Raw genomic sequence first — 46,367 nt, 5'->3', positions numbered from 1 at the left:
ATACCCCCGACCAGATCCGCGCCCTCGTCCTGCACATGGACGCCGACGTGCTGGTGCTGAACAAGCCCGCCGGGCTCGCCGTGCACGCCGCGCACAAGATCGAGCACCACCTGGGCCAGTACATGGACGCCCTCGCCTTCGACGTGGCGGAGGCGCCGCGGCTGGCCCACCGGCTGGATCGCGACACGGCGGGCTGCCTCGTGCTGGGCCGCACGCCGGCGGCCTCCACGCGCCTGGGCAAGCTGTTCGCGCAAGGGCACGTGGAGAAGGTGTACTGGGCGGTCAGCGAGGGCGTGCCGGCGGAGCCGCAAGGCACCATCGACCTGCCGCTCCTGAAGGTCCAGGTCCCCGGCTCCTGGAACATCCTGCCCCACCCGGACGGCCAGAGCGCCGTCACCGACTACCGCGTTCTGGGCACGAACGGCGCCGGGCTGGCGTGGCTGGAGCTGCGGCCGCGCACCGGGCGCACGCACCAGCTTCGCGTGCACTGCGCCGCCATCGGCTGCCCGCTGAAGGGGGAGCCCTATTACGGACCGCAGCGCATCCCGCCCGGCACCCTGCACCTGCTGGCGCGCATGGTCGCCTTCCGCCTGGACAAGGATCACCCGCCGGTGCGCGCCGTCGCCCCGCCGCCGCCACACATGGCGGAAGCGCTGGCCGCGTGCGGGTGGAGGGACGAGGGTTAGAACCCCGCCACCGACACGCCATCGGCCAGCCAGACGATGCGGTCCAGCGCCGGGTCATCGCTGCGCAGGGACTGGCCCTTGCCCAGCACGGTGCGGCCGGTGTTGTCGGTGATCGGGCCGCGGAACACCGCGGCGTTGCCGTTTGCCAGCTGCATGCGCGCGGCATCCGCATGCGCCCGCGCATCCACTCCGGTCGGCGCGCCGTACTTGGTGTTGCGCACCAGCCCGCTTCCGAAGCCGCCGCGCGTCAGGCGCGGCCAGGGGCGGCCCTGCTGGATGCGGGTAACGACGTCGGCGTAGAAGTTCGTCCAGTGCCACTCGGCCCCGGTGAGGAAGCCGTGCGGGGCGATGGCCGACAGGTCGGTGTGCAGGCCGCAGCACAGGATGCCGGCGGCCTCCGCCACCTCGCACAGCGGGCGCACCGATTCGAGGTGGCCGGCCAGCACGTCCACCCCGTCGGCGACCAGCTCGCGCCCGGCCTTGGCCACGGCCTCCGCCGTCGCCCCCTCGCCCAGGCGCAGCAGGCGGACCGTGGCCCCGGCGTCGGCGCGCCGCACGCCCAGCGTGAAGGCGTTCACGCAGCGCACGATGCGCGGCGAGGCGCCGGCCGCAACGAAGCCGATGCGGTGCGTGCGCGAGGCATAGCCGGCGACGATGCCGGAGACGTGCTGCCCCTCGTCGATGTGGGCGTCGTAGACGCCGACGTTGTCGGGCAGGCGCAGGTCGGCGAGCGAACCGCCGCGCAGCAGGAACACGGCGTCGCGGTGGGCGTCGGCCTGGGCCAGCAGCGTCGTCGCCCAGTCGCCGGGATCGGTGATGAAGAGAACGCGGCAGCCGCGGCCCAGCACCATCTCCTCCACGCGAGACGGCAGCTCGGCCGCCGTGCCCTCGGCCTCCACGACCGTGATGCCGGGCAGCGTGGCGACGGCGCGGGCAGCGTCGGCGTGCGCCTGGTTGATGCCGAAGTCGGCGCGCAAGCCCGGATAGAGGAAGCCGACGGTGAGCGGCGCCGCCGTCTGGGCCAAGGCTCCGGGTGCCGTGGCGGCCAGCGCCACGCCGCCCAGCCCCTGGAGGACCCAGCGGCGGGAAACCCCTGCGCGGCCCCCGATCGGGCCATCATTCGGATGCTGCATGCCCGTCTCCTGTCGGTACCGGGACTATACCTTAGTCGGAGAGGCTGACCAGCCGCGAATTGCCGCGCGGGGACCCGGCCGGAGGTGCGGCCAGCAGGCGCCACGTTCCATCCGGCGCGTCGGCGCGGTGGCGCAGTGCGTCGGCCATCGACCGCTCGATCCAGTCGGCGATGGCGACGCGGTAGTGCAAATTGTCCCAGTAGTTGGCGTCGTCCCTGGTGACGCGCGACGGCACGCGGAAGTCCACGACCCAGGCCCCCAGTTCCCGCCCCAGCGCGGCGACACGGTCCTTGCACGCCTGCTCGCGCGCCGCCTCGACGCTGCCGGGGCGCGGCTGGGAGATCACGTGCACGGGCATGAAGGCGAGGATGGGCGTCGATTCGTCCGGCAGGCGCCGCACCAGGGCGGCCAGCCAGTCCAGCGCCGGGAAGCGCAACGCGTTCCGCTCCGCCTCCCCCACCACGACCGGCGGGACCTGCGGCTCCACGGTGCGGCGCGGGCCGTCGTAGATCTTCCGCTCCACCTTGGCGCGGTCCCATTCGGAGTCGGGGGGCACGAACACTTCGTAGCCGTCGGCGCCCAGCCGCGGCCGGCGGCGGCCCAGGTGGTATTCGACGAGGCGGCCGGCGATCTCCAGCGTTTTGCCGTTCAGCAGGTAAGCCAGGTCGTTCCACGGGTCGTCATCGTACATCCACGGCGGGAACGGGCGGAAGGTCAGGCGCTCCACGTCGGCGTTGGCCTCGCACCAAACGCGGTCCAGGCCGAACACCACGGTGCGCGGAGCGGCGACGGTGCGCAGGAACAGATCGGCCAGCTGCGTCTGCTCCCACGCGGTGGCGCTGTTCATGGCAAGGTTGGCGAAGCGCCCGCCGAACAGGCCGTTCAGGTGCGCGGGCTGCAGCAGGCGCGACGTGGAGGTGCCGAACACCGCGCTGTCGAACCGCCCGCTGCGCACGAGGCCGGGGTACAGGAAGCGCTGGTTGTCGTCCATCATCGGCCGCTCGATCGGCAGCGAGAACGGCACGTCGCCATAGGGATCGACCAGCAGCACGAACAGATACAGCGCCGCCACGAGGCCCAGCACCGTGCCCACGGCGGTCTTCACATACCCGGTCCAGGGGGAATGCCGCATCGCCGTCCCCGCCTCAGAACTGGAAGTAGATGAAGTTGAGGGGCTGCCCCTTGCCGACCTCCAGGATGCAGACCACCGCCACCGCCGCGAATCCGGCCGCCACGATGCGCCGGGGTGGCAGCTTGTGGTCGATGAACTCCAGGCTGGTCGGGCCGATCAGCGCCACCGCCGCCGACGCCGCCAGCAGCAGGGGCCGCTCCAGCCCCGTTCCCAGGCCCGACGCGCCGAACCCGGCCATGGCCGCCAGCATGCTTCCGGCGACCGCGAAGTCCGGCGCGCGGAACAGCACCCAGCCGGCGACCACGAACAGCATGGTCAGCAGCCACGCCGCCGGCCACGGCAGCGGCCGCTTCAGCCCCTGCCACGCCTGGCAGACGATCAGCCCCGCGCCGTGCATCAGCCCCCACACCACGAAGGTCCACGCCGCCCCGTGCCACAGCCCGCACAGCCCCATCGCCCCCAGCGTGGCCAGGACGTAGCGCGCGAAGCCGTGCCGGTTGCCGCCCAGCGGGATGTAGAGGTAATCGCGGATGTAGCGCGACAGCGTCATGTGCCAGCGGCGCCAGAAGTCGCGCACCGACGCCGCCCGGTACGGCGCGTCGAAGTTCACCGGCAGGCGGATGCCGAACAGCAGCGCGATGCCCAGCGCCATCTCCGTGTAGGCGGAGAAGTCGAAGAACAGCTGGAAGGAGAAGGCCAGGGCGCCGGTCCACGCCTCGCCCACGCTGGGCGCCGTGCCGGCCGCGGCGGCGAACACCGGGTCGGCCATGCGGGCCAGCGGGTCGGCCAACAGCACCTTCTTGGCGAAGCCGATGATGAACAGCGTCAGCCCCTTGCCGAAGCGTTCCGCGAAGCCCGGCCGCAACGGGTCGTCGGCCAGCTGCGGGATCAGCTCGTTGTGGCGCACGATGGGGCCGGCGATCAGGTGCGGGAAGAAGAAGACGAACAGGCAGAAGCCGCGCAGCGGATAGGCCGGCACGTGCCCGCGCCGCAGGTCGATCAGGTAGGAGATCAGCTCGAACGTGAAGAAGCTGATGCCGATGGGCAGCAGCACGTCGCTGTGCGGCAGATCGACACCCAGCAACGCCTGCGCCGAATCCAGGAAGAAGCCCCAGTACTTGAAGTAGGCGAGCAGGGCGAGGTTGGCCGCCACGCCGGCCGTGACGATCCAGTCCACCCGCCACCGGCGCCACACGTGCGCCAGCGCCCAGGTCGCCAGCGTCTGGCCCAGCAGCAGCGGCACGAAGCGCACGTCCCACCAGCCGTAGAAGACGACGGAGGCCGCCACCATCACCCACTCGCGCGCCGCCTCGCGCCGGCCCACGGCGTAGAACAGCGCCAGCACGGCCGGCAGGAAGCCGAGCACGAACACCTGCGAGTGGAAGAGCATGCCTGATCCCAACGGGCGAACCGGCCGGTCTTGTACACCGGAACGGCCCGGCGTTGAGGGGAAAGTTGACGGGAAAGGTGTCCGGGCGCCGGACGGCGGGCCGGGCGTCCATCCGGACCCACCTCCCCTGCGGTTGAATTCCCCCGCCCTTGCTGATAGGACGGCAGCCGCCCGCACCCCGCACGCCGGAACCTCCAGACCGGAACCCGCCTCCAAACCGGAACCCGATGGTCTTCCCGATGACGCGCCGCGACGGATCGCCGTCCGTCAACGCCACGCTCCCGGCCACCCTCCTGGCCACGCTCGCCGGGGTTTCCGCCGCCCTGCTGGGTCCGCTCGTCGGCACCGCGCCGCGCGGCATGCCGGTGTGGCTGATCGTCACCACGCTGATCGCCGCCGCGGCGCTGGCCCGCAGCGGCCGACTCGCCACGCTGCGGCCGGGCCGCTTCGCGCTGGCGGCGGGCGGCGGCTTCGTGGTGCTGGCGCTGGCGAGCGTGGCGTGGAGCCCGTCCGGGCGCGCGCTCGCCACCACGCTGGAGATCGGCTACGTCGCGCTCGGCGCGCTGCTCGCCGGCTCCTGGATCGCCACCCTGTCCGAGGAGGAGGCCGGCCGGCTGGCGCGGCTGTTCGTCGGCGGGTTGGTGCTGGGCATCGCCGCCTTCACGATCGAGGACGCGCTGGGCCACCCCCTGCACCAGCTGGTCAACGGCAAGGCCGCCTACGCCGTGGACGACAGCAACGTGCCAAAGCGCACGGCGGTGCTGTTCGCGCTGCTGGTATGGCCGGCGGCGCTGGCGCTGCACCGCGCCGGGCTGCGCACGGCGGCGCTGGCCCTGCCCGCCCTCTACGCCGCCAGCTGCCTGCTGCAGTCCAGCCGTTCGGCCATGGTGGGGGTCGCGGTGGGGCTGGTGGTGTACGGATTGGCGCACGCCTCGGCCCGGTGGGTCAGCCGCGTGCTGGCGGTGCTGCTGGTGGTGGCCTTCACCGGGGCGCTGCCGATCGCGCTGTTCCTTGAGCGCGTGCTGGGGCTGGCGGACGCGTCGTGGCTGTTCACCTCGGCCCGGCACCGGGTGGAGCTGTGGTCGCTGGCGGCCGGCCGGGCGCTGGAGGCGCCGATGCTGGGCCAGGGCATCGATTCCTCCCGCGCGCTGAAGATCGCCGGCGAATTCCGCCGCTTCTCGGTCGACGACGCCACGCTGCTGCCGCTGCACCCGCACAACGCCTACCTCCAGGTCTGGCTGGAGACCGGGGCGGTCGGGGCGATGCTGGCGCTGGCGCTGGCGCTGCTGGCGCTGGGCGGCACCCGCCGCCTGCCGGCGGACGAGCAGCCCTACGCGCTGGCCCTGTTCGCCGCCGCCCTGGTGATGGTCAGCACCGCCTACGGCATCTGGCAGGCGTGGTGGATGGCGGGCATCCTGGCGTCGGGCCTGATGCTGCGGCTGGCGGCGCGGGCGCCGCGGCGCGGGAGAGCGTGATGGCTACAGGCGGCATCCTGGTCATCAAGCTGGGCGCGCTGGGCGACTTCTTCCTGGCGCAGACCGCCTTCCAGGCCATCCGCCGGCACCACGCGGGTGAGCGCATCGTCCTGCTGACCATCCCGCAGCTGGCCCCCCTGGCCCGCCTCAGCGGCCTGTTCGACGAAGTGTGGGAGGATCCGCGCGACCGCTCCCTCTCATCCTACCTCGCCGTTCGCAGGCAACTGCGCGCCGGGCGTTTCGCCCGCGTCTACGACCTGCAGGCCCAGTCGCGGACCGAGTATTATTTCTGGCTGCTGTTCCCCGGCCCCTGGCCGGAATGGTCGGGCACGGCGCGCGGCTGCTCCCATCCCGACCGCTATCCGGGTCGGCGCAAGGTGCCGGTGCTGGAGCGCTACACCCGCCAGTTGCGCCCCTTCGGCATCGAGCTGGACGCACATCCCGACCTGTCGTGGCTGGACGCTGACACCTCCCGCTTCGCCCTGGAAGGGCCGTACGCGTTGCTGGTGCCCGGCTCCTCGCCGGGGCGGCCGGACAAGCGCTGGCCGGTGGAGCGCTACGCCGAGCTGGCGCAGGCGCTGGTGGCGCGCGGCGTGCGCCCGGTGGTGCTGGGCACGGCCATCGAGAAGGGTCTGGCCGCCGCCATCGCCGCCGCCTGCCCGCAGGCGCTCGACCTCACCGACCGCACCAAACTCGCGGAGATCGCCGGACTGGCGCGCCGGGCCTGGGCGGCGGTGGGCAACGACACGGGCCCCACGCACCTGATCGCCGCCATGGGCGGGCCGACGGTGGCGCTGTTCTCCGACGCCTCCAACCCGATCCACGCCAGCGGCCGGCGCACGCTGGTCCACCATCGGCCGGATTTCGCCCGGATGGACGTGCCCGGCGTGCTGGCCGCCATCGACGACGCGCGCGGTCTGCCCAAATAAAACGCACGCAATGCTCTATCGGGCGCTAAAAAAGCGGCACGCCGTCTTCTGCCCAGCATTTGGGCATATGAAATGGCCGCGTGACATCTTCGTCCCTGCCCTGTTGACGATTTGCCCCGTGGGGCAGAACGACGGAAATCCGGAGGACCCAAGATGAATCGCGACCAGAATCAGAACCAGATGGGCGACCAGAACAAGCAGGACCGCAACCAGCAGGCGCAGCAGACGGACCAGAACCGCAAGCAGCAGGGCCAGCAGGGGCAGAACCTGAACGATCAGGATCGCGACCGGCAGGGTCAGCAGACCGCCCAGAACCCCGGCCGCCAGGGGCAGCAGGGCCAGAACATCGGCCAGGGCCAGGGTGGACAGGGCGGCCAGGGCGACAAGGGCAACCAGAACCGCTAGTCCCGGCGGCGCAGGAGGGGAGCCGCCTCCCCTCCTGCGGGTACCACCGACGGCGGGCGCTTGGCGCGCGCGGCACGCATCCCAGTTTCACTGCATCGAAAGCGCAGGGAGGGTGGGCGGCGGCCATGACCTATTGCGTGGGCTTGTACCTGAAGGACGGGCTGGTGATGCTGTCCGACACCCGCACCAACGCCGGTGTCGACCACATTTCCACATTCAGCAAGATGCACGTGTTCGAGGTGCCGGGCGAACGGATGGTCACGCTGATGACCGCTGGCAACCTGGCGATCAGCCAGTCCGTCATCACCCTGCTCCAGCAGGGCGTGGAACTGGACGGCGAACACCACACGATCCTGACGGTGCCCAGCCTGTTCCAGGCGGCCCAGCTCGTCGGCGTCGCCATCCGCCACGTGTGGAAGCGCGACGGCGGCCCCTTGCGCGAACAGCGGGTGGACTTCGACGTCTCCATCCTGGTCGGCGGCCAGATCCGCGAGCGGCAGATGCGCCTGTTCCAGGTCTATTCCGCCGGCAACTTCATCGAGGCGACGCCCGACACCGCCTTCTTCCAGATCGGCGATCACAAGTACGGCAAGCCGATCCTCGACCGCGCGCTGACCTACGAGACCAGCATCGAGGACGGGGTGAAGCTGGTGCTGATCTCCATGGACAGCACCGTGCGCTCGAACCTCAGCGTCGGCCTGCCGCTCGACCTGCTGGTCTACCGCCGCGACGCCCTGCGGACCGAGCAGCGCCGCCGCATCGGCGAGGACGACGCCTGCTTCAAGCAGATCAGCGAGGGCTGGTCGACGGCGCTGCGCGAGGCGTTCCGCGCCCTGCCCCATCCGCAATGGCCGTAACGCCACCCCCATCCGCCCACACCAATCCGGTTGAAGGAACCCCCTCCCCACGCGCCTGTTGGACCCGCACGGCTTGCGCTTGCGGAAAAGGATGGCGCGCGAATGGGTACCGACGATCGGGACGGCGGAGCGGATGCGGTGCAGGAGAGCAGGGTCCGGACCCTCGTGGTCGGACCGGTGCTGCCGAACGACGCCGCCGGCCGAACACCCGAGGCCCGGCCCCCTGAGGCCCGACTGGAGGAGGCGGTCGGCCTGGCCAAGGCCATCCAACTGGAGGTGCCCCACGCCGAGGTGGTGCGCGTCAACCGCCCGGACCCCGCCACCCTGTTCGGCCGCGGCACGGTGGAGCGGCTGGGCGGAATCGTCGAGGCGTTCGACATCGACCTCGTCGTCGTCGACCACGCGCTCACCCCCATCCAGCAGCGCAACCTGGAACGCGCGCTGATCGCCAAGGTGATCGACCGCACCGCGCTGATCCTGGAGATCTTCGGCGCCCGCGCCCACACGCGCGAGGGTCAGCTGCAGGTCGAACTGGCGGCGCTGACCTACCAGCGCTCCCGCCTCGTGCGGTCGTGGACCCACCTGGAGCGCCAGCGCGGCGGCTTCGGCTTCCTGGGCGGCCCCGGCGAGACGCAGCTGGAAATCGACCGCCGCCTGATCTCCGAACGCATCACCCGCCTGAAGCGCGAACTGGAGGAGGTGCGGCGCACCCGCGCCCTGCACCGCGCGGCCCGCCAGCGGCGCGACACGCCGCAGGTGGCGCTGGTCGGCTACACCAACGCCGGCAAGTCGACGCTGTTCAACCGCCTGTCCGGCGCCGACGTACCGGCCGCCGACCGGCTGTTCGCCACGCTGGACCCCACGGTGCGCCGGGTGGAGCTGCCGTCCGGAAAACGTATGGTGCTGTCCGACACGGTGGGCTTCGTCTCCGAGCTGCCGCACCAGCTGGTCGCCGCCTTCCGCGCCACGCTGGAGGAGGTGCAGGCGGCCGACCTGATCCTGCACGTGCGCGACGCCTCCCACCCCGACAGCGAGGCGCAGGCCGCCGACGTCGCCGCCGTGCTGGCCGAACTGGGCATCGACGCCGAACGCGACGAGCGCGTGGTCGAGGTGCTGAACAAGGTGGACCGGCTGGATGCGACCCGGCGCGCCGCGCTGATGATGCGCGCCGCCCTGGCGGACGGCCGCGCCGTCGCCGTGTCGGCCCGGACCGGGCTGGGGATGGAGGAGTTGCTCGCCCTGCTCGACCAGCGGCTGGACGGCGGGCGCCGCGTGGTGGAGCTGGACGTCGACCTGGCGGACGGGCGGACACTGGCCTGGCTATACGAGCACGGGCAGGTCCTGCACCGCGACGACGAGGACGGCGTGGCGCACGTGCGCGTGGCGCTGGACCCGGCCGACGCCACCCGCCTGACGGCCGCGGCCATGCGCTGAAGAGGGCGCCGAAACTCCGGCTTCCGAAGGGCTGTTTGTCGGCAAGACGGGTTTTGAGACACGGATGCACACGGATTTTGCACGGATGGACACGGATAAAAATTCAACTTCTTCATCCGTGTCCCCCGTCCTTTCTCTTGAAAGGGGACCATGCGCGACGTCCGGATCGAGTCCCTCATCGACTACATCGACTTCATCTCGGGCGCCTCCGACCGCACGGTCAGCTACCGGGGGGCGAAGGACCCGGTCGAGGACATGAAGCCGACCGTCGTGCGCTCCTGGCAGCGCAACCGGGCGATCCGCGCCGATACCGCACGCAACGGCGGCGAGGGACCGCCGCTGTGGGAATACGAGGAGCGGCTGATCGAGTCCTTCAAGCGCCAGTCGCTGCCGTTCCTGGAGAGCGCGCCGGGCTGCCACCTCAACTGGCTGGCCGTGGCGCAGCACCACGAACTGCCCACCCGGCTGCTGGACTGGACGCGCAACCCGCTGATCGCGCTGTACTTCGCCGCCAACAACCGCGGCCGCTACCAGCGGCCGGAGCAGTGGTCGGACGCCTACGTCTTCATGTGGGTAATCAGCGACACGCTCGACAGCCACCGCCACATGCTGCCGCTGGACCTGCTGCCGGCCATGAAGCCGCGCGGGCACGGGCGCATCGCCGATGGGGAGAGCCCCGCCGGCGGCGACAACCGCGTGCACCTGTTCAGCCCGCCCACCCTATCCTCCCGGATTGCCTCCCAAGAGGGGCTCTTCAGCTTCGAGGAGCAACTCTCCGAGACGAGCTTCCCCGAAATGGCGGAAAAATTGGGCCTGGAGGTGACGCGCATCCTCGTTCCCGGTGCCGCGCGGTTGGATATCCTGAAACACCTCAACCGCTTGGGCGTTGAAACCGGCAAGCTGTTTCCCGATCTACCGGGCCTGTGTGCCCATCAGCGGTGGGTCGCCGAATGGCTGTGGTGATGGCTGGGGTGATCAGGGAGGATCGAGGGATGGACGAGGGTATCCAGGAACGCATCCGCCGCCGCGCCCACGAGTTGTGGGAACAGGACGGGCGGCCCGAAGGCAGGCACGACGAACATTGGGCGCAGGCCGAAGCCGAGATCCGCGCCGAGCAGGGCGGCGGCAAGGCCAAGCCGGCCGGCAAGGCGAAGGCCGCCGGCGGCACCAAGGCCAAGACCGCGGAGAGCAAGGCGCCGGCGGCCAAGCCGTCGGCCGCCAAGGCCGCCGTGACGGCGCCGGCCGCCGCCGCCGAGGCGCCGAAGGCCGCCGCCAAGGGCGGGCGCACCAAGGGTGCGGCGGCGCAGCCGGTGCCCGCCGGCGATCCCGGCAAGACCTCCACCAAGTCGGCCAGCCCGGCCGCCACGGCCGCCAAGCGCACCCCGGCGCCGCGCAAGGCCAGCACCCGCGCGGCGGCCGAGGACCTGTCGGTGGTCGCGGAGGGCGCCGGAGAGGCCCCGCGCGGACGCGGAACGCGCGCCCGGCGCTGACGGCGCCCGTCCGGGGCCGATGTCCGTACACGGCGGCGGCCTGTCCGCCGCCGCAGGGACTGTCATGTGCGCCATGCGGCGCACCTCTACGCGCGCCATGCGGCGCAAGCGGATCGGCCATCCTCCGTCATCGCAGGACGGCGGACACGGAATTGCTGGCGGCGGATCGTTCGGATTGCTAACCTTGCGCCCCTTTTGACCTTCAGGCGCGATCAGCTTTCCGAGGTGGACCCATGCCGCACTACCGTTCCCGCACTTCCACGCACGGCCGCAACATGGCGGGCGCGCGCGGCCTTTGGCGCGCCACGGGCATGAAGGACGGCGACTTCGGCAAGCCGATCATCGCCGTCGCCAACTCCTTCACGCAGTTCGTCCCCGGCCACGTCCACCTGAAGGACCTGGGCCAGATGGTGGCGCGCGAGATCGAGAAGGCCGGCGGCGTCGCCAAGGAGTTCAACACCATCGCCGTCGACGACGGCATCGCCATGGGCCACGACGGCATGCTGTACAGCCTGCCCTCGCGCGAGCTGATCGCCGACGCGGTGGAGTACATGGTGAACGCCCACTGCGCCGACGCGCTGGTGTGCATCTCCAACTGCGACAAGATCACTCCGGGCATGCTGATGGCCGCGATGCGCCTCAACATCCCGGCCGTCTTCGTGTCCGGCGGCCCGATGGAGGCCGGCAAGGTGAACTGGCGCGGCAAGACCAAGGCGGTCGACCTGATCGACGCCATGATCGCCGCCGCCGACCCGACCGTGTCCGACGAGGAGGCGGCGGAGATGGAGCGCGGCTCCTGCCCGACCTGCGGGTCGTGCTCGGGCATGTTCACCGCCAACTCCATGAACTGCCTGACCGAGGCGCTGGGCCTGTCGCTGCCGGGCAACGGCACCATCCTGGCCACCCACGCCGACCGCCAGGAGCTGTTCCTGGCCGCCGGCCGCGTGGCGGTGGAGCTGTGCAAGCGCTGGTACCAGGACGAGGATCCCACCGCGCTGCCGCGCGGCATCGCCACCTTCGAGGCGTTCGAGAACGCCATGACGCTGGACATCGCCATGGGCGGCTCCACCAACACGGTGCTGCACCTGCTGGCCGCCGCGCAGGAGGGGCAGGTCCCCTTCACCATGGCCGACATCGACCGGCTGTCGCGCCGCGTGCCCAACGTGTGCAAGGTGGCGCCCGCCGTCTCCGACGTGCACATCGAGGACGTGCACCGCGCCGGCGGCATCTTCGGCATCCTGGGCGAGCTTGACCGCGCCGGCCTGCTGAACCGCGACGTCCCCACCGTGCACGCCAAGACGCTGGCCGACGCGCTGGAGCGTTGGGACGTCAAGCGCACCGCCGACGCCGGCACGCACACCCTGTTCAAGGCGGCACCCGGCGGCGTGCCCACCGTGGTGCCGTTCAGCCAGGACAAGCGCTGGCCGGAACTGGACCTGGACCGCGAGAAGGGCGTCATCCGCGCGGTCGACAACGCCTTCTCCAAGGACGGCGGCTTAGCCGTGCTGTTCGGCAACATCGCCGAGCGCGGCTGCATCGTGAAGACGGCCGGCGTCGACGCCTCGATCCTCAAGTTCTCCGGCCCGGCCCGCGTGTTCGAGAGCCAGGACGCGGCCGTGGAGGCCATCCTGGGCGACAAGGTCAAGGCCGGCGACGTGGTGGTCATCCGCTACGAAGGCCCGCGCGGCGGCCCCGGCATGCAGGAGATGCTGTACCCGACCAGCTACCTGAAGTCGAAGGGCCTGGGCAAGGCGTGCGCGCTGGTCACCGACGGCCGCTTCTCGGGTGGCACGTCCGGCCTGTCCATCGGCCACGCCTCGCCGGAGGCCGCGGAGGGCGGCACCATCGGGCTGGTCGAGGAGAACGACCGCATCGAGATCGACATCCCCAACCGCACCATCAACCTCGCCGTGCCGGAGGAGGAGCTGGCGCGCCGCCGCGAGGCGATGAACGCCAGGGGTGCCAACGCCTGGAAGCCGGCCAACCGCCAGCGCGTGGTGTCGCCGGCCCTGCGCGCCTACGCCGCGCTCACCACCAGCGCCGACCGGGGTGCCGTGCGCGACGTCAGCCAGGTCGAAGGGATCGCCGTCCGGCGCTAAGTCCGGTCGGCCGGGGCGGCGCCAAGCCGCCCCGGTCACTTCCGCATACCCACCGCGAAATATTCTTGTGAGCGGCGCGCAAGGGGCTTGCCTTGCGCGCCGTATATCATACTATGATATGTCGCGTGTCACAATTCGACTGAAATTTCGACGAATCGTAGCCATCCCTCGCTACCCAGGGGGAACTGCATGCGGTAATATGTTCGCGACGGGTCGGCGGGGGCGTGGATGACGGAGGCAGGCCAGGTACCGTTACGCGCATCCAGCAGTGGTTCCCCCTTGGGAACCGCCGCTTCGGCACGCGCGCACGGGGCCTCGGACCCGCCCCCCTTCGACGGCTCTCCCGGCATCCGCGCGACCACGGCCGAGCGCAAGCTGGTCACCGTCCTGTTCGCCGACATCGTCAATTCCTCCGCCCTGGTCACCGGACGCGACCCGGAGGACGCCGACCAGGCGCTGCTGTCCATCCTCGACCTGCTGACCGGCGCCATCGGCCGCTATGGCGGCACCATCGCGCAGATGCTGGGCGACGGCGTGCTGGCCGTGTTCGGCGCCCCCTCGGCGCTGGAGGACCACGCGCTGCGCGCCTGCCTGACGGCGCAGGACATCGCCAACACCGCCCGCGCCGGCGCGGGCTTCCAGGTGCGCATCGGCGTCGCCACCGGCGAGGTGGTCGCCCACGTCATCGAGAACGGCCTGTGGACCGACTACCGCACGGTGGGCGAGAGCGTGCATCTGGCCGCCAAGCTGCAGCAGCGCGCGGCCCCCAACAGCATCCTCATCGGCCGCGAGACGGCCGAGCTGATCCCGGTCGGCCTGACCGTCGAGCCGGCGGACCTCCTCCAGCTCGCGCCCGACATGCCGCCGTTCCCGGTCTTCCAGCTGGTCGGCGTGCGCGCCGCACGGCGCACGGCCGCCGACGTGGTGTCGGCCAAGGCCGGCCCCTTCGTCGGCCGCCGCCGCGAGCTGGAGGCGTTGCGCGCCGCGCTGGAATCCGCCGAGGACGGCGTGGGCACCATGGTGGTGCTGAGCGGCGAGGCGGGCATCGGCAAATCGCGCCTCGTGGCCGAGCTGCTGCGCGGCTGCCGCCACCGGCTGGTGCACTGGCCGCAGGCGCCGATCCGCCGCCTGGGCGAACCGGAGGACTTGGAAAAGGTGGCGGCCACGCTGGCGGCGGTGGCCGGCGGCCCGGACGCCGCGGCGAACGCGGCGGAGCGCGCGGGCGGCAGCCTCGCCCGGGCGGCCGTGCGCGAGTTGCTGGAACTGCCGGTGGACGACCCGGTGTGGCGCGGCCTGCAGCCGGCCGAACGCCTGCCCTTCGCCATCGAGGGGCTGGCCGCCGCGGTGGTCGAGCTGGCCAGCGGGGAACCGCTGGTCCTGCTGGTCGAGGACGTGCACTGGGCAAGCCCGCTGATGGTGCGCCTGCTGGACACGCTCGCCCCGCTGCTGGGACCGGCGCGGGTTCTGCTGCTCGCCACGTCCCGGCCGCAGACCGGCACGGGCTGGACGGCGGAGGGGCACGACGACGCGCTGCGCCTGACGCTCGACGCGCTGCCGTCGGACAAGACGCGGGAATTCCTCGACCGCTGGCTGGGCCGCCACCCGGCGCTGAACGACCTGAAGGCGCACGTCATGGCCAGGAGCCAGGGCGTGCCGCTGTACCTGGAGGAATCGCTGCGCGCGCTGGAAACCGGCGGCGCCATCGTCGGCACGCCGGGCGACTACCGGCCGGGGGCGGCGGCGCGCACGGTCGACCTGCCGGCCTCCGTGCACGGGCTGCTGGCCGCCCGCATCGACGCGCTGGGCGTGGACGCGCGGCGCACGCTGCTGAGTGCCGCCGTGGTCGGGCCAACCTTCGATGCGGGGCTGCTGCGCGCGCTGGCCCCGGTGGCCGACGCGGCGCTGGCCGAACGCCTCGCCGACCTCGAGGAGGCGGGCCTGATCACCCGCACCCGCCTGCTGCCGAACCTGGAGTACAGCTTCCGCCACGCGCTGATCCAGGAGGTGGCGTACGGCACCATCGTCCGCGCCGAGCGCCGCACCCTGCACGCCCGCATCGTCGCGGCGCTGCGCCACCGGCGCGACCACGACCTGCCCGGCCGCATCGACCTGCTGGCACACCACGCCTTCAAGGCCGAGGACTGGACCTTCGCCTATGTCTATGGCCGGCAGGCCGGCCAGCGGGCGGAGGCGCGGTCGCGGCTGGTGGACGCCAGCCAGCACTACACAAATGCCTTGGCGGCGCTGGAGCGCCTGATGCCGACGCGCCGCAACGTGCTGCGGCGCATCGACCTGTCCATCGCATTGTCCACCGCGCTGCTGCCGCGCGGCGTGACCGGCGTCGACGATCGCCTCACCCACGCCCGCGAACTGGCAACGCAGGCCGGCGACCCGCTGCGCTTCGCGCGCGCCGCATCGCTGCACGCAGCCTTCGAATGGTCACACGGGGATATCGAAAAGGCTGTGCGGCTGAGCCGCCAGGGGCTGGACGCGATTGGAAGCAGCGCAAGTCTGGCGGTGCGGGTGCCGCTCCTGATCCGCCTCGGCGGCATTCTGGCCGAGAAAGGGTTGTTCCGGGAGGGGTGCGCGTCCGTCGAGGAGGCACGCAGGCTTTTGGCTCCCGGCCGCTCCCTCGATCTTCATGGGATGGCCGCGGTCGGCCTGGTCGTCGCCAACGGCCAGCGCACCCGCTGCTTCGCCGAATTGGGGGAAGTCGAGGCCGCGCTCCGCGCGGGGGCGGAAGGCGTGGACATCGCCGAGGAGAGCGGCCACACCTTCTCGAAGGTGTACGCGCACGGGCACATGGGATGGACGCTCATCCTGCTCGGCGATCCCGCGCGCAGCCTTCCCAGCCTTGAAAACGCGCTGTCTCTGTCGGAGCTGACCCGCTCCTATCTGCATCAGCCGTTCATCATGGGCGCCCTCGGCTATGCCCATGTCATGTCGGGTAGCCGAGACCGGGGATTGGAACTACTGGAGCAGGCCGTGCGCTTTTATCAGCACGACCCGGCCAAGCTCTGGTCGCAGCAGGTCATTCTGTGGAATGCCGAAGCCCTGCTCCATGTCGGCCGCACCGATGCCGCCATAGCCGAGGCCGGCCGAGCTCTGCGGCTCGCTCGCGACGCCGGACGCATGGGCTATCAGGCACGGGCCGCCGTGGCCTATGCCGAAGCCCTGGCAGTCGCGCGTCCAGGCGGCACCGACGCGGCCCGCGCGTTCAGGGAAGCGAAGGCCATCGCCCAGCGCCTGTCGATGCGGCTGCTCGCGGAGCGGTGCGCCCGTGCCCTCGCCGGAATGCCGGCGCAAAACGTCCTGGCCCTTGGCAACCGCTGAGCCCGCACCGTCACCAGAAGCCGGTCAGCGGCTGACGGCCTCACGGAAATAGCCCAGCACGTACGTGCGGATGGCGGTCGCCAGCGGCGTCCCGTCAGCGCGCGACGCATCCAGTTCCGAGCACAGATCGGCCACTGCCCGTCCTTCGCGGCGCGACACCTCGTCCAAGCCCTCCCACACCGACGTCTCCAGCCGCAGGCGCGCCTGTCGGCCGGCCAGCGGCACGGTACGCGACACGACCATCGGCCACGTAATCAGGGACGCCACCGGGCTGGCCTTCGGGCTTTCGGAGCGGATCTTGTTTTCGAGTTGCATTGGCGGCGTCTCCATCTCGGCGCTGCTGGCGAGCGCGTCGCCGGATTTCTATGCCTGCGACCCCGGTTCGGACTGTGAAGAACTTCACAGCCCGAACACCCCCTCGCCTGGGACCGTGTGGCCATCGAAACCCCCCATGGACGGAAACGAACATGAACATGATCTCGAGAGACTCGCTGGTTCGCGGCGCCGACGGCCGCCTGTACGCCATCACCGCCGCCGGCGTGAGCCCGGTCGCTGAAGCGGGCACCGCCGCCGCCCGCGCTGCTCTGCGGGCCGGCGACCGCATCGCCTTTGACGCTGCCGATCACGAAGCGGCCCGCAACGCGGTCTCGCCGGGCCTCTGATCGCCGTAACCGTTCCCGTGTCCGCGGACCGCGGCGGCCGGCCCAGTGCCGGACCGCTGCGGTCCACGGCCCCGAACTCCACAGCGAGTCAGAACTCCACATCGAGTAAGCCGCGATGCCGTTCGACGAGATTTCCGCCCGCTCCACCCCCGAAGCGCCCAAGGCGCACACCGCCGGAACCCACCGCACCGTGGCGCCGGAGGAGACGCTGAAGCGCGTCACCCCGTTCCTGCCGGTCATGGGCATCACGCGGGTGGCGAACGTCACCGGGCTGGACACCCTCGGCATCCCGGTGGTCATGGTGACGCGGCCGAACTCCCGTTCGGTGTCGGTGTCCCAGGGCAAGGGCGTGACGCTGGCCGCCGCCAAGGCGTCGGGCGTCATGGAATCCATCGAATCCTACCACGCCGAACGCATCACCCTGCCGGTCAAGTACGCCAGCTACGAGGAACTGCGCTGGTCGCACCGCGTGGTGAACGTCGAGCGCCTGCCGCGGCTCGCCACCAGCCGCTTCACCCCCCACACGCCGCTGATGTGGATCGAGGGGCGCGACCTGATGAGCGGCGAGGCCGCCTGGGTGCCCTTCGAGATGGTGCACCTGAACTTCACGCTGCCGCTGCCCCCCGGCCACGGCTGCTTCACGGCCGGCTCCAACGGGCTGGCGTCCGGCAACCACCGGCTGGAGGCCGTCGGCCACGCCGTCACCGAACTGGTCGAGCGCGACGCCATCACGCTCTGGCACCTGCTGGACGAGGAGGCGCAGGAGGCCACCCGCCTCGACCTCGGCACCGTCACCGACCCCGTCTGCCGCGGCATGCTGGAGCTGTACGACAAGGCCGGCGTCGACGTCGGCGTGTGGGAGCTGACCAGCGACGTCGGCCTGCCCGTCTTCCTGTGCCGCATCGTCCCGCGCGAGGACGCGCCGCAGCACAGCATCCGCCCGGCCATGGGCTCCGGCTGCCACGTGGCGCGGGAAGTGGCGCTGAGCCGCGCGCTGACCGAAGCGGCGCAGAGCCGGCTGACCTTCATCTCCGGGGCGCGCGACGACATGCCCCGCAGCGAATACCAGAAGCATCAGGATCCGGCGCTGCACGCCCGCTGGAAGGCGCGCATCCGCGCCGGCCGGGGCGGGCGCGACTTCGCGCTGTGCCCGACCGCCTCCGGCCGAACGCTGGCCGACGACCTCGACACCCAACTGGCGCGGCTGCGCGCGGTCGGGATCGAGGAGGTGGTCGCCGTCGACTTGACCAAGCCGGAATTCGGCATTCCCGTCGTCCGCGTGGTCATCCCCGGCCTGGAAGGGCTGGACGACTCCCCCGACTACCTGCTCGGCGCCCGCGCGCGCGCCCTGGTGGAAGGCAAGCTGGAAAGCAAGCCCCTGGAGGCCAAGCCATGAGCGTCTACGTCTTCCTCGGCCCCACCCTGCCGCACGAGGACGCGGCCCGCGACCTGAACGCCACCTACCTGCCCCCCGTGGCGCAGGGCGACGTCGCCCGCATCTGCCTGGAAAAGCCAAAGGCCATCGCCATCGTCGACGGCTATTTCGAAAGCGTGCCGGCGGTGTGGCACAAGGAGATCCTGTTCGCGCTCCAGCAGGGCGTGGCGGTGTTCGGCGCGTCCAGCATGGGTGCGTTGCGCGCGGCCGAGCTGCACCCCTTCGGCATGGTCGGCGTCGGCGCCATCTTCGAGGCGTACCGCGACGGCCGGCTGGAGGACGACGACGAGGTGGCGGTGACGCACGGCCCGGCCGAGCTGGGCTACCTGTCGCTGTCGGAGGCCATGGTCAACATCCGCCGCACGCTGGCGGACGCTGTCGCCGACGGCGTCGTGTCGGTGCGCACCGGCCGCGTGCTGGAGGAAACCGCCAAGGCCCTGCCCTACCGCGAGCGCGGCTATGGCCGCGTGATGCGCCTGGGCGGCGAGAGCGGCCTGCCGGAGGACGAGCTGGCGCGCCTACGCGCCTGGCTGCCCACCGGCCGGGTCGACCAGAAGCGCGAGGACGCCCGCCTCATGCTGCGCACGTTGCGCCGCTGGCTGGGCGCCGACGCCGGGGCGCCGGACGTCCGCTTCCATTTCGAGCACACCACCCTGTGGGAGCGCGCCGCGCGGGAGGCCGCCCGCCCCAGCTGACCGCGCCCGAAGCCGCCCGCAGGTATGCATCGCCGCCGCCATTCCGCACGATGGAAGCGCAACACTCATATCCCTGTATGCGCTATACTCGCGCCGCGCGCCGTAACCGTTACGGAGCGCCGGGATAGATGACGGCGGATGGCGATATGGCGACGGGCGGAGTCGTGGACGTTGCCTCGGTGCTGCGGCGCAACCGCCTTCTGGGCGGGCTCGACCGGCGCGAGATGGACGAACTGCTGGGGTTGGGCCGGCTGGTGCGCTACCCGGCCGAGACGACGGTGTTCGCCAAGGGCGATCCCGGCGACTGCGTCTTCGCCATCCTGAAGGGCCAGATCGGCATCCACACGTCGTCGATCGACGGCAAGATGATGCTGCTCAACATCCTCGACGCCGGCGACGTGCTGGGCGAGATCGCGCTGATCGACGGGCGCGAGCGGACGGCCGGCGCCACGGCGCTGCGCCCGTCGGAGCTGTTCCGCATCGACCGCGCCGATTTCATCCCCTTCCTGGAACGCCACCCGCGGCTCGCCATCCATATGATGGGCGTGCTGTGCGAACGCCTGCGCTGGGTCAGCGAGAGCATCGAGGACGCCGTCTTCCTCGACGTGCCCCGCCGGCTGGCCAAGCGGCTGCTGCAGCTCGCGCGCGACTACGGGCAGCCGGCCTCGGGCGGCCTTCGCATCGGCCAGCCGATCTCGCAGGAAGGGCTGGCGCACATGCTGGGCGTCACGCGCGAGATCGTCAACCGCAGCCTGAAGGCGCTCAAGAAGTCGAACGCCATCGCCTATTCCAAGGGTTTCATCGTCCTGACCGACCTGCACCTGCTGCGCGACATGGCCGGGGAGCCCGCGGATTCCGGGCATACATCCGGACGCATGGCCGAACACACGGGGGAGTGAAACTTTTATCACCTCTTTCCCGTGCGAACAGGCTATACTACCATGGTGAGCAACCCCTCCGCATGCAATCAGGGGGTATCTGCAGCATGGGAAGCAATGGGGTATCGAAGAAAGACGGCGCCAATCCGCCGGGGGTGGGGCCTTTGACGAGCCGAACCGTTTCGATCGACGGCCAGCCGACGCAGGTGCGCCTCGAGCCTTCCTATTGGGAGGCGCTGGACGACATCTGCCGGCGCGAGGATCTCGCGATCGACGAGCTGTTCACGGACCTCCGGGTCCGGCTGGACCAGCAGACCAAGCGCGCCTCGCGGTCGGCCAGCACGGTTTCGATCGCCAACGCGGCGCGCGTCTTCATCGTCGGCTACTACCGCCAGGCGGCCACGGAGACGGGACACGACCGCGCCGGCCATGGCCGGGGCGATCCGCTGAACAGCACGCCGTTCGCCGACGCCGCGCCCGGCAAGAAGGGATCCGGCGCGCATTGACGCGCGCACTGACGCGCCCATGGGCGCGCCCCTTCCCGGGCGCACCCGCGCGCGTCCGCGCACCCGCCGGAGCAGGCGGAACGGCACAGTCTATGGCTTTTGGCATAAATTCACCGAAAGCCCTATTCCGTGCGTGCTTGCTTTGGTAAGAAGAGCGCAGACGCGCCAATAATCCGAAGCCGGCAGACGGCCATGGTCCAGTTTTCCGCAGCAGACACAGCCGAGCCACGTCGGGCGCCGATTGCCTGGATGCGGGAAGTTGCGCTGCTGGGCGGCACCATGGCGATGCTGTTCTTTGGTATGCGTTACAATTATCTTCTCTTCCACACGATCGCCGAGCTGTTCAGCATCGTGGTCGCCACGGCGACCTTCATGATCGCTTGGAACACGCGGCACACCAACCAGTCGCCCTTTCTGGCCTTCATCGGGCTGTCGTTCCCGGCCGTCGCGGCGATCGATCTTCTGCACACCCTGGCCTTCCGGGGCATGAACGTGTTCCCGGTGACCGGCTCCAACCTTGCCACGCAGCTGTGGCTGGCCGCGCGCTACGTGCAGGCGGGCGCCTTCCTGGTGGCGCCGCTGCTGCTGCCCAACGCGCGGGTGTCCGCGACCGTGGTGCTGGGCATCGAGGCGGTGCTGTTCTCGGCGACCGTCCTGGCCACCATGACCTTCGACGTGATGCCGGCGGCCTATGTCGAGGGCTACGGCCTGACGGCGTTCAAGATCGCCAGCGAGTACGTGGTGAGCGGCGTTGTCGCCCTGGGCTGCCTGGCGCTGATCGCGCGGCGGCGCCACCTGGAGCCCGGCGTGTTCACGCTGTCGCTCGGCGGCATCGCGCTGGTGATCCCGCAGGAGATGGCGTTCACGCTGTACCACGACCCGCACGGGCTGATGAACGCGCTGGGCCACTTCTGCAAGATCCTGTCGTACTACCTGCTGTACAAGGCGGTGGTCGTCACCGCGCTGAAGCATCCCTACGACCTGCTGTTCTACCGCCTGTGCCGCAGCGAGCAGGCGCTGCGCGACCACCTGGGCGGCCTGGAGGCCGTGGTCGAAACCCGCACCGCCGAACTGCGGGAGAGCGAGGCGCGCTGGCGGGCGCTGCTGGAATGCTCCAACGACTGGTTCTGGGAGACGGACGCGGCCGGCCGCTTCCTCTCGCTCTCGGCGAACGCCGAGGAATCGACCGGCCGCCCCGCGGCGGAGTTGCTGGGCAAGACCTACGCCGACCTGCTCGACGCCGGCCGCGCGCCGGAGGACTTCGCCGAACTGACGGAGGAGTTGCGCCAGCGCCGGCCGTTCCGCCGCCTGATCATTCCGCTGGAGACGCCGGCCGTGACCGGCCGCTGGATCTCGGTCAGCGGCGTGCCGCGCTTCGCGCCGGACGGCCGCTTCCTGGGCTACCGCGGCACGGCCAGCGACATCACCGACCGCCGCCGGGCCGGCGAGGCGGTGCGCCAGAAGCGCACCATGGCCGCGCTGGGCAGCCTCGTGGGCGGTCTGGCGCACGAGATCAACAACCTGCTCCAGCCGGTCATCAGCCTGTCGGAACTGGCGCTGGGCCGCGTCGGCGAGGATCCCAAGCTGCGCACCTACCTGACGGCGATGCACGACAGCGGGCTGAAGGCCCGCACCATCCTGCGCGACGTGCTGGCCTTCGCCCGCTCGGAGGTCGCCGACTCGCCGCCCGGCGACATCGGCGAGGCGGTGCGTTCGGCCATCCAGCTCACGCTGCCCGGGCTGCCGTCCGGCATCATGGTGCAGACGCACATCGCCGACGGCCTGCCGGCGGTGACCATCACCGCCACGGAGCTGTCGCAGGTCCTGCTGAACCTCATCCAGAACGCGCGCGACGCCATGCCCGGCGGCGGCATCCTGTCGCTGAGCGCCGAGGCGGTCACGCTGCGCGACCCCGAGGCGTCGCGCCTGGAGATCCCCGAGGGCCTGTACGTGCGCCTCTCCGTCACCGACACTGGTGCCGGCATGGACGAGGCGACGCGGCACCGCGTGTTCGAGCCGTTCTTCACCACCAAGCCGGTCGGCCTCGGCACCGGGCTTGGGCTTTCGGTCGTCTATGGTATTGTCCGCAACGGTGGAGGCGTCATTTCGGTCGACAGCGCCCTCGGCCGGGGCACGACCGTCGTCATCGACCTGCCGGCGGCGACGGAACGAAATGACGAAAACAATAAGGAAATCGTCCATGGCGAAGGTGTTGGTGGTTGAGGACTCCCCGGCGGTCCGGCTGGCGATGGTCGACGTGCTGGAAGGCCTCGGGCACACGGTGGTCGAGACGGAGAACGGCCGCATCGCCATCGAACGGCTCGGCGAAGGCCCCTTCGACCTGGTGCTCACCGACGTGCTGATGCCGGAGGTCGACGGCATCGAGGTGATCAAGGCGGTCCGCCGCGTGTATCCCGACACGAAGATCCTGGCGGTGTCCGGCGGCGCCCCCAACCTGCCGGCCGGCTATGCGCTCAAGATGACCGAGATGTTCAGCGCCGACGCCGTGCTCTACAAGCCGTTCCTCAACGAGGAACTGCGCAAGACCGTCGCCAACCTGCTGAACGGCGCCGGCGCGGGCTGAACGCCCGCCCCCTCCTCCCCCTCCGTTCCCGCCCGCGTCTGCGCGCACACGTCGCAGGCCGTGACCGTCAACGTCCGCCTTGCGGGCGTTGACAGGCGATCCGCCGCGCGCTATCAGTTACGTGTCTAAACGGTATAGATGCTTAATGGCTGGCACCAGAACCCGCCGTGCCGTGCCGACACAACCGCGCTCGCCGACGCCTGGGAGGAGACCGCCATGCCGATCGCACTGCCTTACGCCACGTTGACCGAGGAAACCTCGACCGATGGGGTCGAGAGCCTGACGGGCGTGCTCGCCCACCTCTGCCGCGAGGTGCGGGATCCGCTCAACGTCATTCTCGGCTTCGCCCAGATCATCGCCGACGTCAACGCCGACGGCCGGTCGCCCACGCCCCCGGCGTTGCGCGATTACGCCAGCCTGTGCGACACGGCCGGCGGCCAGCTGCTGCGCCTCCTCGACAACGCCGCCCTGTGGCTGCACGCCCGCCAGGGCGACGCGCCAGCGGACCTCATGCCCATCGAACTGGGCGGCCTCCTCGAAGAGGTGCTGGAGCGGTTCGAGCCGCGGGCGGCGGCCAAGGGCGTGCGCCTCGTCAACGCGGTGAGCCGCATGCCGGTCGCCGGGGAGCCTGCCGCCCTCTGCCACCTGCTGTGCCAGTTGCTGGACAACGCGCTGCGCTACAGCCGGCCCGGCGGCACGATCACCGTGACCGCGCTGCGGCGCGACGCGACGGTCGACATCCGCGTCGCCGACACCGGCGTCGGCATGGCCGCCGCCCAGTTCGCCGCGCTGTTCCGGGCTACGCCGCCCGTGCCGCTGCCGGACACCGACGGCAACGCCGGCAGCGGCCTCGGCCTCCTGCTGTGCAAGCTGCTGGCGGAGCGCATGCATGGGGCGATCCGCCTGGACAGCCGGCCGGGCCACGGCACGACGGCGACCGTGTCGCTGGGTGCGGCGCCCATGCGGCGGATGATTCCCGCGCCCACGCCACGCCTTGTCAATTAACGGCACGACACATTGCCTTCCGCACAGAAACACTCGGACATTTTGTTAGGCGCCGCGCGATGTTCGGAACTTTCGAATAGTAATATCGCCATAACACGGAACTCATAGCCGGTCTTCTGGCCACCGTTACTTACCGGTGAGTGGGTCAGAGAGAGAATTGTATATTGACGAACCAACATTGGCTGGCGTCAACTTGTGATACAGAAATCTGGGAGGACGGCGACATGCGTGCATCGGAAGAGCGGGAAGAACTCCTCGGCTTCCTCGGCATCGATGCGGAGACCCGGCGGCTCCTCCCCGAGCTATCGACGGTCGTCGACGGTTGCATCGACACGGCGTTGACCGACTTCTACGCGCATGTCGCCCGTTTTCCGGGCGTCAACGCGCTGTTCCGCGACCCGTCGCGCCAGCGGCATGCGCAGGAGATGCAGAAGGCGCACTGGCGCCGCCTGTTCGCCGGCCGGCTGGACGAGGATTACGCGCGCTCCGTCCACCGCATCGGCGACGCCCACGCGCGCATCGGGCTGGCGCCGCACTGGTACATGTCCGCCTACGGGTTGACCCTGGCACGCCTTCTGGCCGCCATCGAGAAGCACTGCCGCCGCCGCTTCGCCAGCGCCGCCGGGTGCGAGCGCATGACGGCGATGATGAGCGCGGCCGTGCGCCTGTCGGTGCTGGACATGAACCTGTCGGTGGACGCCTACCTCCAGCGCATGGAGGAGCGCCACGCCGAGGAACTGGGCCGCATGCTGGGCGACTTCGAATCCTCCATCGGCGTGCTGGCCGAGAACATCTCGCGCGCGTCGGAGGAGATGCACCGCTCGGCCGAGCAGCTGTCCTCCATCTCCGAGGCCACCAACCAGCGCTCGCGCGTCGTCGCCGTCGCGGCGGGCCAAGCCACCGGCAACGTCGAGGCGGTGGCCTCCGCGGCCGAGGAACTGTCGGCCTCCATCGCCGAGGTGAACAAGCAGATCCAGTCCTCCTCGCAGATGGCGCAGGGGGCGGCCACGCGGGCCGACCACGCCAACGGCACGGTGGAGGGGCTGGTGTCCGCCGCCGGCCGCATCGGCGAGGTGGTCAAGCTGATCTCCGGCATCGCCAGCCAGACCAACCTGCTGGCGCTGAACGCCACCATCGAGGCCGCCCGCGCTGGCGAGGCCGGCAAGGGCTTCGCCGTGGTCGCCGGCGAAGTGAAGCATCTGGCCACCCAGACCGCCAAGGCCACCGACGAGATCAGCACGCAGATCGCCGAGATCCAGGCGGTGACCGGTCAGGCGGCCCGCGCCATCCGCGAGGTGGCGGACGCCGTCCTGTCCATCAACGAGGTGCTGGCCGCCGTCGCCGCGGCCGCCGAGCAGCAGGGGGCGGCCACCAGCGAGATCGCCCGCAACGTGCATCAGGCGGCGTCCGGCACCGCCGACGTGACCGCCAACATCGGCGCCGTCTCGCAGGCGGCGGGCGAGACCGGCGGCATGGCGGAGAGCGTGCTCGCCGCCTCGCGCGACCTCGCCGGCCAGTCCGACCAGCTCCGCCAGCACGTCAATGGCTTCATCACCCGCCTGCAGCGGGCGTAAGCCACAGCATTCCTGTTTTCGGGAGGACGGCGGCCTTACGCCGCCTGGCGCTTGATGAGCAGGCCGCGCAGGACGCGGGAGAGCACGTCGGCGAGCTGGTACTGCTCGTCCTGCGGCAGGTTGCCGATCACCGCCGCGAACTCCTTCAGCGGGTCGTGCTCCAGCAGGTCGAGCGCGGTGGGCGTCGGGTGCAGCTGCACCACGCGGCGGTCCTCCGGCACCGGGACGCGCGTCAGGAACCCCTTGCCGACCAGCACCTCCACCGTCTGCGAGGCGGCACCCCGCGTGGTCGCGTGGAAGTCGGCGAAGGCGGAGACCGTGCGCTGGCTGGGGTTGGCGCTGGCGAAGTAGCGCAACGCCGTCCACTGCGAGGGCTTCAGCCCGCGCGAATAGCCCAGGCTGTCGGCAATGTGCCCGATGTGCATCATCACTTCGGCGATCGCCTGGGGGGATGCGAGAGAGGAATGCGTGTTGGACATGGCGTCGCCCTCTGTACCCTTCCAAGCGTCCCGCGGCACCCTTCCGGCCCAGGTCCGGCAAGGCTTTCGCGGCCGGCACCGTGAGTCGAAACCGTATAGTGCCTATATGACTAGGAGGCTAACATGGACGACGCCCTTTGTCCAGCGATTAACCCACTTCACGCACAATTTCTTTACCAGCCATTAATTATATTAGCCCAAGCGGGCCTGTCGGGAAATGGTCTGTGCGCCCCGGGCGATTTTCACCGATCGAGTTCGTCCGGATGCGACGAATCGGCTGGCGGGATCGACGGAATTGCCTATATAGACGCGCCATGACCAGCAAGACCGCCCCCCTCTCCGCCCCCCTGTCCGCGAAGGCCGCCCCCAAGGTCGGCATCGTCAGCCTCGGCTGCCCCAAGGCGCTCGTCGATTCCGAGCGCATCCTCACGCGCCTGCGCGCCGAGGGCTATGAGATATCGCCCAGCTACGAGGGGGCGGACGCCGTCATCGTCAACACCTGCGGCTTCCTCGACAGCGCCAAGCAGGAATCGCTGGACGCCATCGGCGAGGCGATCAAGGAGAACGGCCGCGTCATCGTCACCGGCTGCATGGGCGGCGACGCGCAGTCGATCCGCGCCGCCCACCCCGGCGTCCTGGCCGTCACCGGCCCGCACCAGTACGAGGCGGTGGTCGAGGCCGTGCACGAGGCGGTGCCGCCGCAGCACGACCCGTTCATCGATCTCGTGCCGCCGCAGGGCATCCGGCTGACGCCGCGCCACTACGCCTACCTGAAGATTTCCGAGGGCTGCAACAACCGCTGCACCTTCTGCATCATCCCCGGCCTGCGCGGCGACCTCGCCAGCCGCCCGGTGGACAAGGTGCTGCGCGAGGCGGAGAAGCTGGCCACCGCCGGCGTAAAGGAATTGCTGGTCATCTCGCAGGACACCAGCGCCTACGGCGTCGACCTGAAGTACGCCGAGCGGCCGTGGTACGACCGCACGGTGAAGACGCGCTTCGCCGACCTGTGCCGGGAACTGGCGAACTTCGACCTGTGGGTGCGGCTGCACTACGTCTACCCCTACCCGCATGTGGCCGAGGTGCTGCCGCTGATGGCGGAGGGGCGCATCCTCCCCTACCTCGACGTGCCCTTCCAGCACGCCAGCCCGAAGGTGCTGAAGGCCATGCGCCGCCCGGCCGCGCAGGAGAAGACGCTGGAGCAGGTGCGCTCCTGGCGGCGCGACTGCCCGGATCTGGCCATCCGCTCCTCCTTCATCGTCGGCTTCCCCGGCGAGACGGAGGAGGACTTCGCCTTCCTGCTGCAATGGCTGGAGGAGGCGCAGCTCGACCGCGTCGGCTGCTTCAAGTACGAGCCGGTCGCCGGTGCGGCCGCCAACGAGCTGCCGGGCGCCGTGCCCGAGGAGGTCAAGCAGGAGCGCTACGACCGCCTGATGCAGGCGCAGCAGCGCATCAGCGCCGAGCGGCTGAAGCAGAAGGTCGGCTGGACGCTGGCCGTGCTGATCGACGAGGTGGACGAGGAAGGGGCCATCGGCCGCTCCTACGCCGATGCGCCGGAGATCGACGGCAACGTCTTCCTGAACGGCGAGACGGGCGTGAAACCTGGCGACATCGTCGACGTCATGATCGAGCACGCCGACGAATACGACCTGTGGGGCTCGATCGAAAAGCTCGAGGATTAGGCATGACGCCGGAGGACGCCAAGCTGATGGACGTCCTCCAGGGGGGCTGCTGCTTCTACTGCGGCGGCCCCGTCGGGGCGAAGGCCACCTTCGACCACCTGATCCCGCAGGCCTACGGCGGCACCGACGATCCCGGCAACATCGTGCTGGCGCACCGCCGCTGCAACCAGATGAAGGGCGACCGCCTGCCGACGCCCGAGGAGCTGGACCGCCTCATCGCCCAGCGCCGGCATAGCCGTTTGGGTGTATGGCCGCCGCTGCTGGCCCTGCGCGACGCCGAACCCGGTGACGAGTGGATCGCCGTTGCCCGTGCAGTATCGGTACAGACAACAAAGCCCCGCTGAAAGCACGGCGCGAAACAGTTCGGTTGCTAACAAAGTAACATTAGCACGAATATCTATATCTCTTCGCAAGCCATCCTTAAGCGCCGCGACATAACGCCGCAATTCAGCTTCGGCGCATCGCGCCTTCCGGCGCCTGCGGCAGCGCCGAACCCCCTGTACGCTCACAGACTTTTCAAGCTTAAAGCGGGGTGTACGATCCTCCAGGGCACCGCAGGTGCAGCGATGGACGCACGCCTTTCGTATGGGATTACGCCTTTTGGGGTAGTACCACGAACGCCCGTTTCGACTCACCATCACCGGAGAAACCCGCAGAAGGTGAACGATGCGGCGTATGAGGCCGAACGATCCGGAACGTGTCCAACACCTGCTCACGGCGGTGACGCTGGTGGCGTGCGGGACGCTGTTCGCGTGGTGGGCGGTCGATGCCTGGTGGGACCGGGCGCAGTCGGAGGACCAGGCGCGCACCGTGCTGCACACCACCCAGACGCTGCTGCGCGAGCACGCCCGCCGTTCCCTCGCCGTCGTCCAGCATGACCTGGACGCCATCGCCGAGCAGGCCGTCGCGGACTCCACGCCCGCCGACTGGCACGAGATCCTGCGCCATCACACCGACCACCAGCCGGACGTGCTGGGCCTGGGGCTCGTCACCGCCGATGGGCGGCTGGTCGCCCACAGCGCCATGTCGGCACCCGACCTGGACGTCTCCGACCGCGAGTACTTCCGCGCCCCGCGCGACGGCCGGCCGGTGCACGTCGGCACGCCTGTGGTGGGGCGCATCGCCTCCACCCCCTTCTTCACGCTCAGCCAGCGCATCGAGGCGCAGGGGCGCTTCGTCGGCGTGGCGATGGCGGCCATCCGCCTCGACCTGTTCGGCGAACTCTACCGCTCGCTGGGCACCGCCCCCTTCGCGCTGACGATCAGCGTGCTGCGCGACGACGGCACGCCCATCGTGCAGGAATCCGAGGACCGCGCCCCCACGGCCGCCAGCTGGACCGCCCTGGTGCGACGGGGCCTGGAGCACGGCAACCCGGACGCCGTCGGCCTGTCCGACGAACAGCGCTTCTACGCCATGGGCCGCGTCCCCGGCCTGCCGGTCATCGTCGCCGTCGCCGCCGACCGGGCCGAAGTCCTGGCGCTCTGGCGGAGCCAGGTTCTGCGCACCGGGTCCTTCACCGGGCTGGGAATCCTGGCCATCGCCACGCTGGGAACCATGGTGGGGCGCGGGCTGCGGCGCGAGCGGCTGGTCCTGGCGGCGCTGCGCCGCGCCAACGAGAAGCTGACCGCCATCTCGCGCGAGCAGATGCAGGCCCGCCGCATGGCCGAAGACGCCAGCGCGGCCAAGTCCCGCCTGCTGGCCGCCGTGACGCACGACCTGTCGCAGCCCCTGCGCGCCGTACGCTTCCATCTGGAGGTGCTGGAGCGCGAGGCGGCCACCGCCTACCAGCGCGACCTGCTGGCGCGCATGGCGGCGGCCACCGATCTGCAGCAGGAGATGCTCGACAACCTCGTGCAGGAGACCGCCCTGGAATCCGGCACGCTTCAGCCGCAGCCCCGCCTCTTCGCCGTCGCCGAGGTGCTGGAGGACATCGCCGCCCTGTACCGCGCCGAGGCGGCCCGCAAGCGCATCGACCTGCGGGTGGTCGGCTGCTCGCTGCTGCTGCACAGCGATCCCGCGCTGCTGCGGCGCATCCTCCTGAACATCGTCTCCAACGCCGTCCGCTACACGCCGTCCGGCCGCGTCCTGGTCGGCTGCCGGCGGGGCGAGGAGGCGCTGCGGATCGAGGTGTGGGACACCGGCCCCGGCATCGCCCAGGACGACCTCGCCGTCATCTTCGAGGAATTCCGCCGCGGGGCGGCCGCCCGGACCGAACCGTGCGGCCTGGGCCTGGGCCTGTCCATCGTCCGCCGCACGGCGGCGGCGCTGGGCATCACCGTGCACGTACAGTCAAAGCCTGGACATGGCACCTGCTTTATCGTCGCTATACCTTGGTCGGATGTAAAGGAACCCCGCCTCGTCAGAAAGGCGGAGAACGCAATGCACACTATGGACAAATCCGGCTCATTCGAAGCAAATCCCCCCCGGACTTTCGACGGAAAGTTGTCCCTTTTAATTTTACGTAAATCTTGACAGTCGTAGGTTGCCCTAGACAAGATGCATACGGGGATGTGCAGAAGCTTCATCAATGGAGCAGACCATGAGACTTTTGTTTGCAGACGATCATGTGATGATCCGGGATGGGCTGAGGCCTTTCCTTCTGGAGTTGGACCCCGCAACAAAAATCTTTGAAGCGGGTAATTTTTGTGAAGTTCTGGATCTTCTGGAAAGCGTTCCTGACATTCATCTGGTCGTTCTGGACCTGCGGATGCCGGGCATGGACGCGTTGCAGGGGATCCGCGTGATCCGCGAGCGGCACCCGAACCTGCCGGTGGCGCTGCTGTCGTCGGTGACCGACCGGAAGGTGATCCTGGAGGCGCTCGGCCTCGGGATCGCCGGCTTCATTCCGAAGCGGCTGAGCGCCCAGGCCATGCTGTCGGCACTGCGCCTGATCGTCGCCGGGGAGCGCTACGTGCCCGCCTCGCTGTTCGACGACCCGATCCATTCCGGCTTCACGGTGTCCGGTACGCCGTCCCGCCAGGGCGGCGAAGGCGCCGACCCGACGCTGACCCTGCGCGAGCGGGAGATCCTCGACCTGCTGCGCGAGGGGCTGCCGAACAAGCTGATCGCCCGGCGCCTCAACGTCAGCGAGGTGACGGTGAAGTCCCACCTCTGCCACGTCTTCCGCAAGCTGGGCGTGCAGAACCGGGTGCAGGCCGCGCGCTTCGCCGCCGGCGACTGAGGCCGGCGGCCCGCTCCTTCCGGGCGGGTGACAAACCTTGGGCGGGTGACAAACCTTGGTATGAGCAAGAACGATTTCGCCACGCTCAAGCGTCGTATCCAGCCCCCGATTGTCCGGCGCAGACTTTCGCCATCGCCCGGCAATCGGAGGCCACACCATGGAACTCATCCTGTTCGAGCGCGACGGCAGCATCTATGCGCTGCCGGCCGACGCCACCGCGCAGGTGGCTGTGGACAGCCCCCTCAAACCGCTCCCCTTCCCCTGTGCCCCGGTGGAGGGTTTCGTGCTGACGGGCGGGCGGGCGCTGGTCGCCATCGACCTCGCGGCCCGGCTGCACCCCGCCACCCCCATCCTCCCCCTCTACAGCCCTCTGCCGGAGACGCTGGAGGTGCGCAGCACCGCCGGAACGTTCGCCATCCGCGTGCGGCGCGTGCTGGGGCGGATGCCCATGGCCCGCATCCCGTTGGACGCGCTGACGCTGGGCGCCGATCCGCACGACGCGCCGAACGCCGCCGGCCAGCCGGTGATCGCCAGCTTCGACTGGCGCGGCCGGCACGTCCTGCTGCTCGATCCGGAGGCACTGCGCGTCGCCGATCCCGCGCGGCAGCGTGTGTCGTGCGAACGCCGGCCGGAACCGCAGGACACCCCGACCGTGGTCGAGGCGCCCTGCGCGCCGGCACCGCCGCCGTTCGTCCGTTTCAGGCGGCCGGGCGCTTGGCCTGATTGAGCAGTTCCTTGATCTCCGGGATGCAGGAGCCGCAGTTGGTGCCCGCCCGCAGGATGCGGCCGATCTCCTCCACGCTGGCCAGCGACTGCTCCTTCACGGCCGAGACCAGTCGGTTGAAGCCGACCCGGAAGCAGGAGCAGACGATCCGCCCCTCGTCCAGCACCGGCATCGGCGCCCGGCCGGACAGCACGGCCAGCCGCGCCGCCGGGTCCAGCGGCTCCCCCGCCAGCAGGCGCAGCAGCCATTCGCGCGACGGCATGGCGCCGTCGGCGGCCACGAACAGGCAGGCGGCCAGCCGGTCGCCGTCGATCCAGGCGCGCCGCACGACGCCGCGCCCGCTGTCGGCGTAATCCACCGTCTGGCAGCCCGCCGGCAGGCCGGGCAGCAGGGTGTCCAGCTGTTCGGCGGTCGGCGCCTCGCCCTCCCCCGCCATGTCGACGACCCAGCCGCCCTCCACCGCGTGGCGCGCCCAGTATCCGCCGTGCGCCGGCACGACCTCGTGCGCGGTGACGAGGCAGGCGGCCCAGCGCATCTCCACCGGCTCCAGGCGCGCCGGCATGGCCTTGGATTCCGGCTGGCCGGAGACCGGGTCGGTGATGCCGTCGAACAGCTTCCCCACCACGCAGTCGGCGGTGAAGCGGTCGTTCCAGTGCATGGGCAGGAACGCCTCGCCGGGCCGCAGGCCGCTCTTCACCGTCACCCGCACCAGCGCCGATCCGGCCGGCGTGGCGACGCGGGCATAGCCGCCGTCCGCCACGCCGAAGCGCGCGGCGTCAGCCGCGTGCACCTCCACGCAAGGCTCCGGCATGTGCGCGGACAGGCGCGGCGACAGGCCGGTGCGCGTCATGGTGTGCCACTGGTCGCGCCCGCGCCCGGTGTTCAGCAGCAGCCGGTAGGCCGGGTCCGGTGCCCGCGCCGTGCCCTGCGCCTGCAAGGGCAGCATGCGCGCCCGCCCGTCCGCGGTGTAGAAGCCGCCCGCCGCGAACAGCCGGCGCACCGGCACCCCGCCGCTGCGGTTTGGCCAGGGGGCGGGCTCCAGTTCGTCATACTCGGCGTCCGTCAGGTGGGCGAGTGCCCCGATGTCGAAATCGCGGCTCCCGCCGTTCTCGAAGGCGGAGAGCGCCGCGTGCTCGCGGAACACGTCGGCCGGCGTGCGGAAGTCGAAGGCGTCGGTCCAGCCCATGGCGCGGCCGACGGCGGAAATGATTGCCCAGTCCGGCTGCGCCTCCCCCGGCAACGCACGGAACGGCCGCTGGCGGGAGATGGTGCGGTCGGAATTGGTGACGGTGCCGTCCCGCTCGCCCCAGGCCGCGGCCGGCAGCTTCAGGCGCGCCAGACGCACCGTGTCGGTGTCGGCGATGCAGTCGGACACGGCGACGAAGTCGCACTTGGCCAGTGCCGCGCGCAGGCGCGCGGCGTCGGGCACGCTGACGGCCGGGTTGGTCGCCATGATCCACAGCGCCTTGATGCGGCCGTCCTCGACCGCGCGGAACAGGTCCACCGCCTTCAGCCCCTCGGCCGAGGCCACGTTCGGCGCGTCCCAGAAACGGCGCACGCGGCCGACGTCCTCAGGCCCGAAGCCCATATGCGCGGCCAGCTGGTTGGCGAGCCCGCCGACCTCCCGCCCGCCCATGGCGTTGGGCTGGCCGGTGACGGAGAACGGCCCCATGCCCGGCCGGCCGATGCGCCCGGTGTAGAGGTGGGCGTTGAGGATGGCGTTGACCTTGTCGGTGCCGTGCGCCGACTGGTTGACGCCCTGGGAGAAGACGGTGACCACCCGCTCGGTCGCCGCGAACAGTTCGTAGAAGCGGCGCACGCTGGCCGGAGCCAGGTCGCAGGCGTCGGCCACGGCGGTGATCGTCGGCGCCTCGGCCAGCGCGGCGGCCACCGCCTCATCGACGCCCGCGACGTTCTCGTCGATGTAATGCCGGTCGCCGCGCCCCTTGATCGACAGGTGCGCCAGCAGCCCGTTGAACAGCGCCACGTCGGTGCCGGGCTTCAGCTGCAGATGCAGGTCCGCCTCGTCGCAGGACGGGGTGCAGCGCGGGTCGACGACGACGATCCGGGTGCCGCGCAGCCGGCGCGCCGCCAGCAGGCGCTGCTGCAACACCGGGTGGCACCACGCGAGGTTGGAGCCGACCAGCACCACGAGGTCGGCCAGTTCCAGGTCGTCGTAGCAGCCGGGCACGGTGTCGGAACCGAAGGCGCGCCGGTGCCCCGCCACGGTGGACGCCATGCACAGGCGCGAGTTGGTGTCGATGTTGGCCGAGCCGATGAACCCCTTCATCAGCTTGTTGGCGACGTAATAATCCTCCGTCAGCAGCTGGCCGGAGACGTAGAAGGCGACCGCGTCGGGCCCATGCCGCTCGATCGTCTCCCGGAACGCGCCGGCCAGCGCGCCGACGGCCGTCTCCCAATCGACCCGGCGGCCGTCGAGTTCGGGATGGAGCAGGCGGCCGTCGAAGCCGACGGTCTCGCCCAGCGCAGCACCCTTGGAACACAGCCGGCCGCGGTTGGCCGGGTGGTCGGGGTCGCCGCGCACGCTCAGCGCGCCGCCCTCCCCCACCTCGGCCAGCACGCCGCAGCCGACCCCGCAGAAGGGGCAGGTGGTGCGGACGGGATCAGCCAACGGCGGCCTCCTCGTAAAGCGGGTTTGCCAGCTGGATGACGCCGTCCACCACGCGGACGGTGACGGTGGACGCCGTGCAGCCGTCCGGGCCGGTGGTCTGGCCGGTGCCCAGGTCGAAGATCATGCCGTGCAGCGGGCACGTCACGCTGCGCCCGTGCACGATGCCGTTCGACAGCGGCCCGTTGCCGTGCGGGCAGCGGTCGCGCAGGGCGAAGATCTCGTCGTTGCCGGTGCGGAACACGGCGATGTCGCCGCCCGGCGCCTTGACGACGCGGGCACCCCTGCGCGGGATGTCGGTCACGCGGCCGATGGAAACCCAGGACTGAATGTTCATGGCGTTCATGGCGGTCACTCCGCGGCGGTGGCGAGGGGGACGAGGCTGGCAAGCGGCGCGAACTCGTGCGCATCGACGGCGCTGGAGGCGCGTTCCGCCCACGGGTCGATCTGTTCGAAGCGCTGGGAGGCGAGGAAGCGCTGGTGGGCGGCCTCGCGGTCCTCCACGTCTTCCAGGCGGGCGCGGACATAGTCGATGCCGACGCGCTCGATCCAATTGGCCGTGCGCTCCAGGTAGCGGGCCTCCTCGCGGTAGAGCTGGAGGAAGGCGCCGCAATACTCCATCACCTCCTCCTCGGTGTCGACCTTGGCGAGGAAGTCGGTGACGCGCACCTTCATGCCGCCGTTGCCGCCGACGTGCAGCTCGAAGCCGCTGTCGACCGCGACGACGCCGAAGTCCTTGATGGTGGCCTCCGCGCAATTGCGCGGGCAACCGGAGACGGCGAGCTTGACCTTGTGCGGCGTCCACGTGCCCCAGGTCATCTTCTCCAGCTTGACGCCCATGTCCATGGAGGCCTGCGTGCCGAACCGGCACCATTCCGACCCCACGCACGTCTTCACCGTGCGCAAACCCTTGGCGTAGGCGTGGCCCGACACGAGGCCGGCCTTGTTGAGGTCGGACCAGATGGCCGGCAGGTCCTCCTTCTTCGCACCCAGCAGGTCGATGCGCTGGCCGCCGGTGACCTTCACCGTGGGAATGGCGAACTTCTCCGCCACGTCGGCGATGGCGCGCAGCTCCTGCGGGTTGGTCAGGCCGCCCCACATGCGCGGCACGACCGAGAAGGTGCCGTCCTTCTGGATGTTGGCGTGGACGCGCTCGTTGATGAAGCGGGACTGGTTGTCGTCCTTGTACTCGCCCGGCCAGGCGCACATCAGGTAGTAGTTCAGCGCCGGGCGGCAAGACGCGCAACCCTCCGGCGTCGTCCATTCCAGCGCCTGCATGACCGCCGGGATCGACTTCAGCTTGTCCAGCACGATCAGCCGGCGGACGTCGTCGTGGCCCAGGTGGGTGCATTTGCACATCGGCTTGGTGCCGGTGTCGGCCGTGTAGGCGTCGCCCAGCGTGTAGGCCAGCAGCTTCTCGCACAAGCCCGTGCAGTTGCCGCACGACGCCGACGCCTTGGTGTGCGTGCGGATGTCGTCGATCGTCGTGCAGCCCTTCTCGCGGATGGCCGTGACGATGGTGCCCTTGTTGACGCCGTTGCAGCCGCAGATGTCGGCGTTGTCAGGCAGCGCGGCGATCGCGGCGAAAGGGTCCTGCTGCTGCGCCCCCACGCCCTGGCCGAAGATGATGGTGTCGCGAAGATTCGAGATGTCCTCGCCGTCCTTCAGCAGCTGGAAGTACCACGGCCCGTCCTTGGTGTCGCCGTACAGGACGGAGCCGACGATGCGGTTCTCCTTCAGCACCAGGCGCTTGTACACGCCGCGCGCGGCGTCGCGGAAGACGATGTCCTCGGTGCCGCCCTCGGTGAAGCTGCCGGCGGAGAACACCTCGATCCCCGTCACCTTCAGACGCGTCGCGGTGACCGTGCCCTCATACGCACTCTCGGCCGCACCGGCCAGCTGGTCGGCGCAGACCTTCGCCATGTCCCACAGCGGCGCCACGAGGCCGTAGGTCAGGCCGCGGTGCTCCACGCACTCGCCCACCGCCAGGATGGCGGGGTCGGAGGTGACCATGTTGTCGTCCACGACGATGCCGCGCCCGACGCTCAGCCCGGCCGCGCGGCCCAGCGCCGTGTTCGGCCGGATGCCGATCGCCATGACCACGAGGTCGGCGTCCAGCTCCCGCCCGTCGGCCAGCTTCACCTTCTCGACCTTGCCGTCGCCGATCAGCGCCTCGGTCTGCGCCTTGGTGATGATCGTGATGCCGCGCCCCTCCAGCTCGCTTTGCAGCAGGAAGCCGGCGGCCTCGTCGAGCTGGCGCTCCATGATCGTGCCCATGAGGTGCAGGACCGTCACCTCCATGCCGTGCGCCGCCAGCCCGTTGGCGGCTTCCAGGCCCAGCAGGCCGCCGCCGATCACCACCGCGTGCGTGCCGGTCTTCGTGGCCGCCACCATCGCCTCGACGTCGGCCAAGTCGCGGAAGCCGACCACGCCCTTCAAACCGGCCCCCGGCACCGGCAGGATCACCGGATCGGACCCGGTGGCGAGCAGCAGCCGGTCGTAGGGAACCGTGCGGCCGGAGACGGAGGTCACCGTGCGCGCCTCGCGGTCGATGCTCTCGACCCGGTCGCCGGTGTGCAGTGTGATCCCGTTGGCCTCGTACCAGTCGCGCCCGTTCAGGATGATCTGGTCGAAGGTCTTCTCGCCGGCCAGCACCGGCGACAGCATGATGCGGTTGTAGTTCGGGTGCGGTTCGGCGCCGAACACCGTGATGTCGTACCGGCCGGGGGCGCGGGCCAGCAGCTCCTCCAGGGTGCGGATGCCGGCCATGCCGTTGCCGACGACGACGAGACGTTCCTTGCTCATGCTCTTCCCTCGTTCACGCGGTCGTGGCGTTTCTTCAGGCGGCCTCGGCGTGCCGGTGCCGCTCGTAGAGGAAGCGGATCACCTCGCCGCGGCAGCGGGTGTAGGTGGGGTCTTCGGTCAGCTCCAGGCGGCGGCGGGGGCGCTTCAGGGGCACCTCCAGCACCTCGCCGATGGTGGCGGCCGGGCCGTTGGTCATCATCACGATGCGGTCGGACAGCAGCACCGCCTCGTCCACGTCGTGGGTGATCATGATGACCGTGTTGCCCAGCGTCAGGTGGATCTCCATCAGGCTGTCCTGCAAGTGCGCGCGGGTCAGCGCGTCCAGGGCGCCGAACGGCTCGTCCATCAGCAGCACCTTGGGCTCCATGGCCAGCGCCCGGGCGATGCCGACGCGCTGCTTCATGCCGCCGGAGATCTCCTCCGGGTACTTCCTGACCGCGTGGTCCATGTGGACGAGCGACAGGTTGTGCAGCGTCCACTCGTCCCGTTCCGCCCGGCTTTTGGTCTTGCCGAACACCTTGTCCACGGCGAGGCGGACGTTGTCGTAGACGGTGAGCCAGGGCAGCAGCGAGTGGTTCTGGAACACCACGGCGCGGTCGGGACCCGGCGAGTCCACCTCGCGGTTCTCCAGCAGCACGCCGCCCCTGGTGCAGCGCAGCAGGCCGGCGACGATGTTCAGCACCGTCGACTTGCCGCAGCCGGAGTGGCCGATGATCGAGATGAACTCGCCCCGGTCGATCTTGAGGGCGACGTCCTGGAGCACGACGGAGCGCTGGTTGCCGCGCGTGAACTCCATACCGACGTTTTCGAGGCTGAGATAGGCGTGGTTGGACATCGTTGCCTCCTTAAGCACGGACCTTGGGGCCGGACACGCGGGCCGCGGCGAAGCCGATCAGACGGTCGAGGATGAAGCCGACGATGCCGACGTAGACGAGGGCCAGGATGATCTCGCTCATCAGCGAGCTGTTCCACGCGTCCCAGATGAAGAAGCCGATGCCCACGCCGCCGATCAGCATCTCGGCCGCGACGATGGCCAGCCAGGACAGGCCCACACCGATGCGCAGGCCGGTGAACATGTACGGCACGGTCGCCGGCAGCATGATCTTGAAGAAGAACTCGGGGCCGGTCAGGCGCAGCACCTTGGCGACGTTGCGGTAGTCCTGCGGGATCTGGCGGATGCCGACGGCGGTGTTGAGGATGACCGGCCACACCGCGGTGATGAAGATCACGAAGATGGCGGACGGGTCGGCGTGGCGGAAGGCGGCCAGCGAGATCGGCAGCCACGCCAGCGGCGGCACCGTGCGCAGCACCTGGAAGATCGGGTCGAGGCCGCGGTAGGCCGCGCTCGACTGGCCGATCAGCACGCCCAGCAGGACGCCGGCGACGGCGGCCAGCGAGAAGCCGATGGCGACGCGCTTCAGGCTGGCGGCGAGGTGCCAGAACAGGCCCTTGTCGGTGCCGCCGTTGTCGAAGAACGGGTTGACGATCAGCTCCCAGGTGTCGGCCACGACCTTGGTCGGCGGCGGCAGCGAGGCGCCGGGGCTCATGCACAGCACCTGCCAGATGCCGATCAGGATGGCCAGCGCCACCAGCGGCGGCAGCACGTTGGAGGCGGCGGTGCGCAGGTGGCCGGGCACGGCCTTCAGCGCGGCGACGACGGCGGACGGCCGCTCCGGCGCGGTGTCTCGGGATTCGGCGATAGCGGACATGGGGGCTCCTTGCTTTTCAATCCCTCCCCTCCCCCGGTGGGACCGGGGGAGGGCTCAACGCGCTAGACGCGCCGGATGTCGAGGCTGGCGAGGTAGGTGGAGGGGTTGTCGGGGTCGAAGACCTTGCCGTCGAAGAAGGTTTCCTTGCCGCGCGACGTGCCGGCCGGCATCTGGTCGGCGGCGACGCCCAGCGTCTTGGCGGCTTCGCGCCAGAGGTCCTCGCGGTTCACCGCGTCGACCGTGGCCTTCACGTCCAGGCCGGCGGGCTGGTAGCCCCAGCGGACGTTCTCGGTCAGGAACCAGGCGTCGTGGCTCTTGAAGGGATAGGACGCGTGGTCGGCCCAGTACTTCATGATGTGCGGGCTGTCCTTCACCACGCGGCCGGTGCCGTAGTCGATGGTGCCCTGGGCGCGGGTGAGGATGTCCTCCACCGGCACCTTGAACCACTCGCGCTTGGCCAGGATCTGGCACATCTCCGCCTTGTTCTCGGGCTTGTCGCACCACATGGCCGCTTCCTGCACGGCCATCAGCACGGCCTTGGCGGCCTTGGGATTCCGGTCCACCCAGTCCGCGCGCATGCCCAGCGCCTTCTCCGGGTGGTTGGCCCACAGCTCGCCGGTGGTCAGCGCGGTGAAGCCGATGTTCTGGGCGACCAGCTGGGCGTTCCACGGCTCGCCCACGCAGAAGGCCTCCATGGTGTCGACCTTCATGTTCGCCACCATCTGCGGCGGCGGCACGACGATGGTGGAGACGTCCTTGTCCGGGTCGACGCCGTTGGCCGCCAGCCAGTAGCGGATCCACATGTCGTGGGTGCCGCCGGGGAAGGTCATGGCGCACTTGACCTCCTTGCCGGCCTTCTTCATGTCGGCGAAGGCGGCCTTCAGCGACTTGGCGTCGGTGGTGACGCCGGCCGCCTTGTAGCGGTTCGACACCGAGATGCACTGCCCGTTCGTGTTGAGCCGGGCCAGGATGTACATCGGCAGCTTCTGATTGTTCTTCGTCACCTTGCCGGTGCTGATCAGGTACGGCATGGGGGTAAGGATGTGCGCCCCGTCGATGCCGCCGTTGGCCGATCCCAGTTCGATGTTGTCGCGCGTGGTGCCCCACGACGCCTGCTTCTGCACGTCGGCGTCCTTCAGCCCGTACTTGGCGAACAGCCCCTTTTCCTTGGCGATGATCAGCGGGGCGGAGTCGGTCAGCGCGATGAAGCCGAAGATGGCCTTGGTCGTCTCCGGCGCGTCGGCCGTGGCCGCCCAGACGCCGCCGGGAACCACGGCGCGCGCGGCGGACAGAAGGGCAGCGGTGCCCAGCGCCTGCGCGGTGCCGGTCAGCAGCGAGCGGCGGGTGACGGAAGGACCGGTGGAAGCGTTTTTCGTCATGGTCGCCAATCCCATAGGAGTTGAAACTTTTGGTTGTATTTCGGGGCGTTTGCGTCGTGTCGTCGGACGCCGGCCGCTTTTTTGCCGGTCAGCCCATTTCGATCAGCTGGTCAGGGCCGGTTCGGGAAGCGTGCTGCGCAACGGGAAGCTGTTGACGTAGTCGAGCGGGCGTTCGGGATCGAAGCGCCGCCCGTCGAAGAGGCGGTCGGGACCCATCAGGATGGGGTTGGTGGCGGCCATCAGGACCCAGCGGTCGTCGTGGATGCCCTCCACCTTCATGTCGTCCAGCGGTACCGCCTCCCCCACCTCCACGGCGGCCTTGCGGTAGAGGTCGGCGCGGGTGGTGCGGGCGGCGATGCCGGCCAGATCGGCGGTGGCCGGCAACTGGCCCCAGCGCACCATCTGCGCCAGCGTCCACACCGCGTGGCTGCGCCACGGGAAGGTGGCGGCGTAGCGGTGGAAGACGACGAAGTCCGGCGCGTCCGGATTGATCAGCGACTGCACCAGCGTCGCCGCCGGAACGCCGATGTAGCGCCCGGACGCCAGGATGGAGGCGGCCTCCAGCCGGCTGCCCGGCTCCTCCAGCCAGCGGGCGGCGCGGATCAGCGCGCGCACCACGGCCCGCAGGGTGTTGGGGTTGGCCCTGGCCCAGGCCTCGGTGACGCCGAAGACCTTCTCCGGCCCGTTGTTCCACAGCTCGTGGCTGCTCACCAGCACGCGGCCGATGCCCTCGTGCACGGCCAGCGTGTTCCACGGCTCGCCGACGCAGAAGCCAACGATCTCCCCGGCGGCGAGGCTGGCCACCATGCGCGGCGGCGGCACGACGACGAGGCGGACGTCGGCGTCCGGGTCGATGCCGGCCTCGGCCAGCCACCAGCGCAGCTGGTAGGCGTGGCTGGCGACCGAGAAGACGACGCCAAAGGACAGGCGCGGCCGGCCGGCGATGCGCTCCTCCTCGATCACCGCCTTCAGCGCGCGGGCGGTCAGCGGCTTCTCATCCATCGCCTCGGGATCGGCGGCCAGCATGCGGGCGTGCAGGTCGGCCGACACGGTGATGGCGTTGCCGCCGAGGTCGAGGGTGGAGGCGGCGATCATCGGCGTGCCCAGCGGGTCGATGCCGGCGGTGGCGGCCAGCGGGATGCCGGCCAGCATGTGAGCGCCGTCCAGCAGGCCCACGGCCACCTTGTCGCGGATGTTGGCCCACGACGGCTCCCGCGACAGCGTCACGTCCAGCCCTTCGCGGCGGAAGAAGCCCTTCTCCTTGGCGACGACCAACGGCGCGCAGTCGGTGAGCGGCACGAAGCCGAGCGTCAGCGCGGACTTCTCCAGCCCTTCGCCCGCCCCGGCCGGGGCGGCCAGCGCACCGCCGACGGAGCCGGCCAAAGCGACAGCCGCCGCGATCGACGCCCCCGCCGCCAGAACGCCCCGCCGCGTGCCCTTGCCGGCCGACCCGTTGCCCATGCTCCACTCCTCCATTCAATTTGCCCAAAAGCAGGGCAAAAACAAAAAGGCGCCCAAACCGCAGGCAATGAGTGCCAGTGGTTCGGACGCCGTTGTCCTGGTGCCAGCCCATCCTTGGACTGGCGGGTATCGCGCCCCGCCGGCGGCCCATCGTTGGGCCAAGGCGGGTTCCGTGTTCCGTTCCCACGGACGCCGTTGCCCGCAGGATCGCTCTCTACTCAGCAAGGAACGTGCCAAACGGAGCGGAAGGGTCGGGCTTTGTGGGATTTTCAGGAATATCAACGGGTTGCCGGAATTCGGCGCACCGGAAAGCCACAGTTTCCAAGTGGTTTTGTCGGGTTTCCGACAAGGGCTTTGTCAGGTTTCCGACAAAGCGGACGTTGGAAAGCCGACAATGCTTGTGTCGCTGACGATTTGTCGGGTTTTGCCCCCTCCCGGCTCGCTGACGCTCGCCACCCTCCCCCTCTTCGAGGTGGAGGGGACTGCCGCCGCTCTACCCTCCACCGCCCATGGCGGGGGAGGGTGGCTGAGCGCGAGCGAAGCCGGGAGGGGGCAACACCTCCGCTACTTCAACAAATCCGCCAGCGACAGGATGTTCTCCGCGATGTCGGCGATGCGCTTGTTCTGGTCCATCGCCATCTTGCGCAGCAGGCGGTAGGCCTCGTCCTCGCTCAGGCCCTTGTTGGTCATCAACAGGCCCTTGGCGCGCTCCAGCAGCTTGCGCTCGCGCAGGGCCGAGCGGGCCTTCTCCAGCTCGTCGTTCAGGCGGGCGAACTCGCGGTACTGCTTCACCGCGATCTGCAGCACGCTGCGCACCAGACCGCCGTCCAACCCCTCCGCCACATAGACGGACACGCCCGTCTCGATGGCGCGGGCCACCACGGCCGGGTCGTCGCGCGACACGAACATGGCGATGGGGCGCGGGTTCTCCTCGTGGATGCGGATCAGGTCCTCGACGAAGTCGCGGTAGGGGCTCTCCAGGTCGACGATGACCATGTCGGGCTGGAAGCGCGCCACCTCGCGGCGCACGTCGTCGTCCTTGGAGATGGACGCGACGATGTCGTAGCCGGCCGCCTGCAGCGCCTCGGCGAGCACGCGCGAACGCTCGTTGTCCTCGTCGATGACCAGGATGCGCAAGGCGACGGCACTCCCAACAACGCAGCAGGCCCCCAGTGCGATATGGGCCCGGTCGCGCAAAAGTGCAGCCTTCCCGCCGCTCCGGTCAATCAATTCGAAGGCTTAGGACGGGCGCCCGGGGCCGGACAACAAGAAGGGCCCCTCCACGCCGGCAACACGGAGGGACCCTTGAGGGCAGGATGGATGGGTACATCACTTCGAAACGCTGAACGGGAGTCGGTTAACGCGCCGTCCGCCGGTGAGTGTCGCCGGAACGGACGGCGCCGTCCTTGATCCGCATCAAAAGCCATGCATTTTCCCTAGTCCGCTGCAACCTCCACGGGGGTTTCGCGCTTGCGGCCGATCCAATCCTCCAACTGGCGGCGGGCGGCGTCGAAGGCGTCGCGGATGGCGGCGCGCACGTCCTCGTTGGCGTGCGAGGCGTCGCCGCGGACGACGAGTTCGCCGCCGGGCACCGTCATGTCGATGCGGACGTGATACAGGCGGCCCTTGCGGTGGTCGTGGTGCGGCGCCTCGATCACCACGTCGCAACGGGTGATGCGGTCGAACGAGCGTTCGAGCTTGGCGGCCTTCTCGCGGATCTTTTCCTCGATCCACGGCGTCGGGTCCATGTTGCGGAAGCTGATCTGGACAGGCAGCTGCATGATGCAGGCTCCTTTGGTGGTGGTCCGCGAAAACCCAGAGCGGGCCGGCGAAGGGTCAGGGCCGGTCCTGCTCGACGTCCATGCAGGAGAAGCCGAGCAGTTCGAGCCCCTCCTCCAGGCAATCGGCGAGGTTGGGAATCCCCGTCAAATATTCGGCCGAGCGGTCGTTGTAGCGTTCCCGCGCGAGGGCAAGGGAGTCCTCCCATTCCTCGCGGGTGAAGTCGCCCCGCCCCAGCCAGGCGAGTGCTACGAGGTCGACGATCTCGTCGTCGTTGAGGGCGTCGATGGCGCCTTCCAACTCGTCGAGCGTGGGGTCGCGGGCGTCCTCGCCGAGCAAGGCCGCATCGCCCTCGTCGCCCGGATCGGACCCGTCCTCTATTACGGACGGCGCCGTCTCGACGTCGAATTCCCGTGCCTTGGCGATGATGAAGGCGAGCTTGTCCAAGCCGATGTTCAGCTCGGGCGGCTCAATGGTCCTGGCGTCCTGCATGGGTCGCCTCCCTTGCGGGAGAAGGGCGCGTCCGGCGCCGTGGCGCCGACGTGCATGGGATCAGTATTCACCCCCGGCGTGCCGTTTGTCGAGATGCCTGTTGCAGGCACCCTCCGGCAGATGGGACCGGGGTCCGGTGTGGAGGGGGGGAGAGGCCGGAACACCTCGCAGGCTTGTTTCCACAATCACATGGTGTGCTTGCCCCGAACCGCCGTCAAGCGCCAACGGCACGGCGGGAAGCGGCATTTCGCCACCCCTGCTCCCCCCTATTCGACCACGCCCACGAACGGCAGCTGCCGGTAATGCTCGGCATAGTCGATGCCGTAGCCGACGACGAACACGTCCTCCACGGTGAAGCCCACGAAGTCCACCGGCACCGGCACCACGCGCCGGCTGGGCTTGTCCAGCAGCGCGCAGACGCGCACCTCGCTGGCCCCGCCGTCCAGGATCTGCCGGCGCGCGAAGGACAGCGAGCGGCCGCTGTCGGCGATGTCGTCCACCAGCAGCACCGGCCGCCCGGCCAGCCCCTCCGGCGCCGGCCCGTGCAGCTGCACCACGCCCGAACTGACGGTGCCAGAGCCGTAGCTGGACAGCTGCATGAACTCCACCCGCGGGTGGCAGCCGGCGCGGCCAAGCGCGCGCGTCAGGTCGGCGGCGAAGACGAAGGCGCCCTTCAGCAGCGCGACCAGCGTGAACTCCGCCGGCATCACGGCGGCGATCTCGGCGGCGAGGCCGTCCATGCGGGCGGCCAGCGCCGCCTCCTCGATCAGCGGGACGACGCGGCGTTCGGATTCGGGTGTGGACATGATTGGTCTCCGGCGGCTGGGGTGGTTGCGTCACGCCTGCGGCGCCGGCCGGGTGACGACGTAGACGGCGACGGCCAGCATCACGGCACCCGACAGCACCGGCACGACGGGGCTGCTGGTGGTGGCCAGGATGATGCCCCAGCTCGCCCCCATGCCGCCCACGGCGGCGACCTTGGCGCGGCGGGGGATGGCGCGGCGGTCGCGCCATTCGGTGAGGAAGGGGCCGAAGCGCGGGTGGCGGTACAGCCAGCGCTCCAGCGCCGGGCTGCCCTTGGCGAAGGCCCAGGCGGCGACCAGCAGAAACGGCGTCGTCGGCAGCACCGGCAGGAACACGCCCAGCGCGGCCAGCCCCACCGCCAGATAGCCGATGCCCAGGAAGAACCACCGGCGCGGGCCGCGCGCGCCCTGCCCTGCATCCTCCGGTGCTTCGTCTGGTCCCTCGGCCATCCCGTCCGTGCCCGCTGCCGCTCCGCCCATCAAGATGAGCGCAGAGGGGCCGCGGGTAAAGCCGGCAATGTTCAGGCGGCCAGCCGTTCGAACAGTTCGGCGTTCGGGCAGAAGGCGCGGTGCCCCGCCGGGTCCGCGTCGGGATCCTCCAGCCAGCGCGAGCAGGCCTCGGTGGTCCGGCACAGGCTGCACCGCCGCGCCGCCCGCGCCATCTCGTGGCCGACGCCGAAGGTGGTGACGGTGAAGACGTCGACGCCCAGGCGCCGCATCATCCGCGGCATGTTGAGCGCGCGCCGGTCGATCGGGGCAAGGTCCATGGCGTCCGGTCTCCGTTGTGGGGCGGCCCGCCGAAGGTGCCCGGCCGGCCGCCCAACGGCCTTGACAGTGATCAAGCGCCCCGGTCAGGCGCCTGGCGCGCGCCACGACTCGACGTAGCCGCCCCATTCCACGGACGCGGCCCCCTCCCCCACCTCCAGCGCGTCGCGGGTGTCGAGCATGACGGCATACTCGTCGGTGGCCGGCTTCTTCGGCGTGAAGGCGGCGCCCAGCGCCTTGGGGTGCGGCCCGTGCGTGAAGCCGCAGGGGTGGAAGGTCACCATGCCCGGGTGGATGTTGTCGCGCGAGAAGAAGTCGCCGGCGTGGTAGAACAGCACCTCGTCATAGTCGTCGTTGTTGTGGAAGAACGGCACCTTCAGCGCGTCCGGGTCGCTCTCGAACGGGCGCGGCGTGAAGGTGCACACCACGAAGCGGTCGGCGACGAAGGTCGTGTGCGCGCTGGGCGGCAGGTGGTAGCGATGGCTCATCAGCGGCCGGATGTCGGCGACGTTCAGGCGCACCGGCGCCAAGTCGCCCTTCCAGCCCACCGCGTCCAGCGGGTTGAACGGATAGGTGACGGTGGAGATGGCGCCGCGCCGCTTGATGCGCACCGTCCATTCCCGCTCGTCCTGCTGGGCGCGGAAGGCGTCGTCGATGGCCGGCACGTCCAGCACCGCCGGGTCGAACACCGCGTGCGCGCCGACCATGCCGCGGTCGGGCAGCTTGTAGGTGGAGCCCGTCGCCTCGACCAGCAGCGCCGTCACCGGCTCCGCGCACTCG

The 46,367-nt window shown here is 70.2% G+C and carries 43 protein-coding genes; 24 read left to right on the top strand and 19 right to left on the bottom strand.

Features of this window, described 5'->3' with window-relative positions:
- The coding region (locus VED21_RS20405; RefSeq protein WP_324885428.1) for an RluA family pseudouridine synthase at window positions 1-686 on the top strand (686 nt) is incomplete at its 5' end.
- Here VED21_RS20405 and VED21_RS20400 read toward each other — a convergent pair.
- Genes VED21_RS20400 through VED21_RS20390 form a run of 3 tightly spaced genes read right to left on the bottom strand, consistent with a single transcriptional unit; the run spans window position 683 to window position 4,341 of the window.
- On the bottom strand, window positions 683-1,819 hold the full coding sequence (locus VED21_RS20400; RefSeq protein ID WP_324885425.1) for a BMP family ABC transporter substrate-binding protein: 1,137 nt from the start codon (window positions 1,817-1,819) through the stop codon (window positions 683-685). The genes VED21_RS20405 and VED21_RS20400 overlap by 4 nt on opposite strands.
- Before the next feature lie 31 nt (window positions 1,820-1,850).
- Window positions 1,851-2,924 (bottom strand): hypothetical protein, encoded by a 1,074-nt coding sequence (locus VED21_RS20395; RefSeq protein WP_324885423.1) that lies wholly within the window; start codon window positions 2,922-2,924, stop codon window positions 1,851-1,853.
- 40 nt (window positions 2,925-2,964) lie between these two features.
- A complete protein-coding gene (locus tag VED21_RS20390) occupies window positions 2,965-4,341 on the bottom strand; it encodes an MBOAT family protein (RefSeq protein WP_324885420.1) in 1,377 nt (458 codons plus the stop codon).
- A 239-nt stretch (window positions 4,342-4,580) separates the two neighbouring features.
- On the opposite strand from VED21_RS20390, the gene VED21_RS20385 reads away from it, so the two are divergent.
- The 9 genes from VED21_RS20385 (at window position 4,581) to VED21_RS20345 (ending at window position 16,363) form a co-directional block, all read left to right on the top strand.
- Window positions 4,581-5,816: an O-antigen ligase family protein gene (locus VED21_RS20385; RefSeq protein ID WP_324885418.1), complete on the top strand. Its 1,236-nt coding sequence runs from the start codon at window positions 4,581-4,583 to the stop codon at window positions 5,814-5,816.
- The gene (locus VED21_RS20380) at window positions 5,816-6,745 is read left to right on the top strand and encodes a glycosyltransferase family 9 protein (RefSeq protein ID WP_324885417.1); all 930 of its coding nucleotides are present in this window, start codon (window positions 5,816-5,818) and stop codon (window positions 6,743-6,745) included. The genes VED21_RS20385 and VED21_RS20380 overlap by 1 nt, the downstream gene beginning before the upstream one ends.
- 153 nt (window positions 6,746-6,898) lie before the next feature.
- Window positions 6,899-7,150 carry a hypothetical protein gene (locus VED21_RS20375; protein ID WP_324885416.1) on the top strand — a complete coding sequence of 84 codons (252 nt, stop codon included), beginning with the start codon at window positions 6,899-6,901 and terminating at the stop codon, window positions 7,148-7,150.
- 125 nt (window positions 7,151-7,275) lie between these two features.
- A complete protein-coding gene (locus VED21_RS20370) occupies window positions 7,276-8,007 on the top strand; it encodes a proteasome-type protease (RefSeq protein ID WP_324885415.1) in 732 nt (243 codons plus the stop codon).
- Window positions 8,008-8,109: 102 nt separating this feature from the next.
- Entirely contained in the window at window positions 8,110-9,441 is a 1,332-nt protein-coding gene (hflX, locus tag VED21_RS20365) for a GTPase HflX (RefSeq protein ID WP_324885414.1), read from the top strand.
- A 150-nt stretch (window positions 9,442-9,591) separates the two neighbouring features.
- Window positions 9,592-10,404: an FRG domain-containing protein gene (locus VED21_RS20360; RefSeq protein WP_324885413.1), complete on the top strand. Its 813-nt coding sequence runs from the start codon at window positions 9,592-9,594 to the stop codon at window positions 10,402-10,404.
- Between the two features lie 29 nt (window positions 10,405-10,433).
- Window positions 10,434-10,931, top strand: a complete 498-nt coding sequence (locus VED21_RS20355) for a DUF2934 domain-containing protein (protein ID WP_324885412.1) — start codon at window positions 10,434-10,436, stop codon at window positions 10,929-10,931.
- 233 nt (window positions 10,932-11,164) lie between these two features.
- Window positions 11,165-13,030, top strand: a complete 1,866-nt coding sequence (gene ilvD / locus VED21_RS20350; RefSeq protein WP_324885411.1) for a dihydroxy-acid dehydratase — start codon at window positions 11,165-11,167, stop codon at window positions 13,028-13,030.
- A gap of 279 nt (window positions 13,031-13,309) precedes the next feature.
- On the top strand, window positions 13,310-16,363 hold the full coding sequence (locus VED21_RS20345) for an ATP-binding protein (RefSeq protein WP_324885410.1): 3,054 nt from the start codon (window positions 13,310-13,312) through the stop codon (window positions 16,361-16,363).
- A 24-nt stretch (window positions 16,364-16,387) separates the two neighbouring features.
- On the opposite strand, the gene VED21_RS20340 is transcribed toward VED21_RS20345, so the two are convergent.
- On the bottom strand, window positions 16,388-16,678 hold the full coding sequence (locus VED21_RS20340) for a ribbon-helix-helix domain-containing protein (RefSeq protein WP_324885409.1): 291 nt from the start codon (window positions 16,676-16,678) through the stop codon (window positions 16,388-16,390).
- A gap of 152 nt (window positions 16,679-16,830) precedes the next feature.
- On the opposite strand from VED21_RS20340, the gene VED21_RS20335 reads away from it, so the two are divergent.
- The 9 genes from VED21_RS20335 (at window position 16,831) to VED21_RS20295 (ending at window position 25,702) form a co-directional block, all read left to right on the top strand.
- Window positions 16,831-17,025 carry a hypothetical protein gene (locus tag VED21_RS20335; protein WP_324885408.1) on the top strand — a complete coding sequence of 65 codons (195 nt, stop codon included), beginning with the start codon at window positions 16,831-16,833 and terminating at the stop codon, window positions 17,023-17,025.
- A gap of 115 nt (window positions 17,026-17,140) precedes the next feature.
- Entirely contained in the window at window positions 17,141-18,421 is a 1,281-nt protein-coding gene (locus VED21_RS20330) for a YcaO-like family protein (protein WP_324885407.1), read from the top strand.
- Window positions 18,418-19,155 carry a TfuA-like protein gene (locus VED21_RS20325; protein WP_324885406.1) on the top strand — a complete coding sequence of 246 codons (738 nt, stop codon included), beginning with the start codon at window positions 18,418-18,420 and terminating at the stop codon, window positions 19,153-19,155. Before VED21_RS20330 ends, VED21_RS20325 begins: the two co-directional genes overlap by 4 nt.
- 146 nt (window positions 19,156-19,301) lie before the next feature.
- Window positions 19,302-20,054: a Crp/Fnr family transcriptional regulator gene (locus VED21_RS20320; protein ID WP_324885405.1), complete on the top strand. Its 753-nt coding sequence runs from the start codon at window positions 19,302-19,304 to the stop codon at window positions 20,052-20,054.
- 134 nt (window positions 20,055-20,188) lie between these two features.
- Window positions 20,189-20,539, top strand: a complete 351-nt coding sequence (locus VED21_RS20315; RefSeq protein WP_324885429.1) for a ribbon-helix-helix domain-containing protein — start codon at window positions 20,189-20,191, stop codon at window positions 20,537-20,539.
- Between the two features lie 249 nt (window positions 20,540-20,788).
- A complete protein-coding gene (locus VED21_RS20310; protein ID WP_324885404.1) occupies window positions 20,789-22,762 on the top strand; it encodes an MASE3 domain-containing protein in 1,974 nt (657 codons plus the stop codon).
- Window positions 22,740-23,123, top strand: coding sequence for a response regulator (locus tag VED21_RS20305; protein WP_324885403.1), 384 nt, complete (start codon window positions 22,740-22,742; stop codon window positions 23,121-23,123). The genes VED21_RS20310 and VED21_RS20305 overlap by 23 nt, the downstream gene beginning before the upstream one ends.
- Before the next feature lie 216 nt (window positions 23,124-23,339).
- Entirely contained in the window at window positions 23,340-24,128 is a 789-nt protein-coding gene (locus VED21_RS20300) for a HAMP domain-containing sensor histidine kinase (RefSeq protein ID WP_324885402.1), read from the top strand.
- A 224-nt stretch (window positions 24,129-24,352) separates the two neighbouring features.
- Window positions 24,353-25,702, top strand: a complete 1,350-nt coding sequence (locus tag VED21_RS20295; protein ID WP_324885401.1) for a globin-coupled sensor protein — start codon at window positions 24,353-24,355, stop codon at window positions 25,700-25,702.
- Between the two features lie 35 nt (window positions 25,703-25,737).
- Here VED21_RS20295 and VED21_RS20290 read toward each other — a convergent pair whose 3' ends face one another.
- Window positions 25,738-26,181, bottom strand: a complete 444-nt coding sequence (locus tag VED21_RS20290; protein ID WP_324885400.1) for a MarR family winged helix-turn-helix transcriptional regulator — start codon at window positions 26,179-26,181, stop codon at window positions 25,738-25,740.
- A gap of 314 nt (window positions 26,182-26,495) precedes the next feature.
- Here VED21_RS20290 and rimO point away from each other — a divergent pair, with 314 nt between their 5' ends.
- The 5 genes from rimO to VED21_RS20265 all read left to right on the top strand — a co-directional run bounded on the left by rimO (window position 26,496) and on the right by VED21_RS20265 (window position 31,768).
- Window positions 26,496-27,860: a 30S ribosomal protein S12 methylthiotransferase RimO gene (gene rimO / locus VED21_RS20285; RefSeq protein ID WP_324885399.1), complete on the top strand. Its 1,365-nt coding sequence runs from the start codon at window positions 26,496-26,498 to the stop codon at window positions 27,858-27,860.
- Between the two features lie 2 nt (window positions 27,861-27,862).
- Window positions 27,863-28,204 (top strand): HNH endonuclease, encoded by a 342-nt coding sequence (locus tag VED21_RS20280; RefSeq protein ID WP_324885391.1) that lies wholly within the window; start codon window positions 27,863-27,865, stop codon window positions 28,202-28,204.
- Between the two features lie 331 nt (window positions 28,205-28,535).
- On the top strand, window positions 28,536-30,332 hold the full coding sequence (locus VED21_RS20275; protein WP_324885389.1) for a sensor histidine kinase: 1,797 nt from the start codon (window positions 28,536-28,538) through the stop codon (window positions 30,330-30,332).
- A gap of 55 nt (window positions 30,333-30,387) precedes the next feature.
- A complete protein-coding gene (locus VED21_RS20270; RefSeq protein ID WP_324885387.1) occupies window positions 30,388-31,041 on the top strand; it encodes a response regulator transcription factor in 654 nt (217 codons plus the stop codon).
- A 157-nt stretch (window positions 31,042-31,198) separates the two neighbouring features.
- Entirely contained in the window at window positions 31,199-31,768 is a 570-nt protein-coding gene (locus VED21_RS20265; protein WP_324885385.1) for a hypothetical protein, read from the top strand.
- On the opposite strand, the gene VED21_RS20260 is transcribed toward VED21_RS20265, so the two are convergent.
- From VED21_RS20260 to VED21_RS20195, 14 genes are all read right to left on the bottom strand, one after another.
- Window positions 31,740-34,397 (bottom strand): molybdopterin-dependent oxidoreductase, encoded by a 2,658-nt coding sequence (locus VED21_RS20260; protein ID WP_324885382.1) that lies wholly within the window; start codon window positions 34,395-34,397, stop codon window positions 31,740-31,742. The two genes, VED21_RS20265 and VED21_RS20260, sit on opposite strands and share 29 nt — an antisense overlap.
- The gene (nirD, locus tag VED21_RS20255) at window positions 34,390-34,740 is read right to left on the bottom strand and encodes a nitrite reductase small subunit NirD (RefSeq protein WP_324885380.1); all 351 of its coding nucleotides are present in this window, start codon (window positions 34,738-34,740) and stop codon (window positions 34,390-34,392) included. The genes VED21_RS20260 and nirD overlap by 8 nt, the downstream gene beginning before the upstream one ends.
- A 5-nt stretch (window positions 34,741-34,745) precedes the next feature.
- Window positions 34,746-37,199, bottom strand: a complete 2,454-nt coding sequence (gene nirB / locus VED21_RS20250) for a nitrite reductase large subunit NirB (protein ID WP_324885378.1) — start codon at window positions 37,197-37,199, stop codon at window positions 34,746-34,748.
- 34 nt (window positions 37,200-37,233) lie between these two features.
- Entirely contained in the window at window positions 37,234-38,034 is an 801-nt protein-coding gene (locus VED21_RS20245; RefSeq protein WP_324885376.1) for an ABC transporter ATP-binding protein, read from the bottom strand.
- 10 nt (window positions 38,035-38,044) lie between these two features.
- Window positions 38,045-38,908 carry a nitrate ABC transporter permease gene (gene ntrB, locus VED21_RS20240; protein ID WP_324885374.1) on the bottom strand — a complete coding sequence of 288 codons (864 nt, stop codon included), beginning with the start codon at window positions 38,906-38,908 and terminating at the stop codon, window positions 38,045-38,047.
- A gap of 62 nt (window positions 38,909-38,970) precedes the next feature.
- Window positions 38,971-40,287: a CmpA/NrtA family ABC transporter substrate-binding protein gene (locus tag VED21_RS20235; protein WP_324885372.1), complete on the bottom strand. Its 1,317-nt coding sequence runs from the start codon at window positions 40,285-40,287 to the stop codon at window positions 38,971-38,973.
- Window positions 40,288-40,389: 102 nt separating this feature from the next.
- A complete protein-coding gene (locus VED21_RS20230; protein ID WP_324885370.1) occupies window positions 40,390-41,748 on the bottom strand; it encodes a CmpA/NrtA family ABC transporter substrate-binding protein in 1,359 nt (452 codons plus the stop codon).
- A 564-nt stretch (window positions 41,749-42,312) separates the two neighbouring features.
- Complete coding sequence (locus tag VED21_RS20225) at window positions 42,313-42,885, bottom strand: ANTAR domain-containing response regulator (protein WP_324885368.1); 573 nt, start codon at window positions 42,883-42,885, stop codon at window positions 42,313-42,315.
- A 299-nt stretch (window positions 42,886-43,184) separates the two neighbouring features.
- Window positions 43,185-43,529, bottom strand: coding sequence for an HPF/RaiA family ribosome-associated protein (locus VED21_RS20220; RefSeq protein ID WP_324885366.1), 345 nt, complete (start codon window positions 43,527-43,529; stop codon window positions 43,185-43,187).
- A 55-nt stretch (window positions 43,530-43,584) separates the two neighbouring features.
- A complete protein-coding gene (locus VED21_RS20215; protein WP_324885364.1) occupies window positions 43,585-44,019 on the bottom strand; it encodes a DUF3775 domain-containing protein in 435 nt (144 codons plus the stop codon).
- Between the two features lie 266 nt (window positions 44,020-44,285).
- Window positions 44,286-44,825: a hypoxanthine phosphoribosyltransferase gene (hpt, locus tag VED21_RS20210; protein WP_324885363.1), complete on the bottom strand. Its 540-nt coding sequence runs from the start codon at window positions 44,823-44,825 to the stop codon at window positions 44,286-44,288.
- A gap of 30 nt (window positions 44,826-44,855) precedes the next feature.
- Complete coding sequence (locus VED21_RS20205) at window positions 44,856-45,272, bottom strand: YbaN family protein (protein WP_324885361.1); 417 nt, start codon at window positions 45,270-45,272, stop codon at window positions 44,856-44,858.
- Between the two features lie 71 nt (window positions 45,273-45,343).
- Window positions 45,344-45,589: a DUF6455 family protein gene (locus VED21_RS20200; RefSeq protein ID WP_324885359.1), complete on the bottom strand. Its 246-nt coding sequence runs from the start codon at window positions 45,587-45,589 to the stop codon at window positions 45,344-45,346.
- 84 nt (window positions 45,590-45,673) lie between these two features.
- Window positions 45,674-46,367 (bottom strand): homogentisate 1,2-dioxygenase (locus VED21_RS20195; protein WP_324885357.1); only part of this gene is annotated, 694 nt, incomplete at its 5' end.

Source organism: Azospirillum sp., from assembly GCF_035627195.1.
Lineage (GTDB): Bacteria > Pseudomonadota > Alphaproteobacteria > Azospirillales > Azospirillaceae > Azospirillum.
This window is presented reverse-complemented; position numbering and strand designations above follow the sequence as displayed.

What these genes read in the sequence shown, in the direction of transcription:
- VED21_RS20400 (WP_324885425.1), bottom strand. Translation starts at nt 1,819, where the DNA reads ATGCAGCATCCGAATGATGGCCCGATCGGGGGCCGCGCAGGGGTTTCC.
- VED21_RS20390 (WP_324885420.1), bottom strand. Translation starts at nt 4,341, where the DNA reads ATGCTCTTCCACTCGCAGGTGTTCGTGCTCGGCTTCCTGCCGGCCGTG.
- VED21_RS20385 (WP_324885418.1), top strand. Translation starts at nt 4,581, where the DNA reads ATGACGCGCCGCGACGGATCGCCGTCCGTCAACGCCACGCTCCCGGCC.
- VED21_RS20380 (WP_324885417.1), top strand. Translation starts at nt 5,816, where the DNA reads ATGGCTACAGGCGGCATCCTGGTCATCAAGCTGGGCGCGCTGGGCGAC.
- VED21_RS20375 (WP_324885416.1), top strand. Translation starts at nt 6,899, where the DNA reads ATGAATCGCGACCAGAATCAGAACCAGATGGGCGACCAGAACAAGCAG.
- VED21_RS20370 (WP_324885415.1), top strand. Translation starts at nt 7,276, where the DNA reads ATGACCTATTGCGTGGGCTTGTACCTGAAGGACGGGCTGGTGATGCTG.
- hflX (WP_324885414.1), top strand. Translation starts at nt 8,110, where the DNA reads ATGGGTACCGACGATCGGGACGGCGGAGCGGATGCGGTGCAGGAGAGC.
- VED21_RS20360 (WP_324885413.1), top strand. Translation starts at nt 9,592, where the DNA reads ATGCGCGACGTCCGGATCGAGTCCCTCATCGACTACATCGACTTCATC.
- VED21_RS20355 (WP_324885412.1), top strand. Translation starts at nt 10,434, where the DNA reads ATGGACGAGGGTATCCAGGAACGCATCCGCCGCCGCGCCCACGAGTTG.
- ilvD (WP_324885411.1), top strand. Translation starts at nt 11,165, where the DNA reads ATGCCGCACTACCGTTCCCGCACTTCCACGCACGGCCGCAACATGGCG.
- VED21_RS20340 (WP_324885409.1), bottom strand. Translation starts at nt 16,678, where the DNA reads ATGCAACTCGAAAACAAGATCCGCTCCGAAAGCCCGAAGGCCAGCCCG.
- VED21_RS20335 (WP_324885408.1), top strand. Translation starts at nt 16,831, where the DNA reads ATGAACATGATCTCGAGAGACTCGCTGGTTCGCGGCGCCGACGGCCGC.
- VED21_RS20330 (WP_324885407.1), top strand. Translation starts at nt 17,141, where the DNA reads ATGCCGTTCGACGAGATTTCCGCCCGCTCCACCCCCGAAGCGCCCAAG.
- VED21_RS20325 (WP_324885406.1), top strand. Translation starts at nt 18,418, where the DNA reads ATGAGCGTCTACGTCTTCCTCGGCCCCACCCTGCCGCACGAGGACGCG.
- VED21_RS20320 (WP_324885405.1), top strand. Translation starts at nt 19,302, where the DNA reads ATGGCGACGGGCGGAGTCGTGGACGTTGCCTCGGTGCTGCGGCGCAAC.
- VED21_RS20310 (WP_324885404.1), top strand. Translation starts at nt 20,789, where the DNA reads ATGCGGGAAGTTGCGCTGCTGGGCGGCACCATGGCGATGCTGTTCTTT.
- VED21_RS20305 (WP_324885403.1), top strand. Translation starts at nt 22,740, where the DNA reads ATGGCGAAGGTGTTGGTGGTTGAGGACTCCCCGGCGGTCCGGCTGGCG.
- VED21_RS20300 (WP_324885402.1), top strand. Translation starts at nt 23,340, where the DNA reads ATGCCGATCGCACTGCCTTACGCCACGTTGACCGAGGAAACCTCGACC.
- VED21_RS20295 (WP_324885401.1), top strand. Translation starts at nt 24,353, where the DNA reads ATGCGTGCATCGGAAGAGCGGGAAGAACTCCTCGGCTTCCTCGGCATC.
- VED21_RS20290 (WP_324885400.1), bottom strand. Translation starts at nt 26,181, where the DNA reads ATGTCCAACACGCATTCCTCTCTCGCATCCCCCCAGGCGATCGCCGAA.
- rimO (WP_324885399.1), top strand. Translation starts at nt 26,496, where the DNA reads ATGACCAGCAAGACCGCCCCCCTCTCCGCCCCCCTGTCCGCGAAGGCC.
- VED21_RS20280 (WP_324885391.1), top strand. Translation starts at nt 27,863, where the DNA reads ATGACGCCGGAGGACGCCAAGCTGATGGACGTCCTCCAGGGGGGCTGC.
- VED21_RS20275 (WP_324885389.1), top strand. Translation starts at nt 28,536, where the DNA reads ATGAGGCCGAACGATCCGGAACGTGTCCAACACCTGCTCACGGCGGTG.
- VED21_RS20270 (WP_324885387.1), top strand. Translation starts at nt 30,388, where the DNA reads ATGGAGCAGACCATGAGACTTTTGTTTGCAGACGATCATGTGATGATC.
- VED21_RS20265 (WP_324885385.1), top strand. Translation starts at nt 31,199, where the DNA reads ATGGAACTCATCCTGTTCGAGCGCGACGGCAGCATCTATGCGCTGCCG.
- nirD (WP_324885380.1), bottom strand. Translation starts at nt 34,740, where the DNA reads ATGAACGCCATGAACATTCAGTCCTGGGTTTCCATCGGCCGCGTGACC.
- nirB (WP_324885378.1), bottom strand. Translation starts at nt 37,199, where the DNA reads ATGAGCAAGGAACGTCTCGTCGTCGTCGGCAACGGCATGGCCGGCATC.
- VED21_RS20245 (WP_324885376.1), bottom strand. Translation starts at nt 38,034, where the DNA reads ATGTCCAACCACGCCTATCTCAGCCTCGAAAACGTCGGTATGGAGTTC.
- ntrB (WP_324885374.1), bottom strand. Translation starts at nt 38,908, where the DNA reads ATGTCCGCTATCGCCGAATCCCGAGACACCGCGCCGGAGCGGCCGTCC.
- VED21_RS20235 (WP_324885372.1), bottom strand. Translation starts at nt 40,287, where the DNA reads ATGACGAAAAACGCTTCCACCGGTCCTTCCGTCACCCGCCGCTCGCTG.
- VED21_RS20230 (WP_324885370.1), bottom strand. Translation starts at nt 41,748, where the DNA reads ATGGGCAACGGGTCGGCCGGCAAGGGCACGCGGCGGGGCGTTCTGGCG.
- VED21_RS20220 (WP_324885366.1), bottom strand. Translation starts at nt 43,529, where the DNA reads ATGCAGCTGCCTGTCCAGATCAGCTTCCGCAACATGGACCCGACGCCG.
- VED21_RS20215 (WP_324885364.1), bottom strand. Translation starts at nt 44,019, where the DNA reads ATGCAGGACGCCAGGACCATTGAGCCGCCCGAGCTGAACATCGGCTTG.
- hpt (WP_324885363.1), bottom strand. Translation starts at nt 44,825, where the DNA reads ATGTCCACACCCGAATCCGAACGCCGCGTCGTCCCGCTGATCGAGGAG.
- VED21_RS20205 (WP_324885361.1), bottom strand. Translation starts at nt 45,272, where the DNA reads ATGGCCGAGGGACCAGACGAAGCACCGGAGGATGCAGGGCAGGGCGCG.
- VED21_RS20200 (WP_324885359.1), bottom strand. Translation starts at nt 45,589, where the DNA reads ATGGACCTTGCCCCGATCGACCGGCGCGCGCTCAACATGCCGCGGATG.